Raw genomic sequence first — 57,671 nt, forward strand, 5'->3', positions numbered from 1 at the left:
GGGCCTGTCATTAATTTCGTGTTCAAGGCATATCATTCTCCCCAGGAGAACCTATGCCTCGCAAACCGAAAGCTACGCCGGCAGAACTGCCGGTGATCCCCGCTGAGCTGCTTGAGAAGTTCGGCAACGGGCCGATGACGGCCGAAGCGATCAACGCCGCGACGTTGTCCTTGAAGAAGGCGCTGATCGAGCGGGCGCTGGGTGGCGAGATGAGCCATCATCTCGGCTACACGTCCGGTGCTGCAAAGCCCGCGGCCGTCACCAATCAGCGCAATGGCACGGGCGCCAAGACAGTCCTGACCGAGGACGGTCCGATCCGTATCGAGATCCCACGCGATCGCGACGGTAGTTTCGAACCGCTGCTGATTCCCAAGCACGAACGGCGCTTCACGGGTTTCGATGACAAGATCGTCGCCATGTATGCCCGGGGTATGACCGTGCGTGAGATACAAGGCTTTCTGCTCGAACAGTATGGCACCGACGTCTCGCCTGATTTCATCAGCTCGGTTACCGACGAGGTCATGGCCGAAGTGACGGCCTGGCAGGGCCGCCCGCTTGAGCCGATGTATCCGGTGGTGTTCTTCGACGCATTGCGGGTCAAGATCCGCGAAGACGCCGTGGTGCGCAACAAGGCGATCTACCTTGCGCTGGGCATTCTTCCCGACGGCACACGCGATATCCTCGGCCTGTGGATCGAGAACACCGAGGGCGCCAAGTTCTGGATGAAGGTGTTCAACGACCTCAGGACGCGCGGCGTCAACGACATCCTGATCGCCGTCACCGATGGTCTGAAGGGTATGCCCGAGGCGCTGGCGGCAGTGTTTCCGGCCACCACGCTGCAGACCTGCATTGTTCACCTGATCCGCAACAGCCTCGATTACGCGAGCTGGAAGGACCGCAGGGGCCTGGCCGCAGCGATCCGCCCGATCTACACCGCGCCCAGCGCGGAAGCGGCGCAGGCGGAACTCGATGCATTTGCTGATGGGCCATGGGGGCAGAAATTCCCGCCGGTCAGCGCGGCGTGGCGCAACGCCTGGGATCGCGTAATTCCGTTCTTTGCGTTTCCACCGTCGGTTCGCAAGGTGATATACACGACGAACGCCATTGAGAACATCAACTCGCAGTTGCGCAAGATCATCAAAACGCGGGGCCACTTCCCGACCGACGAGGCTGCGACGAAGCTCATCTGGCTTGCATTGCGTAACATCACTGCCGATTGGGGGCGTGCGGCTCATGACTGGAAGGCCGCCATGAACCAGTTCGCCATACTTTATGAGGACCGATTCGTTCGACCATCCGTGTAATTCTCAACCCGCCTTGAACACGGAAATTCTGACACCCCCATTCCAGATGCACCACTACCGTGGCTGCGCGGGGGACCCGCTTATGAGCTGGCGGTGTGAGCCGCTTTCTTTGCTTATCTTTCTTTGCGGCGGCAAAGAAAGTAAGTGCCGCCCCGCACAGGGGCAACACCAATAGACCACTAACAAAACAAGGAAAGGCCAAAGAACAAGCCAGATCAAGCAAAAAACCAAAACCCCAAACAAGCGCCGCGCAGGCAACAAAAAAAAATCACCCCCTCAACCCCTCCCTCAAAAACTCAACAAAAGCCCGAATACTGACCGAACTCTGCCGATGCTGCGGATAAACCGCATAAACGGTACTCGCCGAAGGCAAAAACTCATCGAGCACCCTCACGAGCTGCCCAGCACCAAGCGCACGAGAAACAATAAAATCAGGAAGCCGAACAATCCCAAGCCCAGCGATGGCAGCATCGCGAACCAGCTCCCCATTATTAGCCCGCAGCGGCCCCCGCACCTCAACCCCCTTCAAAACCCCATCGACAACAAAATCCCAACTCACCGCCCCGCCATGTCCATATAACAGACACGAATGCCGCGCCAGCTCACCAGGAAGAACCGGCGCCCCACGCCGCCGCACATACCCCGGACTGCAGCACACCACCATCCTGACATCGACCAGCTTCTGCGCGATCAGCGTGGAATCCGGCAACGTCCCGATCCGGATCGCCATATCGAAGCCCTCGCCCACCACGTCGACGGTGCGATCGCTCAACTCCATATCGAAGCGCACCGCGTCGTGCTCGCGCAGAAAGCGTGCTACCAAGGGCGACAGATGCATCATGCCGAACGACATCGGCGCGCTGATCCGCAGCAGCCCACGCGGCCCGGCGCGGCGTAACGACATGGCCTGCTCGGCGTCTTCCACCTCGCCGAGAATGCGCCGCGCGCGCTCATAAAACTCCTGCCCGAGTTCGGTCACGGCCAGCTTGCGCGTATTGCGGATCAGCAGTTGCACGCCAAGCGCCTCCTCCAGCGCCATCACGCGCCGGCTGACGAACTGCTTCGAGAGCGCCAGCCGGTTTGCCGCCGCGGTGAAGTTATGGGCGTCGACCGTGGCGACGAAGATCCGCATGTCATCGAGTTGCATCGAATTGTCCACTTGAACGAGACAGTGTTTCCTATTTCAATCCGATTATAGCCATTCTGATTGACCTAAACTGTCATTCATGGATCGCAGCCAAACATCTGGCCGGATCGCACAACACAATCAAGGAGAAATACGATGCTCGATATCAGACACGCCAATCAACGCGGCCGCGCGGAGCACGGCTGGCTCAGCTCGCGTCATACGTTTTCCTTCGCGAACTATCACGATCCGAAGCAGAACGGCTTTTCCGACCTGCTCGTCATCAACGACGATCGTGTCGCACCGGCCCAAGGTTTCGGCAAGCATCCGCACCGCGACATGGAGATCTTTTCGTACGTGCTGGACGGCGCGCTGGAACATAAGGACACGATGGGCACCGGCTCGGTGATCGTCCCTGGCGACATCCAGTTGATGAGCGCGGGAACCGGCGTCGCGCACAGCGAGTACAACCAGTCGAAGAGCGAGCCCGTGCACTTCCTGCAAATCTGGATCGCACCGGCGCAGATGGGCACCGCGCCGCGCTATCAGCAACGTCAGTTTGGCGCGGACCAGAAGCGCGGCGTGTTGCGCCTCGTGTTGTCGCCGGACGGTGCGGACGGCTCGCTGGTGCTCCAACAGGATGCGCGGGTCTATGCCGGTCTTTTCGACGGTAACGAAACTGCCCGCCTCGAATTGGCCAGTAATCGCTATGCTTATATCCACGTGGCGCGCGGCAGCGTCACGGTGAACGGCGTCGAGCTTGGTGAAGGCGACGGCGTGCGGGTCCGCGACGAAGAAGCCCTGACCTTCACGCAAGGTCACGACGCGGAGGTGTTGGTGTTCGATCTGCGCAATATCGAAGTGTCGGAGTTGTGGGCCTAAGCGGCTCGATTGAGCGGCCCGATCAGGTGGCTTGACTGCCGCCCGGTCCGGCCGGCTTAAGCGTGGCTCGCCGCGCGTTCGCGGCGAGCTGCACCCTTCCTTATCTCTTGAGAAAAATCATGCGCTATACGCTACTTGAAAACCAGAAAGACGCAGTCATTCTCGTCGCCCGCATTTTGTTGATGGTGCTGTTCGTCATGTTCGGCTGGTCGAAGCTGACCGGCTTTTCCGGCACCGTGGCTTATATGGTCTCGAGCGGCGCGCCGATTCCGGAATTGTCGGCGGTCATCGCCGTGGTGATGGAGTTCGTGGTGGGCATTGCGCTCGTGGTGGGCTTCTACACGCGCCCGCTCGCCCTGCTGCTCGCGCTCTATACGCTGGGCACGGCGATCATCGGCCACCACTACTGGAACATGACGGGCGCCGCGCAGTACGCAAACATGATCAACTTCTACAAGAACATCAGCATCATGGGTGGCTTGTTCCTGTTGTGTGTCACAGGGGCCGGCAAGTATTCGCTCGACCGGCGCTGAGGCAACGCCAGGCGCCGCTCAGACCACGCGGCCGGCGGCCGGCAAGCCCGATAAAAAAGCCGCCCGGCATTGCCCGGGCGGCTTTCTCTTTGCATCGGGCAGTCGCGCTAGCCGGCAAACTGCGCCAATACGCGCTCGCGAATGGCCGGCCGGATATTCGACTGCGCCATATTGCCTTGATAGTGCGCGACCACGCGCGGGTTCATCACGCGAAACCATAGCGGCGGCACATACGCCAGCATGATCATCGTTGCATAGCCGGAGGGCAATTGCGGCGCGCCGTCGAAATGACGCAGTGCCTGGTAAGAGCGCGTCGGATTCGCATGATGATCGGCGTGACGCTGCAACTGGTACAGAAACAGATTCGTCACGATGCGATTGCTGTTCCATGAGTGTTGCGGCTGGCAACGCTCATAACGGCCGCTCGCGAGCTGCTTGCGGCCGAGCCCGTAGTGCTCCAGATAATTCACCACTTCGAGCAAAGAGGCGCCGTACACGGCCTGAATCAGCAGAAACGGAATCACGGTCTTGCCGAACAGCGCGATCATTGCGCCCCACAGCACCGCCGTCATGGCCCACGCATGCAGAACTTCATTGCGCCATGTCCAGGGCGACTTGCCAAGGCGTTCGAGCCGATGCTTCTCGAGGCGCCACGCCGATCCGATGCTGCCGAATACCGTGCGCGGCAAGAAACGCCAGAACGACTCGCCGTAACGCGCGCTCGCCGGGTCGGGCGGCGTCGCCACCCGCACATGATGCCCACGATTGTGTTCGACGAAGAAATGCCCATAGGCGACAGGCGCCAGTGTGATCTTGGCGAGCCATCGTTCGAAGCCATCGGTCTTGTGACCGAGCTCGTGCGCGGTATTGATCGACACGCCCGTCGCCGCGCCCAGTGAAAGCGCAAAGCCAAGATAGTCGTACCACGCCAGAGCGTGCGTGCCGACGATCCACAGCGAGCCTAGGAACGAAATGTATTCAATGAAGGTGGCCAGATAGACCACACGGCGGTAATAACGCTCCCGCTCGAGCCTGGGAACGACGTCTTCGGGCGGATTGCTCGGATCGTCGCCGATCAGATAGTCGAGCACAGGAATAATGCCGAACACGAAAATCGGCCCGAACCACCAGAAGATATGCCAGCCGGTCTGCAACGCCAGGTTGGCGGCGTGCAACGGCAAGGTGATGGTGAGTGCGCCGAGCAGCCACAAATAGCGCTTGCCGTCGACCCACCGGGCGGGGCTCGCTTGGGGTGTTGCCATTGTCTCCCTCCTTGTTTTATGTCGCCTGGTATCGGCAAGCTGTGCGCTTGCCGGCCAGTACGCGTGCCGCCAGGACCGTGGCCGACTCCCAGATTTATATGGCCTGACAGGTGCGATAGCCAAGGAATTGACCCAGGTGGGAGGCTCCAAACAACCCGGGCGTTGAGACGGCATGGAGGATGGGCGTCGAGCGGGCGAATGAAACGGGCGTTTGCCGATTTGCTGCGGCGCACTTCGGGGCCCCGGCGCCGCGGATCGTCGAAATCCCCGCTCGCGAGACCCGCGTCGGCGCGGGTCCTGTCTCACCACCAACAAAAACGGCGGCCCGAAGGCCGCCGTCCATTACTTACATCAACACATCAAACCGCCGCTTCGGCTTCCGTTTCGCTCACCACTTCGTCCGCGTCGCTGCTGCGGATCAGGTGATCGAAGGCTGAGAGCGACGCCTTCGCACCCTCGCCCACCGCAATCACGATCTGCTTGAACGGGACCGTGGTCACGTCGCCGGCAGCGAACACGCCCGGCACCGACGTCGCGCCGCGTGCATCGACAACGATCTCGCCGTGCTTCGACAGTTCGACCGTGCCCTTCAGCCACTCGGTGTTCGGCACGAGACCGATCTGCACGAACACGCCTTCGAGTTCGATGCTCTTCGATTCGCCCGAACGCAGGTCCTTGTAAACCAGACCATTGACCTTCTTGCCGTCGCCGGTGATTTCCGTGGTCTGTGCCTGCGTCACGATCGTCACGTTGGCGAGGCTGCGCAACTTGCGTTGCAGCACTTCGTCGGCACGCAGTTGCGCGCCGAATTCGAACAGCGTCACTTCACGCACAATGCCGGCGAGATCGATGGCTGCTTCGACGCCCGAGTTGCCGCCGCCGATCACCGCAACGCGCTTGCCCTTGAACAGCGGACCATCGCAGTGCGGGCAGTACGCCACGCCGTGGTTACGGTACTCGCGCTCGCCCGGCACATTGATCTCACGCCAGCGAGCGCCCGTTGCCAGAATGATCGTCTTTGCCTTCAGGACCGCGCCGTTCGCCAGACGCACCTCGTTGATGCGCCCGGGTATCAGCGCTTCAGCGCGCTGCACGTCCATGATGTCGACTTCGTAGCTCTTCACGTGCTGTTCGAGCGCCGTGGCGAACTGCGGTCCCTCGGTATGCGTCACGGAGACGAAGTTCTCGATCGCCAGCGTATCGAGCACCTGGCCGCCGAAACGCTCCGCCACGACACCCGTCGCAATACCCTTGCGTGCCGAGTAAATCGCAGCCGCTGCACCCGCAGGACCGCCGCCGACGATCAGCGTGTCGAACACCGGCTTCTTTTCCAGTTCCTTAGCCGCACGCGCACCGGCATTGGTGTCGAGCTTCGCGAGGATTTCCTTCACGCCGCTGCGGCCCTGGCCGAACACTTCGCCGTTCATGAACATGGTCGGTACCGCCATGATCTGGCGCGCTTCGACTTCGTTCTGGAACAGCGCGCCGTCGATCGCCACGTGGCGGATGCGCGGGTTGAGCAGCGCCATCACGTTCAGCGCCTGGACAACTTCCGGGCAGTTCTGGCATGACAGCGAAAAATACGTTTCGAATTGATAGTCGCCGTCGAGATTGCGGATCTGTTCGATCACTGCATCGTCGAGTTTGACCGGATGGCCGCCGACCTGCAAAAGCGCGAGGACGAGCGACGTGAATTCATGCCCCATCGGAATGCCGGCGAAACGGATGCCCGTTTCCTTGCCCGGCTCGCCGATCGAAAACGACGGCTTGCGCTCCTCATCGCCACGGCGTTCGATCACGGTGACGCGTTCCGACAACGTCGCGATATCGGTCAGCAATGCCAGCAGCTCTTGCGATTTCGCGCTGTCGTCGAGCGAGGCGACGATCTCGATAGGTCTGCTAACCTTCTCGAGGTAGGATTTCAACTGAGTCTTGAGATTGGCGTCCAGCATGGCTTTCGATTCCGTGACGAGGGGTGTTGGGTCCCGGCGCCGCACGCCTGCGGATGGGAGGCGTGCGGCCCGGGGACGTGCGAACCGCGGTAAAACGCGGTCCGCACGGCGATGCACCGTGAGGCGCTTACTGCAACAGGCTTTTAGACCTTAGATCTTGCCGATCAGGTCGAGCGACGGGGTCAGCGTGTCAGCGCCCGGCGTCCACTTGGCGGGGCAAACTTCACCCGGGTGAGCTGCGACGTACTGTGCAGCTTGCACCTTGCGCAGCAATTCGCCAGCGTCACGGCCAATGCCGTTGTCGTGAATTTCGGCCAGCTTGATCTCGCCTTCCGGGTTGATCACGAACGTGCCGCGCAGTGCCAGACCTTCTTCTTCGATCAGCACGTCGAAGTTACGCGAGATGGCCAGCGTCGGGTCAGCCAGCATCGGGTACTTGATCTTCTGGATCGTGTCCGACGTGTCGTGCCATGCCTTGTGCGTGAAGTGCGTATCGGTCGACACGCTGTAGATTTCGACGCCGAGCTTCTTGAATTCGGCGTAACGATCGGCCAGGTCGCCCAGTTCGGTCGGGCACACGAAGGTGAAGTCAGCCGGGTAGAAAACGAAAACCGACCACTTGCCCTTCAGGCTTTCTTCAGTGATGGTCTGGAAATCGCCATTGTGAAAAGCCTGCGCCTTGAACGGTTTGACTTGACTGTTGATGATCGGCATTTACTGAGTCCTCTTTCGGGGTGGTTGGAAAGTGGAGTCAGTATGTCAGACACCGCTTAATAGGTAAAGTGGTGTGTTTAAATTATTTCAATAGTTTATTACTATTTGACTGGCTACCGGCGACTATTGCGTCGCACCAATCCCCGGCTCAGTCTCTCATGAGCCGCCAGAGGGTCGTGCGGCCGATTCCCAACGCCCGGCTTGCTGCGGCGCGATTGCCGCCGGCCTGTTCGAGCGCGCGTATGACGTCTTCGCGGGTGGGTGTGCGGCGGACCGGGGCGTCGCCGGAGATGTGGGTAAGAGGCATTGCATCATGCCCATCCGCGACGGTCTGCCGCATCCGCCCGAATTCCGGAAATACCGCCTGCAAGTCCTGCCCGCCCTCGCCGGCCGGATCGCTCAGATAAATCGCGGCGCGCACCAGCAGATTTTCCAGTTCCCGCACATTGCCAGGCCACGCATAGTGCTCGAACAAGGGTGTGAGGAAGGTCAGCACGTGCTCGAGCGCGGCATCCGACAGTCCATATTGGCGCGCGCTGCGCTTCAACACGTGCCGCGCCAGTTGCGCGACATCGCTGCGTCTTTCGCGCAGCGGCGGCAATTCTATCTGAAGCAGATTCAGGCGAAAGTACAGATCCGCGCGAAACACGCCCTGCTCGACCAGCGTGTGCAGATCGCGATGCGTCGCCGCAATCACCCGCACGTCGACGGGGGTTGCACGCCCGGCGCCGAGCTTCATGACTTCACGCTCCTGCAGCACGCGCAGCAGCCGGCTTTGCAGGGCCGCCGGCATCTCGCCAATCTCGTCGAGAAATATCGTGCCGGTATGGGCGCTTTCAAAGAGACCCGGCTTGCCGCCCCGGCGCGCGCCGGTGAACGCCCCCTCCTCATGACCGAACAATTCGCTTTCGATCAGCCCCTCGGGCAACGCCGCGCAGTTGAAGGCGACGAAGGGGTTGCCGCGCCGCCGGCTGGCATTGTGGATGCCCTGCGCAACCAGTTCCTTGCCGGTGCCGCTTTCGCCGCTCAGCAGCACGGTGGCGTCGTGAGCCGCGCCCGCGCGGGCGAGCCGCCGCACCCGTTCGAGCGCCGCCGAACTGCCGATCAGATCGTCCAGATGGTGTCGCGCGACCAGGTGCTTCGGCCGCTGGCTGGTACGCAGCGAACGGTCGATCCGCTGCGCGATCAGCGCGTCCTGCACCGTGATCACCGACCCCGAACGCAAGCCCTGCTCGACGATCGGCACACAGCTGACGATCAGTGCGCGAGCGCCAATTTGCTCGATACGCTCCTCGACCGGCGCGTCATGTTCGAGCGTTTCGCGCAGCAAGGGGCCGACGGCGCGCGTCAATTGCGCCGGAATGTCTTGTTCGCGATCGAGGCCGAGCAGATCGAGCATCGCCGGATTGACTGCTTCGAGTTGACCGGCATCGTCGAAGGCGGCTACACCGTCGCGCAAATGGGCCACGATGGTGTTCAGGCGCACCCGCTTCGATTCCTTCTGGCGGCTCACTCGCGCCAGTTCGACCGAGCGCTCGAACGCTTCTTCGACCGCGCCGAGCGAGTATAGAAAAACGCTCTCAAGGCCTGCCTGCTGCGCGAAATCGCAGGCCATGCCGGGGCCGATGATCACGCTGCAGCCTTCGGCCGCCAGATTGGCGACCGCGAGCCGCACTTCGTCGATCGAGCGATAGGCGCGCTGCTTCAGGCCGATGTTCAGCCACGCGCGCAGGTCTGCGAGTTCATGCGAAATGGTTTCGTGCAGGACGAGACCGATCTGCGCGCCGGGCCAGTTCGTCGTGGCGCGGGTGATCGCGCTCAGCACGTCGAAGCCGTTCACCTTGACCATCACCACCGGGACGCTCAGGTTGTCGCGCAGGTAAGCGCCGTTCGATCCGGCGGCCAGCACGACATCGACCGAACCGGCGTCCACATAAGTCTGCAGGGCCGTGACCGCAGCGCCGTAGCCTTCGCGGACCGAAAAGAACCTGGCGCGATCGGCATAGCGCGGCGCAACCGTCTCGCAAACCGACTGCAACCGGCTGATACTGACCAGAGCCACGCCCGGCAAGCCGGAATGCGGACTGGCAAAGGACGACGTGAAAGTGGACACTGCGACGCTCCGTCTGTAGCTGAAACGTTCCACGAAACGTTTCATGGAACACATCCACATTCTGCCATGAACCGCGGCGCCACCGCCGCTTCACCTAAGCTACTGATTGCCCGGGATAAATTCTCAAATCCGGCCAATGGCATGGTTCCTGCACATTCAGCCCGATGTTCTATCACTTCCTTCCCTATCTGGAGACACACAGCCATGAGCACTTCCGCCACCCGCCGCGCCGCCTTCCGCGCCAAAGTCAACCAACGCCAGGGTCTGCTCGTGCCGGGCGCCTTCAACGCGATGAGCGCACGCGTGATCGAGGACGCCGGCTTCGAAGCGATCTACATCACGGGCGCGGGCGTCACCAACATGTCGCTCGGCCTGCCCGACCTCGGCTTCATTGGTCTCGCCGAAGTCGCCGAGCATTGCGCGCGGATTCGCGACGCCGTTGCGCTGCCATTGATCGTCGACGCCGACACCGGCTTCGGCAACGCGCTGAACGTGCGCCAGACCGTACGCGTGCTCGAGCGCAGCGGCGCCGACGTGATCCAGTTCGAAGACCAGATCATGCCGAAGAAGTGCGGCCACTTCGCCGGCAAGGAAGTGGTCAGCACGAGCGAAATGGTCGGCAAGATCCGCGCGGCCGTCGATGCCCGCGAAGACGGCAACCTGCAGATCATGGCGCGCACCGATGCGGCCGCGGTCCACGGCATTGAAGATGCGATCGAACGCGGCCATCGCTTCATCGAAGCCGGCGCGGACATTCTGTTTATCGAAGCGACCGAATCGCTCGCCGACATCGAACGTCTGCCGGGACTGTTCGACAAGCCGCAACTGATCAACATCGTGATCGGCGGCAAGACGCCGGTGCAATCGCGTGAAGCGCTCGCCAAGCTCGGCTACGGCATCGTGCTGTACGCGAACGCGGCGCTGCAAGGCGCGGTGCTCGGCATGCAGCGCGCGCTCGGCACATTGAAGAGCAACGGCCGCCTCGATGAAGACGCTACGCTCGTCGCGCCGTTCAGCGAACGCCAGCGTCTGGTGAACAAGCCGCTGTACGACAAGCTCGACCGGGAGTACGCGGCGAAGGATTGAGCGGCATAGACAGCGCGCAGGTCCATTACAACCAGAAACCAGAAGCCGGAAACCAGGAGACCCGATGTCCATTGCCCCCGATACGAGCCGCGAGTACGACGTCGTCACCGTCAACGCCGCGGCGCCGCCGCGGATTCGCTCGATTGTCGGGGGTCTTGCCGGCAATCTGATCGAGTGGTACGACTTTCTCGCGTACAGCATTTTCTCGATCTACTTTGCCAACTCGTTTTTCCCCAGCGACAAACCGACTGTGCAACTGATGAACACCGCAGCGATCGCGGCGGTCGGTTATGTCGCGCGTCCGTTGGGCAGTTGGCTGATCGGGCTATACGCCGACAAGCACGGCCGTAAATCCGCGCTGACCGGTTCGGTTCTCGCGATGTGCGTCGGCTCCCTGATGATCGCGCTCACCCCCGGCTACGCGACCATCGGCGTATTCGCGCCGATCGTGCTGATTCTTGCGCGTCTGCTGCAAGGCCTGAGCATGGGCGGCGAATACGGCACGAGTGCGACTTACCTGAGCGAAATCGCACCAGAAAATCGCCGGGGCTTTTATCTCGGGTTTCTTCAGGTCAGCGTCGTGGCCGGGCAGTTGTGCGCGCTGGCCGTGATGCTGGTGATGCAGCGCTGGCTGCTGAGCTCGCAGCAGATCGAGGACTGGGGCTGGCGCATTCCGTTCGTGATCGGCGGCGCGCTCGCGCTCTTCGCGTTGTACATGCGCCGCAATGTGACTGAAACCGAAGCGTTCGCGCAGAGCAGGCGGCAGCACGGACCGTCGGTCGCGCGGGAGATGTGGCAGCATCGGCGCCAGATCGTGCAGGCGATTGGCATCACGGTGGGCGGCACCGTCGCGTTCTATACGTACACGGTGTATATGCAGAAGTTTCTGGTCAACTCGGTCGGGCTCAGCAAGGAAAGCTCGACGTTCATATCCGCGGCGGCACTGCTGCTCTATATGCCCTTGCAACCGCTCTTCGGCTTCGCCTCGGATGTGTTCGGCCGGCGACCGGTGCTGATCTGCTTCGGCCTGTGCTGCACCCTGTTTTCGGTGCCGCTCTTCACCGTGCTGAGCCATACCAAAGACCCGTTCGTCGCGTTTGTGCTGTCGTTCGCCGGGCTTGTCATGCTGAGCGGCTTTACGTCGGTCCACATGCTGGCGAAGACCGAACTGTTTCCGGCACGCATCCGCGCGCTCGCCGTCGGCTTGCCTTATGCGCTGACCACTGCAATCCTCGGCGGTACGACCGAGTTTGTTGCGTTACGATTCAAGGCTAGCGGGCACGAGTCATATTTTTACTGGTACGTCACCGTATGGGCCGCGATCTCATTGCTTGTCTATATACGGATGCCGGAAACACGTTTTCGAAAGGGTGTTGCCAAAACATGAAGTTGAAACTCTCCCGGCGTACGCACCGGCACGGCGGCGTCAGCGAACCCGAGCGCGGTGCAATGAGGAAGACGCCATGAGTGCCGGCGGCGCACGCAATTCGCACATCGGCTGGCTGCCGTATATCGTGGCCGCCACCTTCTTCATGGAGTATCTCGACACCACGGTGATCGCGACGGCGCTGCCGCAGATGGCGCACTCGTTCGGCGTCGGGCCGAACAGCCTGAGCCTGGGTATGACGGCCTATATGCTGGCGCTGGCGATTTTCATCCCGGTGAGCGGCTGGGTCGCCGACCGCTGCGGCTCGCGCACGGTGTTTTTCAGCGCGATCGGCGTGTTCACGGTGGCTTCGGTGTTGTGCGGCTTGTCGCAGAACGTGGCCGAATTCACGGCCGCGCGGCTGTTGCAAGGCATGGGCGGCGCGATGATGGTGCCGGTCGGGCGCTTGATCGTGGTCCGCAGCACGGAGAAGAGCCGCATGATGCAGGCGATCTCGACCATCACCTGGCCGGCGATTGCCGCGCCGGTGATCGGGCCGCCGGTGGGCGGCTTCATCACCACTTACGCGTCGTGGCGCTGGATCTTTCTGCTGAACGTGCCCTTCGGTCTGGCCGCGATGGCCGTTGCACTCGCGCTGGTGCCGAACCTGCGCGGCACCGAACGCAAACCGCTTGACTGGGTGGGCCTCCTGCTGAGCGCCACGACGCTGACGGCGATTCTGTACGGCGCTGAGCTGGCGAGCCAGCCCGGCGAGAATCCCTGGGTGGCCGGCGCGGTCATCCTCGGCGGCTTGCTGACGGGTGTGGTGGCGTTCCAGCATGCGAAGCGCCACCCGCATCCGCTGATTGACGTCTCCACGCTGAAAATCCCGACTTTTTCCGTGACCGTGGTGACGGGCTCGTTCACCCGTATTGGTATTGGCGCGGTGCCGTACCTGATGCCGCTGCTGTTTCAGGTCGGTTTCGGGTTGTCGGCATTCAAATCGGGACTATTGCTGCTCGCGAGCGCGCTCGGCAACCTTGGCATGAAGGCACTGACCACGCGCATCCTGCAACGCTATGGTTTCCGGATGGTGTCGATTATCGACGTGACGCTGGCCGGTATTTTCATCATTGCCTGCGGATTGCTGACGCCGAACGTGCCGCTCGCGCTGGTTTTGTTCGTCGTGTTCGTTTACGGCGTGGCGCGCTCGATGCAGTTCTCGACGCTTGCCACCCTCGCCTACGCCGACGTCTCACAGCCGCAGATGAGCGCGGCCAGCACGCTGTGGAGCGCCGCCGCCCAGATGACGATCGGTCTGGGCATAGCCTTCGGCGCCGTCTCGTTGCGCGCGGCAGCGGTCTTTAACGGCGAGACGACCGGCCGGGCATTCAGCCTGGACGATTTCCGTCTGGCGTTTCTGTTTGCCGGCGTGCTGACGCTGGTGTCCGTAGTCGGTTACCTGGGTCTTGCGCACGACGCCGGGCAGAGTATCGGCGGCGGTTCACGCGGCGTCGAAGATCCGGCGAAAACCTGAACGCTACAGGGTATGCGGCGCCGCTGCAGCCCCCCTTGATTGACTAACCAGAACGGGCGGAGAGACGCGGTGCAAGCAAACGAGCTGACGATTTCGAGCAACAAGGCCGATCTCGACATCGAGATGGTCTACGCGTTCCTTTCCCAGCAGACAGCATGGGCGAAGGGCATGCCACGCGAGACGTTCGACCGGGCGGTCGCGGGCTCGCTATGTTTCGGCGCGTATATCGAAGGCAAGCAGATCGCGTTTGCCCGGCTGATCACGGATCAGGCGACCTTCGCCTACCTGTGCGATGTTTTCGTGCTGCCGGCGCACCGCGGCAAGGGCTATGCGTCGGCCTTGATGAAGCACATCTTTGCCAGCCCGCCACTGACCGGTTTGCGCCGGATCGTGCTGGTCACGACAGACGCTCACCACGTCTACCAGCCGCACGGCTTCAAGGGGCTGGCGACACCGGAGCGCTATATGGAAGTGCACAACCCGGACGTTTACAAAACGGCTTGACTACACAGCGGCTGAGACCAGCCTGAGTGGCTGCCGATCAGGCTGCCCGTTAGAGCGGCGGATACGGCGCGGAATGGATCAATGGGCAGGGGCGTGACAAATCCGGCCGGTTCAGGGACGCCTCGCGCGGTGAGAAAAAACTAGGCAAAAACGCCTTCTCTGACCCACTTGGTCATAATCCACTTCTCGCCTTCCAGAACAGGCGCCCCTCCGTGCAGGCTCAATGGATCGAGTTGGCGCGCCCCGTTCATATAGCGGAAATAGGCAGCGCCACCCCGCCTGGGGGCAACAGACACGCCAGCATCGGGGAAAAAAGTCTCCCCTCCAGCCGCCACGTCGTTGAGATACAAAACCAGCGTTGCAACCCGCTGCCCGCCGGTCGCCATGTGGACGGCGCTACCGGTCTGCGACGGTGGAAAATAATCGAAGTGCGCCCGATATTCGGCGCCAATTCCATACCTCAACACCTGCAATCCTTCGCCGTTCTCAAGCGGCCAGTTCATCAAGCTGGCAAAGCGCTTTTCGAGCCGATCAAGAAAAGGATCCGCACCGCGGTGATACCACGCGCCTTCGCTCGTGCGGTTGGGGATCACGTCGTTCGAGCCGTTCTCAGGATTGACAGTGGTGGAACGCTTGAGTAGCGGACGCGACCGCTCGATCATCTCATCGCACTCCTCGTCCGACATCACGTCTGCGAACGCGACTATTTGCGGGCGCTCGCAGCGCATCAGCACCTTGACGTCGCGATCGTAGGCACGAATCACGTTGCCCGCGGCGACCGGCGCCGGATCGTAGCGGTATTCGCCCGCGGCCGCCTCGATGCCGCATGGCGCGGCCGTACGGACTGCGAGGGGCGCCCCGGCGGCGTCGAACGAAGCATTCACCGTGGTTTGCGCGAGTTCCGGCTCGAAGCCGACACCGACCATGGCCTCCACCAACGCCGCGGGGCTAAAGCCGCGCTCGACATGACTGTTCAACCAGGTTTTCACGGCATCATTTACGACAGGCATACATCTCGTCCCACATCCAGAGTTGGCTCGCTCAGCACACGCGGACCGGGCGCGCGTCCAGCCGGGCGATGCTGACTAAAGCGAAGGATGATAAGTGGCCGTCCCATCGTATTTCAGGCGACGGTTCGGAAATGGGACCAGGATAAAACGCACGCAGCGTCGGATTTGATGCGTCACAGGCCGCGAATTTTCGTGCTCGCCGCCCCCTGAGCGGACGAGGTGTATCCGATCGCCTGGCACGCTTCCGGCACTGTCATCTGGACGCCACGTTCGACAGGTAATTTCCTGCGACAACATAAAACGTCCCGAGCCAATGCCACAGTCTTCCGCCATGCGAGACAGCGACTGTCACAGCCGTGCCACAGAAGGCGGCCGCCTTGCTTAAAGCCGCCTCCGTCAGCGCGCTGCTCAACGCCTTTCTCATGGCGATGCAGATTGCCATCGGCCTGACCGTGCATTCGGACGGCCTGTTCGCCGACGGCATCCACACCTTGAGCGACCTCGTCGCCGACGGCGTCGTGCTCATGGTGCTGGTTCTCAGCGCGAAAAACCCGAACGCAACGCAAAACGACCGGGACGGCAACACCTCGCAAGCCGTGGCCTCACTCTTCATTGCCGCCCTGCTGATCGTCACGGCAACCGAAATGCTCTGGCATAGCGTCGGGCAGACCGCCACACTGAGCCCAAGCACGGCGATGCAAGTCTGCGCGCTCGCCATCAGCGGATTCGTCACGATCGCCAAGGAAACGCTATTCCGCTACCTGCGCGCCGAAAGCCGGCGCACCGGCTCGGCAATTCTGCTGGCCAGTGCATGGCATGCGCGGATGGACGCGGTGTCGGCGCTGGTCGCGACCCTCGGTGTGGCCGGCAGCATGGCGGGTATGCCGATGCTCGACCACGTGGCCGGCGCGGCGATCGGCCTGATGATCATGCGCATGGGTTGCATAAGCGCGCGCAGCGCCTTGACGCAACTGTCAGCCGGCGCGGCCGGACGAGCCGCCGCACGTCACGCGGCTGAGTAGCGTGCCCGGAGCGTGCCTGGCTGGAGCACGCGGCGCACCTCAGCCGTAGGCCCGCTCGCGCATCCACTTCGTCATGATCCATTTGTCGCCGCCGAGCACCGGCGCGCCGCCGTGCAAGGTCAGTGGATCGAGTTGGCGCTGGCCGTTCATATAGCGGAAATACACCGCGCCACCTTGTTGCGCCGCGACCGACATGCCCGCTTCCGGGAAAATCGTTTCACCGCCGTCGGACACGTCGTTGAGATAGATCACGAGGGTCGCCACGCGCTGGCCGCCCTGGGCGGTATGCACCGCGCTGCCGGCCTGGTCGGGCGGAAAATAATCGAAGTGCGGGCGATATTCGCCCGTCGTGCCGTAATGCAGAATCTGCAGCCCTTCGCCGTTCTCAACCGGCCAGTTCATCAGACTCGCGATACGCAGATCCAGCCGTTCGATGAACGCGTCTTCGCCGCGCTGGTACCAGATGCCTTCGCTGGTGCGGTTGCGGATTACGTCTTCCTTGCCGGTGGCGGGATTGACCGTAGTGGATCGTTTCAACCGATGCCGCGAGCGTTCGATCATCTCGTTGCACTCGTCGGGCGAGAGCACATCCGCGAATACGATCACTTGCGGCCGCTCGCAGCGCATCAGCACGCGAACGTCGCGATCGTGGGCACGGATCACATTGCCGCGCGCAACCGGCGGCGTGTCGTACTGGTAGGTTTGCGGCGCGATTCTTGCCGCCGCAGCCTCGGTTGCGGCAGGCGGCGAGTCTCCGGCTTCCGCCGGGTCCTTGCCGAATGCCTTGTGCACTTGCGCGCGCGCCGCGTCCGTGGCGAAACCGGCTTGCACCATCGCATCGATCATCGAGTCGATGCTGCAACCGCGCGCTACGTTGCTGCTCAGCCACGCTTCCCACGATGCATCCACTACCGGCATAGCACTCCCCGCTTGTCCCTATCACGAAATACTGCATCAACTGGCCGGGTCATAGCAAGACTGGGGGAATGCGCCGGGTTGATAACGGGTTGATGGCTGCTTGGCCTCGGCTTGGCCCATTCACGCGCTGCGCTGCCGGCGCCGATAGAGATCGAGGCCTTTTCTTGCCTGCGCCCTGATTGCGCGCTGCACGAACGGCGTCCATCCGAGCAGCACGCCCTTTACGCCCAAAGCCTGCCGGGTCCAGCGCCAAAGGTCGAAGGTATCGCGATGTTCGACGATGCGGCCCTCACGGAACGTGAAGCGGGCGTCGATGCGGTTGAGCACCGTGCGGCCCGTCTGACTGAAGGTGTAACGGGCCACCCAGTGGGCGCTGCCATCGATCTCACCGGCTTGAACGCCGTCGAATGTCAGCGAGAAGTCCTGCGCCCGCGCCACCAGCATGCGCCACATGTCACGCGCCTCTTCGCCGCGCAGCTCGCCAAAGGCCGGATCGCTGAAAACCACGTCGTCGGCGTAGCAGGCGGCCATGGTTTCGGCATCGCGCTGCTGGAACGCGGTATAGAAACGCTCGATCAGTTCGGTGTTGGGATGGCTCATTTTCTTGTGCTTATACGTTGCCGGCCGTGGAGACGACCCGGAAAGGAGCGCGCCCCGAGGTTTGAGCGCGCGCAAGCAGCACACGATATCGGAAAACGGAGCGGCCGGGGGTGTCGCGGGTATCTGTCACGGGTTGTCCAGCGCCGCTCACCCGTTCGAGGCGGCCTCACGCACCCGAACCTCATCGCTCCTGCGACCCAGCAGGCAGATGCCCGCCGCGATCGCCACCGCAATCGCGCCGGCCACGGAAAGCGCCGCGGCAAAGCCTCCAGCAAAGCTCGTGTGCGCGGCCGACACCAGCGCGACTCGCAACGCAGGCGGCAGATGCGCGGTGGCCTCACCCACGTCGCCCGCCAGCACGCGCGACATGAAACCCGCGTCGAGTGCGGTTCTGATCTCGGGCGTCATTGGGATACCGGCCACGAACGCCGCGTGAGTACGGGCCGCGAGCACCGCGCCCAGCACACCTACCGACGTGACGATCGCCGTAAAGCGCGTCGTCGTGCTGATACCGGAGGCCATGCCGGTTCGGGCCGCCGGCACGCAGGCCATGATGGCCTTCTGCGTGTCGCCATTCATGATCCCCGCGCCGAGTCCCGTCACGACCGTGCCGAGCGCCACCAGCGCATAACTCGAGTCGCCAGCCACCCATGCGGTCAGCAGATTGCCGGCTGCGATCAGCACGAGCCCGGCCGACAACAGCGCCATGCCCGGCAAGCGCCTCGCGAGCACTGCGCCAATATACGGTCCGAGCACCATCGCCAGCGCGAACGGCAGCATGCCGACGCCCGCCATGACCGCCGACAGACCGAACGCGTTCTGCAGATAGAGCGGCAAAAACGTCATCATCACCTGTGCGCAGGCGGCATAGCCGAACATCGCGAGGACGGCGGCAACGAAGCGCCGCTGCCGGAACAGGTTCAGGTCGACCATCGCATGGGCCCGCGAGCGTTGCACCTGGATGAAGGCGCCAAACAGCAGCACGCATGCCGCGAGTCTCGCACCGGTTGTCCAGCTCGCGAGTCCGTCGGCCGGTATTTCGATCAGCGCCCAGATGCCGAGCGCGAGTGCCAGGCCAAACAGGATGCTGCCGGCGGCATCGAGCGGACCGGGAGCGGGATTGCGCGACTCGCGAATCGCGCGTGACGCGCACCACGCGAGCACGGCGCACACCGGTAGATTGAGCAGAAAGATCCAGCGCCAGCCGAGCCATTGGGTAATCACCCCTCCGACAAGCGGTGCGACCGTTGTCGCGAGGCCCATGCAGGTCCCCCAGACCGCCCATGCGCGCACGCGTGCGGGTCCTTCGTGGAAGGTGTTGGCGATCACGGCGAGCGCCGCGGTGAGCAGCATCGCGGCGCCGACGCCCTTGACCGCGCGCGCCACGTTCAGCATCGCAGCCGACGGCGCCGCGCCGCACCCCAGCGATGCCAGGAAGAATACCGCGAGCCCGAGCAGCAGCATCCGCTTGCGGCCGACGCGGTCGGCCAGGCCGCCGGCGGGCAGCAGACACGACGCGAAAGCGACCATATAGGCGCTGACCACCCATTCGACCGCGGCGAAACTCGCATGGAACGAACGTGCGATCGACGGCAAGGAAACGGCCACGACGTTGGTATCGAGAACGATCAGCGCGCAGGTTGCCGATGCGGTGGCCAGCACGAACGCGGGGTTGACGGGTTTTTCGCTTCTGGCGTCCGGCGGTTGCGCGGGCAGTGTGGGACGGGGAGACATGGATGACATACAGGCGGGCGGACGGAGTCGGATCGAAGTGCTTCGATAGTAGCCACGCGTCTATTGCCTGTCATTAGCATAGAATCACAGAATAATTAGCTCTGGCGGAAATACTGAAAAGTCATGCGAAAACTCGACCTCCGCCATATTCATGCCTTCGTCTGCGTTGCGAAGCATTTGCACTTCTCCCGCGCCGCCGACGAACTGGATATCGCGGCCCCTTCGCTGACCAAGCTCATCCAGGAAGCCGAACGGCTGCTCGGCGTGCGGCTTTTTCATCGCACCAAGCGGTCGGTGGCATTAAGCGCGGCTGGCAGCGCCTACCTCGTCGAAGCGCTCAGCGCGCTCGACCACCTCGCCCGCGGCGAGGAGCGCGCGATTCTCGCTGAGCGCGGCGAGCTGGGCAGGATCGAAGTCGGCTATGTTGCGTCGGCCGCCTATGCCGGCGTATTGCAACGGGCGGTCGGCAGCTTTCGCGCCAGGTATCCGGGTGTCGATGTTTCGATTCGCGAGGTGCCGATGGACGGCGCGACCGGGATGCTGCGCGACGGCCTGCTCGACGCCGCCTACGTGCGCCCGCCGATGCCGCTCGTCGACGGCATTCAGGCCAGCACCGTGCACCGCGACACGTTCGTCCTCGCGCTGCCGGAAAATTCCGCGCTGGCCAGCCTGCCGGAGATCAAACCGGCGCAGCTGCGCGAGCAGTGTTTCGTCCTGCCGGAACAGGAAGCCGGGACCTTCGAAGTCGCGCGGCGCGGGCGTTTTTCGCCGCAGCTCGGGTCGCGTCCCGGCACCCTTGCGGCCGTGCTGGCATGTGTATCGCTCGGCGGCAATGTCGCGGTCGTGCCGCATACGCTGGCCGATTGCATCACCTTGCCTGGCGTGGTCTACCGAAACATCGCCGGCAGGCCCATCGCCTCGGAGATTGCACTTGCCTTTCGAAAGTTCGAACGGGCGCCGGCCGTGCGGGCCTTTCTCGAGTTCGCGCGAAGCGCCTGAAGCTGCCTCTGCTACACTCGCGCTGCCTTTCGTTATATCCTGTCGAATATCACGGTATGCTTCGTGAAGCGCGGCGGCTCGCCCGTCGCCCGCGCACGATGAAGCGAAACAAGCCAGCAGGAGCCAGCAGCGGTGCGTAATAGACTGACAGCGAGACCTCCCGCGCAAGTTACAGCCCAACTCACGGCGCAACTCCCAGCGCAATCTGCATCGCTCCCCCTATTGCGATCCACCTTGCCCATCCCGGCGGGACGCCTCGCGAAGGGGCTGTCGTCGAGCATTGTCGCGGTGAAATCGGCGTCCGAGCGTGGCCGCGCCGAGCTGATCCGCGATGTCGTGGATGCTTACCGGCGCCTTTACGGCAGCGTGCAGCGCTTCGTGACGATGCTGACGGACGACCGCCTGAACTTCGCATCGGTAGGTACCTCGGGTTCGCATTCATTGAACCAGTTGCTCTCGATCCTCGCCGAAGAAGCCAGGGCGGCGGCTTTCGTCCGTCTGCGCGAACTGAAAGCCGCGATCGAAGAGGCACGCTCGGCTGAGCAGCTTCGCGACGCGATATTCTCGGACGCGTACAGCAACGATCTGGCCGCCTTACGCAAGGTGGTGGCGGAACTCGAACGGCTCGACGCGGCGTTTATCGGCCTGTGCGTCGGCCATGTGCTTGATCGCCATAGCCAGATATGAACGTCTTTATTTGCCCATCGTTATATCCTTTCGAATATATCGCCAGCAGCGCTTGCATGGCACTTGTGTCGAGCACGCACATTCAGTCAGCCTGACGCCAGAACCGGATTCGAGGTCCTCATGCATACGCCACCGTTTCGTCTTGCCCAGCCTTCGCGTCTCAAACTGTCCAGCGACGAGCTGGCCGGGACCGGTTTGCGCGCGGCCGATCCGTGCTGCACGCCCGCCCAGGCATCGCTCCCGAACGCCAAACGGCGCACGCGCCTCGCCGAGCTCGACGGCCAACTGCATTGCTCGATCATCGGCACCTGTCTGAGCACGCACGAACTGCGCAAGCTGGTGCCTAAACTCACGGGCCTCGATAGCCGCGACGCGAGCGATCTGGAGATTCATCACTCGGCAGTCGAACTCGCGATCAATGGCGGCGCGGGCGCCAAAGCCCTGCACAAGTTGCTCGATGAGCACTATGCGGCAGCAATCCGCCGCTTCGACAAAGCCACCGACGAAGCCGAGCTGCTGAAGCTCTGGGAAGAAGCACTGAAAAGCGGCGACATCCCGCCCGCTTACTGGGCGTTGATGACGCATCCCTACGCGGATCTGCACGTGCGCCATAAAGCGTTCGGCGACTTGCACATGTTGTCGCATCTGGTCGGCGCGGCGAATCGCGCGGATATCCGCAGGCTGGTGGCGCTCGAAGCGGAAAACGCCGAGCTGAAAGAGAAAGTCGAGCGGCAACAGGCCCGCCTGCAGGAGATCGGTATGCAGCGCGACGCGTCGATCGCCGCGCTCAATGAGCAGATCGCGCAGCTCACCGCCCTGGCCACGCGCCGCACGCCGGCGGATCCTGACGATCTTGAAGCCGAAGTATCCAGGCTGCGCGACAAGCTGAGCGACGCCGACCAGCGGCTGGCCTTGCACACCAGCCGCCGCGAGGCCGCGGAACAACGGGTGCTGCAGGAACAAGGCGCGGCGCTCGCGTTACGCAAGAGCCACGATCAGGCGCTCGCGCTTCTCAAGCTGGTGCAAAGCGAATGTGATGCGCTGGAGCGCGCAACGGTGGACTTGGCCCCCGGTCATGGCGCCGGAATGCGGCAAGCGAGCCTCGACAGTGTGCGCGGCAAACGGATCGTATATGTGGGCGGCCGCCCCGGTTCGAACGCCGCGCTCAAGCGGATGGTGGAAGCCGCCGGCGGTGATTTCGTGGTGCATGACGGCGGCGTGGAAGATCGCAAAGGTCTGCTTGCCGCGGCATTGCCGGGCGCGGATATCGTTGTGTTTCCGGTCGACTGCGTCGATCACGATTCGATGAATACGCTCAAGCGGGTGTGTGAGCGCCATCAGATCGACTACTACCCGTTGCGCACGGCGAGCGTGGCGAGCTTCGTCGAACTGGTGGACCGCCTGCGCCCCGAGCATCTTGCCCAGTTGGGCAATCCGCCACCCTCGGCGTTTTGCCTGCGCCATAGTTGAACCGCCGACGGTGAGCCATAAATCACAAGCCGTCAGGCGTGGGCGCTGAATCGGGAAACACTCGGCACCCGCCGCTCAGGAGCGAATCAGTCTGGTCAACTCGGCGATCTGTTTCGCGCAGCTTCGTTGCGCCTCGGTTTCGACGTCGCGGTACAGACGAATGATGTTTTCGCCCACCGGCGTCAGCGTGCAGCCGCCACCGCTTTGACCGCCCTGCTCCGAATGGGTGGCGGGCTCCTTGAGCGAGCGGTTCAGTTCGTCGATCAGCAGCCATGCACGCCGGTATGACATGCCGAGACTGCGCGCCGCCGCCGAGATCGACCCGTATTCGTGCACGGCTTCGAGCAGTTCGACTTTGCCCGGCCCGAGCGCAACGGCGTCACCGCTCAGAATGCGCATTCGGAAGCGCACTTCGGGGCGCGGTTTCGCGGATTTCGTCTCGGGTCTTGGTTTAGTTTTCGCGGTATCAGCCATGCGCGAAAGGATACACGAACCACCTCGCGCTGCCACCTCGACTAAATAGCCTTCAATGCCCGCCGGGGAAGCAATGTCCGTAGTCTTCGCAGCCTGGACAACCGGGCGCGGGGCCAGGCTCGAGCCCCAACGAAAGCGCGCGCTGCTGGGCCAAGAATTTCTTCCAGCGCAGATTGTCGACGTTCAGTTCGACGAGCCTCGGGAAGTAACGCGTCAGCATCCAGGTGACCTCTTCGCGGCCCACAAGGCCGAGGTCGCGCCACAGGTGATCGGGCCGCAGGCACGCGTGCGCGATGATCGAAGCAAGACAATGGGCGTCACTTGCGTCGACGGTGGAGTTGGAATACGTGAGCAGAAGCGTGCGGAGCGTGTCGACGAATACCGCATGTTCGCCGGTGTCGACAAAGGGCAATGCGGATAAAGGTGCAAACGCCGACGCATGCACAAAGTGCCGCTCCAGTAACGCGCGCCATGCCGCTTGCGGCAAGCCCAGCAGCACAAGTTCGTCACGCACGTCGCGCGCGGCAATCAGCCTCGCGAACAGTTGCGTATCGGGCGACGCAGCGTTTGTCGCCCCAGCCAGCCACCGGGCCGTGCGTTCAGCGACCTGGGCATCGAGCGGCGCGCGCAGCGGTGCGGTGCCGCGCGTGGCATCTCCGTCAGCAGGTGAAAGCGGTTCGTCAGGCATGCGGGCAACACGATGGTGAAGAGAGAACCATGGTACGCCCGCCGTGCGAATCGGCTATGCCAGCGGCTTCAAAACATGCGCCTCGATACGCGCGAGGCGTTTGACATGGCGTGGCGCGGGCAGAATGTCCGAACCCGAAAACAGAATCGGCGCGCCGTCTTCCGCGCCGAGCGTACGGCCACCGCATTCGTAGGCGACCAGCACGTTCTCGCCAATCGGCGTGTTGAACAACTCATGCCATGAAAACGTCACGACGTAGCCATCGTGCCCGATCGCCACGAATACCGTGCGCTTGAACTCGCCCGGCACCTCGTTCGGCAGCCCCGCCTCCGAGAGCAAGGTCGTCAAACGCACGCCGCGGTACGGCTCGACGCTGCGGATGAAGCGGTTCGTCGTGTAGCAGCGCAGATCGAACGGCGCCGACTGCACGCTTTCGTACGACCTGAGCCGCTCGAGATCGAAAGACAAGGGGCGCTGGAATCGTCCGCTCAGGACAAGCGCGCTGTCGACGGCAGGCGCGGCAATCACATTCACACTATCCATACTCGGTTATCTCCAGCATTGTTGCCTGAGCGGCTTGTTCACTCGTTATGTCCGTGTGTATATTACGCTGCGACGACGGCCACGGCGCAGAAATGCGTCGATACCGGCTATATCGCCGGGCATATCGGCCCCGCCGTCAGCGTCCTCCACATCTATAACAATTCACGGCTCACGTGGACTCACCGGCTTCGTGGCCGGTCTTCCATCCGGGCCGCTCAGGAGATTACATGCGCTTCTCTCGCTTTTCAGCCGGCTTCTCGGCCGGCGTCTCATCCGCTCTGTCAGGCACCACCCGCCTCGCCCTCGTCAGCTGTGGTCTGATCGCCCTGCTGGCCGGCTGCGGCGGCGATAACGTCGCGGCTGTGCCGCAACGCATCGCCGTCAGCGCCGCGCCGAACGGCATCGCGGTGCGCGCGGCAGACGGCGCCGTCTTCATCACCGACGACCAGACCAACGGCGTGCTCTCCTCCCCCGACGGCCACACCTTCTCGCACTACGCCGGCGTGCCGGTCGTGGCCGGCCAGGCGAACAGCCTCAGCCAGCTGAGTTTCGCCGATGCCGGCACGCTGATGATCGAACGCTTCGGCTTCGGCACCGCGAGCGCGGTGTTCAGCATCACCGGCGCGGACACGCTCGCGCCGCTAAGCGGCCCCAATCCGGCGCGGCGCCGCCTCGGGCTCATCTCGATCGGCTCGAATCGCCTGCTGTCCACGTGGTTCATCAAGAACGGCAGCGCGGCTCCACAAGGCGGCCTGAGCCTGATCACTTACGACCCGAACGCCCATACCGCTGTCGAGAGCGATCTGCTGACGGGTCTCGGCAAGCCGGTCGGCGTGGCCGTGTCGGGAGACACCGTGTACGTCTCCGATCAGGCGAACAACAACATCGTCAAATCGAGTCTGAGCACGCTGCTCGGCGGCTCGCAAGCGGTAGCGCCGAGCGCGACGCTCGCGCAGATCACCAGCCCCGACCTGATGGCCGTCGACGCGAACGGCACCCTCTATACCAAGTGCAACACCACCGGTCTCTGCCGGATCGCACCGGACGGCACGATCAGCCTGCTTGCAAACGACTTTCAGGACGCTCGCGGCGTGGCGATCGACGCACCCCGGCATCTGCTGTACGCCATCGACCGCGCCGGCAGCTCGGGCGGCACCAGCTACGTGCGGATTTTTCCGCTCAATTAATTGACCACACGGAGCGCGCAGCGACGTACAAAGCCATGCGATGACGTCGTAATATAGCGCTCTTAATAACGCATCGGGGTTAATCGCATGATTCGCAAGCTGCTTGCATCTTTCGTGGTCGTGGCCGGCGTGGTGACGGCCGCGCCCGCCTTCGCGCAGGACGACACGGTCAACGTGCTGTACGCCGGCTCGCTCGTCAATCTGATGGAGCGTAGCGTCGGACCGGCCTTTGAAAAGGCCACCGGCCAGCATTTCCGCGGCTATGCGGCGGGCTCGAACAAGATCGCTAACGAAATCAAGGGCAAGCTGCGCCGCGGCGACGTATTCATCAGCGCGAGTCCGAAGGTCAACACCAGCCTGATGGGTGAGGCAAACGGCAACCATGTCACGTGGTATGTGAATTTCGCCGAGTCGCCCTTGATGATCGGCTACAACCCGCGCAGCAAGTTCGCGGCGGACTTCAAGAACAAGCGCTGGGATCAGGTGTTGCAGGAACCGGGCATCCGCATCGGCCGTACCGATCCGAAGCTCGACCCGAAAGGCGCTTTCACGGTCGAGATGATGACGAAGGCCGCGGAGCTCTACCATCAGCCGGATCTCGTCGAAAAGACGCTGGGCGACGCGGAGAATCCGGCTCAGGTTTTGCCTGAGGAAACGCTGGTGGGCCGCCTGCAATCCGGCCAGCTCGATGCCGGCTTTTTCTACTCGACTGAAACCTCCGACCTGAAAATTCCGGCGATCCGTCCGGCACCCGAGTTGCAGGCCAAAGCCAGCTACACGCTGACGATTCTCAGCGATGCCCCGAACCATGCGGGCGCAAGCAGCTTCGTCGACTTCCTGCTGAGCGCGCAAGGCCGCGCGCTGCTCAAGCAACACGGCGTCGATGTGGTCAAACCCACCGTTACCGGCAACGTGCAGGCCATGCCGCCTTCGGTCCAGGCCGTGATCGACGCCGCGCAGTAATGTGACAAGCAAGGTGGCAAAACAGGCGGTGCACCGGTCAGCCGCGCGGCCGCTGCTGTGGCTGGCGGCGCTGCTCGCGGTCTATCTGTGCGCGCCGTTTATCGCGAGCGTGCCGCAACTCGGCGCGGCCGACTGGCCCAATGTCGACTGGCCCGCGGTGTGGTCGGCAGTCGGCATATCGGCGGCGAGCGCCAGCGTGGCCTCGCTCGTGATTCTGCTCGGCGGCGTGCCGCTCGGCTATCTGCTGGCGCGCTCCAATTCGCGCAAGATGGCGCTGCTCGGCTTCGTCGTGCAGTTGCCGCTCGCCTTGCCCCCGCTCACGAGCGGCGTGCTGCTGCTGTTTCTGCTCGGCCCGTATAGCTGGGTCGGCCGTTTCACCAGCGGGGCGCTGACGGATTCATTTGCCGGCATCGTGCTCGCGGAAGTCTTCGTGGCCGCGCCCTTCCTGATCATCGCCGCGAAATCGGCGTTTGCGGCGGTCGACCCGGTGCTCGACGACGTTGCGGCAACGCTCGGCCACCATGCGGGCAGCCGCTTTTTCCGCGTGATGTTGCCGGTCGCGTGGCCGGCGATTCGCGCGGGACTCGCGCTTGCTTGGCTGCGAGCCTTCGGCGAATTCGGCGCGACGGTGATGGTGGCTTATCACCCGTACTCGCTACCGGTCTACACATACGTCGTGTTCGGCGGCCAGGGGCTGCCTGCGATGATGCCCCTGCTGCTGCCGACGCTCGCCATCGCGATTGTTTGCGCGGCGCTGTCGATCTATAGCCTGCGGCAGAAAAGCGCGCTCGAACAAACCGAAAACGGCGACGACGCGCCGGAACCCGGCGCGGACCTCACCGCCAGCCGGGGCGAGACGACCAACCTGCGGCTCGCCTTTCATTTGCAGCGCCGCCTCGGCGCATTCGAACTCGACATCGCGTGGACGCCCGCGACGCGGCGGCTGGCGATCATCGGCCCGTCGGGCTCCGGCAAATCCCTCGCGTTGCGTCTGATTGCCGGGCTCGAATCCAACGCATCCTGTTCCGTTCGGCTCGGCGCGACCGACTTGAGCACCCTGCCGCCCGAGCGTCGCCAGATCGGCTATATGCCGCAAGACTACGGCCTGTTTCCGCATATGACGGTCGCGCAGCAACTCGCGTTTCCCGTCGACGCCGACGCAGCCAGCGCGCGTTACTGGCTCGATCATCTTGGCCTCGCGCAACTGGTCGCGCGCCTGCCGCATCAGCTGTCGTTCGGTCAGCGGCAACGCGTGGCGCTGGCGCGGGCGCTCACACGGCATAGCGAATTGCTGCTGTTCGACGAGCCGTTCGCGGCGCTCGATACGCCGCGCCGGCGTCGTTTGCAGCAATCGCTGCGGGCGTTGCAGCGTGAGATTGCCGCCGTGACGATCATCGTCACGCACGATCCCGACGAAGCGGCGCTGCTGGCCGATGAGGTGCTGGTGGTCGAACAGGGCCGCGTGCTGCAGGCGGGCTCCATCGCCGCGGTGTTCGAACGGCCCGCTTCGATGCGGGTTGCCGAACTGCTCGGCTTGCATAACGTCGGCGAGGGTTTGATGACGGCGCCGGGGCAAGTCGCAATTGGCGCGGGTCTGGTAATCGCAACGGGCGACAGCGGCATGCCGATGCCAGCCGGGCAGAGTGTGATGTGGCGCATCTCGTCCCACGCCGTGCTCATTTCGCCCGATGGCGCGCATGCCGGCGTGGTGGACGCGGTCGAATTACGGCGCGGTGAGCGGTACGTCCGTCTGAAGATCGCGGGAGTCCGGTTCGATATCGCGAACGAAGATACCCGGCTGCAGGAAGGCAGCCCTGGCCGGGTCGATATCGATGGTGCTGGCGTGTCGGTCTGGCCGATCGGTTGAGCCGCGCCTAACGCTCGTCCGCGTGAGCCCGCTTCCTGACTTCGGACAAGGTCACATCCACGAGCAATTTGCCCGAGTCGAAAACCGTGACGAGCGCCTCGTCCCAATCCCCTTCAGCAGTGCGCTCGTTCCACACCAGCGGCAGCGTCGCCGTTCGATACTCGCCGGTGTGACGGTTCATGAGCAACGTAAGCCGCCCTTTCATCGACCGCTTGCCCGCGTCCGTGACCGGGTCCTTGTGTACGTCGTGCCATTCATCGCCGAGCCGGATGGCCGAACACTTCATGGCGAACCGCTGCGTGTCGCGGTTGATCTGCTGCAGCAACGCCCCACCCATGCCGAACACAATGTTGTCCGCGGCAAAGCCGGCCTCATCCATGCCCGCAAGGATCGCCTCGATCGAATCCGGATTCACGCCGTCGCCCTGAATCACGCGGACATGATTGAGCACACGCCGCCCCTTGCCGTTCGTAGTCGTTCCGAACGAGGCCTCGAGCGCCCGCATGGTCTCCAGAACGATCGTCAGCGGGTCGCCGGAATCCGGCCGGATGACCAGTGTGCCGCCGGAATCGAGCACCGCCTGCTTCAACTCCGTGCCCCATACCTCGAGCGCGGAAAACAGGTCGTAGGAATCGGACACCACCGAGACGATCGCCCCGGGTTTGCCGAACTTCGCGATCATGTTGCGGAATGCGTCGGTTTCACGCTCGCGCCCCCACGACGTGATCGTGCTGTGCTCGGCGGCCGGCACCGAAAACGCCGCCATCGGTTCGTTGTAGTAGTGGTTCGCGGCAAGCACGCCGAGCACCGTATCCGAACCCATGAAACTGACCAGATGCGCGGAACCGCCAATCGCCGCCGACTCCGCGCTCGACACGCCGCGCGCACCGAAATCGTGCAGCTTGAACGGCAATTGCGTGAGGTCGTCGCTGCTTTTCTCCAGATAGGCGCGGATCGTTTTGCGCAGATGCCAGCTTTGCGTCGCGACCGTAATCGGATACCACACGCGCAGCAGCAGGGTTTCCAGATACGAGGCCAGCCAGAACACCTTGGGATCGTCGCATTCGACTGTGACCAGAACGTTATGCGTGGGCACGACCGAGCCTTCCGGCACCGCGCGAATCCGCACCGGCAGATAGCCGCCACAGTGCTCGACGATATGGCGCCAGCCGGCTTCGTTGAACGGCTCGCCGTGCGCCGTGAAGAACGCCTGCGCCTCGTCGATCATGGCCGGGGTAATCGGGCGGCACAGATAGGTCTTGATGAGCATCTGGAGGCCGAAGAACAGCGTGCGGTCATAGCGCCCGCCGCGCGACTCGATGTATGAAAACATCCCCGACGCTTCGGGCGGATATTGCAGATAGTGCGACGCCTTGTACGAATCCGTGTTGAGGATCGGATTGGACAGGATCGACGCCATGTCCATGAACGGGTTGATATCGCTTTGCATGAGTAACGTTGCGCTCGGGCGGCTCTCTCAAGGGTAGTCTGGCCGGCTGGGGGTCATGCCGCTTATGCCGTAGCCCAAACTACACCATATATCGTCAAAACACGCCCGGAATCACCCGGAACCGCACCTTACCCCTGTACGCCCGATATTGCTCGTCTTCGGACAGGAGCCGCTCCTCACGCACAATGCGCCCGATCTGCAACGCGTACTGGCATCCGTAGACAATCACGTTCTGAATGCCGAAGTTCGCCAGCAGAAAGCCCACATCCGTAATGAAATACCCCAGGTACATGGGGTGGCGCACGAACCGGTAAGCGCCGTGCGAAACCACCCCGCGATTGGCGGGCAAGATGCCGAAGGACCTGCGCAGCGACACCTTCGCGAACAATTGCCAGAAAATGCCCAGCAACTGCAGCGACGCGCCGGCAAGTTCCGGAATGAGCTGGGTCCCCGGCGAAAGCCGCACGGCCAGAAAATAGAACGTTCCGCCTACCGAGCAGATGAACGCAAAAGGTGTCCAGTCACGTTTGATGGGCACCCGCGCAAAGAGCGACAGCCCCAGGGTCATGAACGCGCTCAGCACGAGCAGCAACAAGGTGACACGTGTGGGCGCGGCGAGCCATTGCCTGACGGCCGCGTAGGTAAACAGGCTCAACATGAGCGCCGCGGCAACGCGCGCGGTGATTTCGACGGCCGCCTCACGCCAGCCGCCCGCCGGCGCCACGCCATCTGCACCGCCTTCGCCGCCTTCATCGCCGACGCGAGGTGCCGTGCTTGCCGGGTCGCCGTTCGCGGCATGCTCCAGACGGCCGTCGCTATCGACTTCCCGCGAGCGTGTGGTTTCTGTCATGCATCACTCATTTCGATCTGCGAATTATTTTTCAAGCTCACGGCATGGAGGTTGCTGGTCCGCCCGTGCCGCAGCGTAGCAGTCACAGTGGCCGGATGTCCATATGATGCCACGCGTTATGCCACACCGGCCTGAATTAGAACCGGGCGACCGAATCCCGGCGATCGGCGTGGTTCAACGGCCCGGCTTCAGTTGCGGCGGCACGTTCGGCCGCGGGGCGAACAGGCGGCCGAACATGCCTTTGCGGGGCTCGGCAATGGCGGGCCACAGCATATCGGCGAGCAGGCAGATGCCTCGCGCCAGCGCGCTGTCGTGGGCGGCGGTGACGAGCGGCACGCCGCGGTTGAGCGCCTCGTTGACCTGCTTGTCGTCACGCGCAAGCTGGTGCGCGACCTTCGCGCCGAGGGCCTGTTCAAGTGTGGGCAGGTTGATGCATGCGTTCTTGTCGTATTGATTCACCACGACCCGCACCTTGCTGGGCGGATAACCCAGTTCCCTGAAAATATCGAGCATCCGGCGGCCGCCGTGCAGGTAAAGCGGGTTTTGCCGCACTACCATGCAGATCGCATCGCTACGATCGAGTGCATGGATCGTCAGCGGGTTGAGACTTTGGCCGATGTCGATCAGTACCGCGTCGTATCGCTCGCGCACAAACACGAGAAGTTGCTCCAGTTGGCCGGATTGCACCCCGGCCGCCTTGAGCGGGTCGCCGGCTCCTGCCAGCACGTCGAGGTTCGCGTGCATGTGCATCACGCAGGCCTCCAGCAAGGCATCGTCGAGGCGGTCAATCTGCGAGCATAGATCAGGGAGGGTCACGGCCGGTGGCTTGTCGGCCATGAGCAGGCTGGCGTCGGCGAATTGCTGGCCGAGATCGATCAGCAGCACGCGCCGGTTACGCAGCGCGGCGAGCGACCAGGCGAGATTCACGGCGATGAGCGTGGTGCCGCTGCCGCCCTTGCTCGATGCCAGCGACACGATCCGCCCGGCACGGCGCACGCCTGCACTTTTCTTCGCGGCAATATGCGTGAGCGCCGCGGCGATCTCATAGGCGTCCAGCGGCCATGACAGCACGTGCCGCACACCGACCCGCATCGCCGCAGTCAGCAAGGCAGCAGACGGCGCCGGTGTGACCAGCATGCAATGCAGCGCGGGCGAGCAGGCCAGCGCCTCTTCGACACCATGCAGCTCGCGCGCGCTCAGATCGACGTCGTCGACAATCAGCAGATCGGCGCGCCTGATCGCACGGGCGTGCACGCGCAGTTGCCGCGCCGTGCCGGAAGCGGTGTGCAAACGGAATACCACGCCGCTTTCTTCGAGGCGCGCGACGATATGCGGCGCGCGCTCGGCGCTGGACGAAATCAGGAAAATGTCGATCATGTCGGGGCTCCGCCGGAACGAAGCCTTCCGGTGGGTAAGGCCTCGTCAATCACAGCCGGCGTTCAGGCGCAGTCGTCGGGATCGGATGGATAGATATCCGCACCCCGATCGCGGTTCCGTTCGGGCGCAACCGGGATCTCATAGATGGATTCGCGCAGCACGTCGCGCTGAATCTCGGCCTGCGCCTTACGTTTGATCGCCTCGGCAATCACTAGCGTGAGCAGATCGGCCGACGGTGCGGCGAACAATGGCAGCGGCCGTGCAACGTGGCGCTGATAGGAGAAACCGGCGCTGCGCGCCGTGGTGTGGTGATCCAGCCGCAATGCGGCCGGTTTGCTGATCGTTTTCATGACACCCCCGAATGAAGAGCCATTTCAAGCCATCTCCAGGTAAGCCGTGCCCCCGCTAGTGCGCGGGCACGGCGCCCTGAACTCACCCCGTAGCGTGTGCCTCTCTATGGAGACTCAAGCCATCCCTCCCCGCTTCTTCGCGCCGGCCGGTTCCGGCCGTGCGCTGCCCCTTCCCTGTTCTGTACGTCGCGCGCCCGCTATCTGCCGGAACGCGGTATTTGTCGTTGTAACGATCGACTTCGAACTTCCACTTCACATCCGTCAAACTGGACGGAGAAAGTGGCGAGGTCAGTGCTTCACGTCGTTCGGTGACGAATGACCGATACTTCGTACCGCTCATTCGCCCCGCTTTTTTTGACATCCGTTTTTCAGTGGCCCCGCCGCCCCCTCGCAAGACACATTGGCTTCCCCGGCCGCGCTTGCGAAGACAATCGTTGCCGCCGGGATCCGGCTGCTGCTTCCCCGTGCACCGGGAATCAGGCGGCAATGAATCTGCTTGTGAGACTCCTATTGCAATGGCTGTGCCAGGCAGCTTCAATCCCTTGCTGCACGGTGAGTTTGCTGCAACGCACAGCACCGTGCCGTGCCTCGCGTCACACGTTGATTCGGATTTGAGACGCGCTGGAGCGACCCTCTAACGCCGGGCGGAACGATCTACCTGCCGGCATGACGAAACGCGCGCTTCGCCGCCCCTGCGCAGCCGAGTTTTGCGACGTGGCCCGGTCAAATGTGCCGATGCTTCGGGGCACGAAATGGCTCTTTCAGCAGATGCCCAGAATGTCGCAAGCTTGAGACGTGGTAATGGACGGTAATTCGGCGGCGCGCTTTCCGTTGCATGCTTAACGTCATGATTAACGTCATGCGATTTACAACGCTGTGTGGTATTGCGCGCATAGCTGGGCTTGACCTGCTATTTTTGAACGGCAAGCCGGCACGTCGCGACGGCAAAAACGTTTTCGACTCCAGATTTGTTTGTATGGCGCTCCAAAGCGCTTTCGCTTATCTTTAGGCCATGCGCCACATAGAGCGCCTGTGTCAGGCCACCGAGATAGAAAACGGCTTTGGTGATTCGGGGATGAAATAGCCAGGCAGTTTCAGCATTGAACACTATGTGCTGCCTGTCCGAAATGCAGTACCTCGCGGCTCAGGCCGCCCCATGCCCCCGTCATTGCCGCTACCGTGAATTTGTCATTGCCGGTCTGTCCAATTCGTCGAAAGCCGTTCTGAGAGAAGCAACGATCCGGGGGTTATATGAATACGACTAGCATGCCTGTCGACACCGAGCGCACCGTTCTGTATGTGTCGAACTTGCCCGATCACGACCTCGTCCGCTTCCTGGCCGCATCGGGCTGGCAGGCGGTGCACGCCAAAAGCACGGCGCTCGCGGAGCGCATGCTCGAGCGCGGCAACATCAAGGTCGGCCTCGTCGAACTGCCCGCTGACTGCACGTCCCAATATTTGTCCGCGCTTGCCTCCTGTATGCGGCGCGTCGAAACAAACTGGGTCGCGCAGATCGCGCCTGGCCAGTCGGAAAACGAACTGGTCAGCCGCTTCATCCTCGATTATTGCTTCGACTTCATCACCCGGCCCTGGCTGAACGAACGGCTCATCTTCGCGCTCGGCCACGCGCATGGCCTGTCGAGCCTGCGGCACGCGCCGGTCGTACCGGAGCCCTCGCTCGGCCGGCACGGCATGGTTGGGCAATGCGAGGCGATGCAGCAGTTGTACCGGCGCGTCGACAAATGCGGGGTGACCGAAGCGCCGGTGTTCATCGCCGGCGAATCCGGCACTGGTAAGGAATTGACCGCGCGTGCGATTCATGAGCGCTCGCCGCGCGCCGGCCGGGCGTTCGTCGCGATCAATTGCGCGGCGATTCCGCCGAGCCTGCTGCAAGCCGAATTGTTCGGCCATGAGCGCGGCGCCTTCACCGGCGCGTTGCAACGCAAGATCGGCCGGATCGAAAGCGCCAATGAAGGCACTCTGTTTCTGGATGAAATCGGCGACATGCCGCACGAGTGCCAGGCGGTGCTGCTGCGCTTCCTGCAGGAAGGCACGATTGAACGGCTGGGCGGCAATGGGCCGATCAAGGTCGACGTGCGCGTGATTTCGGCGACCCACGTCGATCTCGACCGCGCCATCGAAGATGGCCGTTTCCGCTCCGACCTGTATCACCGCCTGTGCGTGCTGCGGCTCGTCGAGCCGCCGTTGCGCGAGCGCGGCGGCGACATCAAGCTGCTCGCTAACTACGCGCTCAGCATGTACCGGCAGGACGGCGCGCGCAAATTGCGCGGGCTGTCGAGCGACGCGATCGTCGCCATGTCGAATTATCCGTGGCCGGGCAACGTGCGCGAGTTGATCAACTGCGTGCGCCGCGCCGTGGTGATGAGCGAGGGACGCTTTATCACCGCCAGCGACCTTGGCTTGCCGGAATCCGACAACGGGCCGGCCGTGACGCTCGCGGAGATCCGCAGCAAGGCCGAAAAGGACGCCATCGAGCACGCGTTGCAGCGGCACGGCTATAAATTGTCCGAAGCCGCGGCCGAACTCGGTATTTCGCGTGCCACGCTGTATCGGCTGATGCATGCGAACCGGCTGCATCAGGAACCGGCGGCTGGGCGCGCGCCGAATGCCAACGGCGGCCCGGACGCCGACGAGGAGGCGGAGCGGCAGTCGCCGTCGCTGGTTTGATCTCGCCGCTCATCCAAGAGGGCGAAACTCTGCAAGGTTGCCGCGCCGGTTGCGCCGGTTGCGGTAATTGCCGCGGTTGCGCCGGTTGCTGCGACTGTGATGGTTGCGACGGTGGCGACGGTGGCGACGATTATTGAAGTGAAGCGCCACCCGGCGCCATAAGCGCCTTTCGGATTGCCCGTGGCGTTGCTATGCTGAAAGCCGTTCATCCATCCGGGAGCGGACTTGGCCGATCAGCACGCCCCGGCGCTTGCGCGCCGCTCCTCCGCCCTCCCGGCCCAGGCGAGTCCGTGCGACACGCTTGTCATCCACGCTCAGCCCCTCGATCCCGGTCATCCGTGCCGGCGCAAAAAACTCGCGCTCGCCGCGACTATCCTGGGCTCGAGCATGGCGTTCATCGACGGCTCCGTGGTCAACGTCGCGCTGCCGTCGATCCAGACCGAGCTGGGCACGAGCGTCGCGGCAATCCAGTGGGTGGTCAACGCGTATCTGCTGTTTCTCGGCGCGCTGGTGCTGGTGGGCGGCTCGCTCGGCGACACGCTCGGCCGCCGCACCGTGTTCATCGCGGGAATCGGCCTGTTCACGCTGGCCTCGATCGGTTGCGGCCTGGCGCCAGGCGCGGGCGCCCTGATCGCGGCGCGCGCCGTGCAAGGCATCGGTGCGGCGCTGCTGGTGCCGAGCAGTCTCGCCATCATCGGCGCGGTGTTCGACGACAAGGAGCGTGGCCAGGCAATCGGCACCTGGGCCGGCGTCGGCGCGATTACGTCGGCGCTCGGCCCGGTGGCGGGCGGCTGGCTCGTCGATGCGTTTTCGTGGCGGGCGATTTTCTTTCTGAACGTACCGGTTGCGTGCGCAACCATCGCGCTGGCGGTCATCGCCGTGCCGGATAGCCGGCAGGAAGACGATCCATCCGGCCCCGCCCCTGCGCCCGACGCACACGCACCGCCCAGGCTCGACTGGCGAGGCGCCGTCACGGCCACCGCGGGACTCGGCGCCTTGACCTACGGCCTGACCCTCGCCTCGGCGCGCGGCTTCGGCGAGCGCTGGGTGCTAGCCTTGATCCTCGCGGGCCTGCTCGTGCTGAGCGGCTTCGTCGTGCTCGAAGCGAAGTCGCGCAATCCGATGATGCCGCTCGACGTGTTCCGCTCACGCGACTTCGTCGGTGCGAACCTTGTCACGCTGCTGCTCTACTTTGGCCTGGGCGGCGCGCTGTTCTTCCTGCCGTTCACGCTGATCCGCGCCTATGGCTACAGCGCGACCGAAGCAGGCGCCGCCCTGCTGCCGGTGCCGGTCACAATCGGCCTGCTGTCGCGTTTCACCGGCGGCCTGACGGCCCGTTATGGCGCACGGGTCCTGCTGGGCATCGGGCCGGCTATCGCGGCGCTCGGCTTCGCGATGTTCGCGCTGCCGTGGGTACGCGGTGAATATTGGCGCGGCTTCTTTCCGGCGCTTGTCGTGCTCGGACTCGGCATGACGATTACGGTCGCGCCGTTGACGACCACCGTGATGACATCCGTATCCGCGGCGCGTACCGGCGTCGCCTCGGGCATCAATAACGCCGTTGCCAGGGTGGCAAGTCTGCTGGCGATTGCAGTGCTCGGGATCGTCTACGTGTGGTCGCACGACGCGGCACTCGACGCCCGGCTCGGTGCGTTGAACGTGCCTCAAGCGGTGCGTGAGGCGGGGCACCTCGCGCAAGGCCACATGGAACATGCTGGTGCGAATGCGGGTTTGGCGCCGCCCGGCGTGACGCAAAGCGCTTCGCATGCCGAAGTGACCCAGGCTCAGGCCGAAGCGTTGGGTGCTGCGCTGCGGGCGGTGGCGCTGGTGTCGGCCTTATGCGCGCTGGCTGGCGCAACGCTCGCGATTTTGACGATCCGCTCGCCACGCGTGCCGTAGAAGCCGCACGATTGCATCGACAGTTCGGAAAATCGTGAAACGTCGCGCTCAACTCATCAGCATACTGATAGCCGGGTACCTCAAACCACCACTACGACCCGATCGGGAGCCTGCACATGACGATTACCTGCTTTATCCGCTATCAGATCGACCCATTCCAGCGCGATGCCTTCAACGACTACGCTCGCAACTGGGGCCGCATCATTCCCCGCTGCGGCGGTCATCTGATCGGCTACTTTCTGCCCCACGAAGGAACCAACGACATCGCCTGGGGCCTGATTGCGTTCGATAGCCTCGCCGCGTACGAAGCCTATCGGGCGAGGCTGCGAACCGATGCCGAAGCGCGGGAAAATTTCCAGTTCGCGCAGACGAAGCGCTTCATTCTGCGCGAGGAGCGCACTTTCACCGAGGTGGTCGAAGGCACGCTCGGGGTGGCGGCAATGGGTGCCGTGGACGCAACGGAATAAGCGCCGCGGTCGATGCGGTCGGGCGTGCGTGGGCTTTCGCGCCGCCGCTTTGGGTGACGCAGCCCCGCGTGGTTGCGTGGTTGCGTGGCCCGCAGGGCAATCTGTCCCGCCGGGACCTTCAGCCTCAAGCCGAACAGTCCTGCACGCCGCGCATCGCAGCCACCGGCGCCGTCTGACAGGCAAGCTTTTTGCTGCCTGACGTTACAATTCAAACCGGCTAGCCTGACCCTTGCGTGACGACCGAAAGCCATCAGGGGCGGAACTTGTGCGGCCAAGCCCGTGTCGGTTCAGAGTCATGCCACCGAACGGTCCACGCGTCCCGGCACCACCGTCCGCACCTGGTACCCCGCTTTCCACCCTATGCGCAAAATATTTCACGCCTGGTTCCTCTTTTTTCTCATCCTGAGCGCCGCGCCGGTGCTGGCCGCCACGGCGCCACCCGCGGCCGCATCCGCGGCATCCGGCGCCGCGCTCACCCTGACGCCCGAGCAGGCCCGCCAGGCCCTCAGCGTCCTGAACGACCCGGCCCGTCGCGCGCAGGTCAGCGACACACTCCAGGCAATTGCCGCAGCCGGCGCACTCAGTGCTCCGCCCGCCTCGGCGGCTGCGGCGGCTGCGGCGGCTTCGGCCCCCAACGCGGCCAGCCACACCGCCTCGATCGTTCCAGCCGCATTCCAGTCCAACGGTCTCGCCTCGCAATTGGCGCGTCAGGGCGCGCATTGGGCCGTGCACCTGGGCAACTCATTACGCAACTCGCTCGCCGCGCTGCTCGACGTAGCGTCGGTACGCGCCTGGTGGAACTGGCAATCGACCAATCCGCAAGCGCGCAGCGTGCTGGGTCATGTCGTGTGGTCGCTGCTGGCGGCGCTGCTGCCCGCGCTCGGGCTCGAATGGCTCTCGCGCCGCTTGTTGCGCCGGGCCTACGCGGCCCTCGCCGCGCGTCGCGAACAGGACAATGACAACGCTGCGCCGCCAGCCGATCTACCCGTCGACGTCCAGCCGCAACCTCCCGGCGCGCCGAATGCCGCGCCGCCGCTGCCCGCTTCGCCCGATGCCGCGGCACAGGCGGCGAAGCCCGGCGCGTCCGCAACGGCATCCACGGCCGCCACCGGCAAAGCCACCGAAGTCAAAGGCAAGCAGAACGCCGTGCATCACTGGACACTCCTGCAACGTCTGCCGCGCGCGCTGCTGACAGGCCTGCTGCGCCTGTTGCCGCTGGCGGTGTTCGTCGCCGCGGCGAGTGCGCTGATGTCGATCTTCACGGACGACGGCACGCCGCAAGACCGCGCGCTCGATTCGCTGATCGACATCTATGTGCTGTGCCGGCTGATCGTCATCGGCAGTGGCTTTTTCCTGCAACCCTCGGCGCCGCGCCTGCGTCTGTTGCGCATGAGCGATGCGTGGGCCGTTTTCGTGCAGCGCTGGATCGTGCGGATCGTCGCCGTGGTCGGTGCGGGTTCGGCGCTCGCGGAAGTCGCGCAGTCGCTCGGCCTGAACGACGCGGCACATCTCGCGTTGATGAAAGTGGTCGCGCTCGCCGGCCACGTCATGCTCTCGATCCTGATCCTGCAATGTGCGAAGCCGGTCGGCGAACTGATCCGCAAGCGCTTCGCCACCGGCAAGTCGCTGGAAATGTTCGGCAACGCGCTCGCCGATGCATGGGCGTGGTTCGCCGCCTTCATCGTGATGGCGCTCTGGTTCATCTGGGCGCTCGACGTGCAGAACGGCTATCACACCCTGCTGCATCTCGGCGGCTTTACGCTGGTAATCCTGGTGGGCGCGCGGGTCATCGCGATCGTGATTTTCGGCGCCATGGCACGGCTCTTCAATGTCCAGGGCGACGCGGCCGAGTCGCTCGTGCAACAGCATGCCTACCGCTATTACCCGCTGCTGCGGCGGGTCGTCTCGTGGATCATCGGCATTGTGACCGCACTCGCGCTGCTGCAGGTATGGGGCGTCGACGTGGGCGAACTGTTCCGGACCGGCTCGATCGGTCATCGTCTGGCTTCCGCGCTGGTCACGATAGGCGTCGCTGCCGCGATCGCGCTGCTGGTGTGGGAGAGCGTCAACGTCGCGATCGAAAAGCGGCTGGACCGCTGGACCACCAGCGGCGACCTGGTGCGCGCCGCACGCCTGCGCACGCTCCTGCCCATGCTGCGCAGCGCGCTCTTCTGCCTGATCGCGCTGGTGGTCGTGCTCACCGGCCTGAGCGAACTCGGCGTGAACATCGGCCCGCTGCTGGCGGGCGCGAGTATCTTCGGCGTGGCGCTCGGCTTCGGCTCGCAAAAGCTGGTGCAGGATTTCATCACCGGCATGTTCCTGTTGATGGAAAACGCCATGCAGGTCGGCGACTGGGTCACGCTCGCGGGCGTATCTGGCACGGTCGAATATCTGTCGATCCGCACCGTGCGGCTGCGTGGCAGCGACGGTTCGCTGTACACCGTGCCGTTCAGCTCAGTCACAACGGTGAACAACACCAACCGCGGGCTCGGCAATGCGGCGGTGAAGGTGAATATCGTGTTCGGCGAGGATGTCGACCTGGCGATCGACACCTTGAAGGAAATCGGCGCCGCGCTGCGCGAGGATGAGAAGTACAAGGACGGCATCCTGTCCGACTTCAGTTTCTGGGGCGTGGACGGGGTGGATGGCTCGGCGGTGACGCTGGCCGGCCAGATCCAATGCCGCGACAGCGCGCGCTGGGGTGTGCAGCGCGAATTCAACCGGCGCATTCTCGACCAGTTCAGCGCGCGCGGCATCGCAATCGCGAACCCGCAACGGCATTTGCTGACGTGGGACCCGGAGAGCGTGGCGGCCAAAGTCGAATCGAACGGCGGGCCCCATGACGCCCCGCAGGACCCGCCGAAGGATGCAACGCCTTCAACGCCGGCGGCCGCCGCGAAACCCGACGCACCGCTCGACGATCAGCCGCCCGCCGACCCTAAGCCGGCCGGTGCCCCAGGAACGCCAGCAACTCCTGGTTCAACCTCTCCGCATGCGTGAAGTAGAGGCCGTGACCGGCGCCTTCGTAGACGCTCAGTGACGCGCCTTCGATGAGCGCCGCCGTGGGCCGCCCGGTCAGTTCGAGCGGCGCCGAAGCGTCGCGGTCGCCATGCACGACCAGCGAGGGCACCTGCACGCGGGCCAGCTCCGCGCGAAAATCGGTAACGGTCTGTACGTGGGCGAGTTCGAGCATGGCCTGATGCGAGGTCTGCAGCATCATGCGGATCGTCCAGTCGAGCGGCGCACGCGATGCGCCCGGGCCGAAATAAGGCGCGACGTTGGCCTCGATCCAGTCGGGGAAGGAACGGCTCAACGCGGCGCGGCCTTGCTCGAACAGGGCGGCGTCGATGCCGTTCGGGTTGTCCTCGGTTTTCAGCAGATACGGCGTGGCGGCCGGCGCGATGAACGCGATCCGGGCCACGCGCCGCGACCCATGCCGCGTCAGATAGCGCACCGCTTCGCCGCTTGCGATCGAATGCGCGACCAACGTCACGTCGCTTAGATCGAGCGTGCTCAGCACGCTGTCGAGATCGTCGGCGAGCGTGTCGAAGTCGTAGCCGCGTCCCGGATCGCTCGAACGGCCGTGGCCGCGGCGGTCATAGGCGATGCAACGGCAACCGAGCCGCGACAGCGGCTCCATCTGATAGGCCCACATGTCGGAATTCAGCGTCCAGCCGGACAGGAACACGAGCGGCGTGCCGTGTCCCCAGTCGCGGTAGAAAAGATGCGTGTGGTCGGCGGTGCGGATGGTGTTGGGGGTGTCGGTGAGATACGGTGCGGTCGCGTTCATGAGAGCCTCTTTGCCTTGGGTCGTGTGGGTCGGAATCGTTGTGCTGTGCCGCCACTTTGCCAGGTGGCGGTAGGCAGGTCGATTACCCGGGAGGTAAAGAGATGGCCTCGTGACCCGTCGGTCAGTTGCCTGGTTCAGTTGGCTATTGCAGTTGCCGATTGCAGTTGCCTATTGCACCCGCCACCAGCTCGGCAACAGCCGGCGCACTTCCGCCCGCCGGTAGCGGTCGTCGATCAGATGCACCACGCCCCGGTCCTGCTCCGTGCGAATAACCCGGCCCGCGGCCTGCACAACCTTCTGCAAGCCCGGATACAGATACGTGTAGTCGTAGCCGTTGCCGAATTTCGCTTCCATCGTGCGGCGCATCTGTTCGTTGACGTCGTTCATCTGCGGCAGGCCGAGCGTTGCGATGAAGGCGCCGATCAACTGCTGGCCGACCAGATCGACCCCCTCGGAAAACGCGCCACCCAGCACCGCGAAGCCGACGCCCTGACCCATGCTGCGAAAACGCGCGAGAAACGTGTCGCGCGCCGCCTCGTCCATGCCCGGTTCCTGCGCCCATACCGGCAGTTCCGGATGACGTTCGCGCATCAAGCCCACCACCTGCTGCAGATACTCGAAGCTGCTCAGGAACCCCAGATAGTTGCCCGGCTGCGCTGCGTACTGCCGCGCGATCAGCTCGACGATCGGCACGAGCGAACGTTCGCGATCGCGCCAGCGTGTCGAGACATTGCCCGCCACGCGCACCTGCAACTGCTCGGCGCGAAACGGCCCTTCGACATCGAGCCAGGTCGTCTGCTCAGGCAGACCCAGGGTGTCGCGATAGAAGTGATGCGGATTGAGCGTGCCTGAGAACATCACCGTGGTGCGCGCGACAGCGTAGCGCCCGGCGAGGAACGGTGCCGGGATGACATTGCGCACACAGAGCGTGGCGTTGGTCTTGCCGCGCGGTGCGTAGCGATCCGGGCTGAGCGTGATGTCGAAAATCGAATGCTCGCCGAACTGCTCCGCCAAGGCGACGAAATGCATGGCGTCGAAGAAAAACCGCAACGACGCTTCGTCGATTGAAAGCGGCGCATCGGCCAATTGATCCGTCACCGCGCCGATCAGGTTCTGTGCGGCCGAAAGCAACTGACCGGGTACATCGGCGTAGACCTGATAGGTGTCGGTTTGGGCGCGTTTGACGGCATTCCACGCGCGCTGAAGCCGTTCAAGCGGCTTCTTCAGCGTTGCCGGCGCGGTCTTGCGGGCGAGCCGGAACGCCGCCTGATCGAGCGACGCGCTGTACATGCGCCGTGCCCGCTCAAGCAGATTGTGCGCCTCGTCGACCAGCACGCCGACGCGCCACTGATTGATCTGCGTGAGCGCGTACAGCATCGCGCTGCTGTCGTAGTAGTAGTTGTAGTCGCCCACCACCACGTCGGACCAGCGCGCCAGTTCCTGCGCGAGATAGTACGGGCAGACTTCGTGCTCGAGCGCCGCTTCGCGCACCGATGCCCGGTCGAGCCTGGGTCCGGCCAACGCCTTGCTGCGCGCCGCATCGAGCCTGTCGTAGAAACCGCTCGCGAGCGGACAGGACTCGCCGTTGCAGGCCTTGTCGGGATGCTCGCAGGCCTTGTCGCGCGCGACCAGTTCCAGCGTTCTGAGCGGCAAGCGCGTAAGAGACGGCGCGGCGCCTTGATGGAGCGTTTCGATCGCGTCGAGAGCAAGCGCGCGGCCCGGCGTTTTCGCGGTAAGGAAGAACACGCGGTCGATCTGGTCCGACGCGCACGCCTTGAGCAGCGGAAAAATGGTCGCCAGCGTCTTGCCGATACCGGTGGGCGCCTGGGCCATCAACGGCTTGCCATCACGCGCGGCGCGATACACCGACACCGCCAGTTCGCGCTGCCCGCTGCGAAATTCGCCATGGGGAAACTGCAAGGCGCCGAGCGCGGCATTACGCGCGGCGCGATGTCCCTCTTCCTGCACGGCCCAATCGAGAAATCGCTCGCATTGCTCGACGAAGAAAATCTCCAACTCACGCGCGGTATGCGTTTCGGTCAGCGACGTTTCCTTCTGACTGCCGATATCGAAGTACACCAGCGCGACGGTCAATTCCGCGAGCCCACGGGCGCGGCATAGCAGATGGCCGTACACCAGCGCCTGCGCCCAATGCAGCGCGCGATGATTCGCCGGCATCCGTTCGAGCGCGCCACGGTGGGTCTTGATCTCTTCCAGCCGGTTCGACACCCGGTCGTAGCCGTCGGCGCGGCCGCGCACGGTCAAGCCACGATGCGTGCCGCTGAGTGTGATCTCGGTTTCATAGCCGCTCGCACGCCGCCCGGCGACCGTCACATGGCCCGCCATACCTTCCAGCGAAGTGGGCGCGGGCGTGAAGCGCAGATCCAGATCGCCGCGCCTCGCGGTGAACTCGCACATCGCCCGCACGGCGACCACGTAGGTCACGTGCCAGCCTCTTTTGCAGACACCGCAGTGATCTCCGCAATGGTCTCCATCGGACTCGCCGCCGTATCCTCCAGCGCGCCGTCAGACCCGGCGGAGTCTTCGTCGGCCCATCGCACGTCGAGCACGCGCACGGGCATGCCGTGCTGCGCGCAGTATGCGAGCCAACGGATCTGGTTGTCCTGCAAGCGATCGCCGGGGCCCTTTACTTCGATCAACTCATAACGGCGCTCAGCCGGCCAGAAACGAATCAGGTCCGGCAGACCTGAGCGGTTGCCACGGATATCACGCAGCAGACGCTCGAACCAGAGTTTCAGATGTGCGGCAGGCAGGCAATCGAGCGCCAGCGCAACGAGTTCCGGCGTCAGCACGCCCCAGAACACAAACGGCGATTGCACACCCGCCTTGCTTTGCAGATGTCGAAGAATCGTCTCGCGATAAGCACTGCTGTCGAGTTGCGCGAGACACGCGGCGAATTGTTCCGCGCGGCGTGCCTGAAAATCCGGCGCATGCAGATCGGCCGGCCCGCGCTGGAACGGATGAAAAAACGCGCCGGGGAGCGCCGCGAACACCGGCTCCCAGCACAGCAAACCGAACAGCGAATTGATCAGTGCGTTTTCGACGTAATGAACCGGTGCCGACTCACACGTCAAATGATCGCGGGCGACGTATTCGACCGCTTGCGGCACCTCGGGCCTCGGCAGCACCAGCGTGCTGCGCTCGACAGGCCGTGCGGCCGGCACGCGCGCCACCCGCTCGCCACGCTTGCGCTGCAAACGCGGCAACATGCGCGCGACACGTTGTGCTTCCTCTTCGCTTTCAGGCCTGACAGCGGCTTGCGAAGCGAGGGCGAAGGCTTCCTCGAAGCGTTCGCATCGTTCCAGCACGCGCAAGCGCCGATGGCGCGCGCCCGGCCACGCACAACGCTCGTAGACGGCCAGTGCAGCAGGCCAGTTCCATTGACGCTCGCAATGCTGGCCGACACGAAACAACAGTTTCGCGCGACGCGTTTCGAGCCAGGGGTTCGAGATCTCGATCGCGACAATCGCGGCGACGAGTTCGTCGACCGCCCCTGCTTCAGCATCGCCCGTGGGCAGCCATTCGAGTGCCTCACGGCACGCATGCAACGCAAGGTACACGTCCACGTCCGCGCGTTGCTGGAATGCGCGCGATGACGGCGCGAATGCCACCTTCTCGTATTGGAACACCCCAAGGTCGGCCAGTACGAACTCCGACCAGTCCTGCTGCAAGTTGCCGAAGAACATCAGGCGCAGACGCTCGCAGAGTGGCGCGATGGCGACATGGAAAACACGGTCGGTGGTCTCGCTATGCCACGTGAGCAACGAATGCCCGGTCGCGCTTCGTTCCCCGTCCTCGTCTTCGCTTTCGCTTTCGCTTTCGCTTTCGCTTTCGCTTTCGCTTTCGCAAAACAACGGCCGCAGCGTTTCCAGCAGATCGGGTTTGCGCAAGCCCTTCGCGCCCGGAATCAGCGCGATGGCATCCGCAAAGATCAGCAGCAACTCGGGACGGGTGGTGAGCGCGAACAGGTCGTCGAGCGTCAGGTCCGGGTCGGTATCGACCCAGCCGAGCGCCGCGAGAGGCGCAACGGCCTCAAAGGGGCAACCGATCTCGTCATAAGCAAGACGGCTGGCGCGGAACAGTGTGCCCTTGCGCATCAGCATGCGAACCAGCAACGCGCGCGAGGCTTGCGGCAAAGCGGCGAACGCGCGCAGAAAGCTGTGTTCGTGCGCGTCCAGCAGATCGTCGTAACGCTCGGCGAGCCACGCCAGCGCACGTTCGAAGTTCAGCAGGTAGTAAGGGGCATCAGCGCGGAGGTCTGACGGAGCATCTATCGCCACGGGGCTTTCACGAAACCTGTATGTTTATACAGTGATGATAGCAAAGTCCGTGGAAGGGTCGTCCGGCAAACGCTTTGCTGGCAGTGCCGTTAAGGCCCGCGGTTGTCAAAGTGTGGCCAGAAGCTTCAAAGCTGTCGACTTGAATACGGGGAAAGCCTCCCCGAAGCTCGGCCTCGTCACTCCATAAACAAGCGGCAGCAGCACCCGCTCATACTCAAGTTTCGTCTGCTCTTCTGTTTCCGCGATTGCCAGGGTCGCCGTCATGGATTGCTTCGGATCTTCGACAAACGCTGTGTGATGATGAAACTCTGCGCGGTCGTACTCAACGCAGTCTTTAAAGTGAGCCGCCGCTCGATCAACGAATGCCGCGTTCGAGCCAACAATGCAGTAGGTGTCGTAAATGTGACGCACCAGTGCCTGATCCCACTTGTCCCGCACACCTGCACGGTGTTCCGCGTGACGGCGCAAAAACGACAGAACCTTTTCCGCGAGCGTTTCTTCGACAGCTACGCACGGCATGCCGACCGGCGCCCCCGCACGATTCGCCAGACGATCGATCAGATACCCGATGGATTTTTGTGCAACGGCAAAGCTCGGCGTGCGCACCGTAAATTCGAGACTTAAATGAGGCCGCAAGCTGGTGTGAGCGGTATAGCGTGTTTTGTAACTCCAACCAGACGCAAAGTAACGGTTCGCGTTGAGCGCCCGTTGTTCCTCTTCAATGATCTGAAAGCCCAATGCTTTCATCACGTCGATTACGGCGTTTTTCAGCTTGCCAAGATAAGTCTTCACGCCGCTTTGCGTGAGGCCGTGATCGGCATTCAGCACCACCTTCAGATCAACGTCCTCGGACATTCGCTCGATCAAACCATGCGCTTTGGACAGGCTTGTGCCGCCGCAAAATACGAATCGAATGTGCCTATGCTGAAGTTTCGCCAACGCGTGCAAGGCGTCAGTGACATGGATATCTTTCTCGAGGATAAAAGCAGAGAGGTTTCCGGCCAGCCCCTCCGCGGTGATCGAATCAATAAGCTCTTTCTGTTCTTCCGAGATTATTTTCATATTGAACAGTTTTGTTGCCGAAACCCAATTTCCGCACAATGCGACGATTACCGGTGTTGATCACCGTTCCGGCCGGCAATTGAGTTGTTTCACCCGCGTTGTACAGCGCGACTTGCCGGCTCGGGTAGACCTTGACGCCCATCCTACCCAAGGCCTCCTCGGCCAGAACTTCAACTGGCTGGACAGGGATCGGCACGCCTGACAGGACACTGCGCTTAGCTTTTGCATATACGCCAACGCCAAGTTTGACGATGACTCCACTCTCCAGCAACTTGCGGAGCGCCCGCCCGATCTGGGCTTCACTACCAAGACGGGCGAGTTCGGTCCGCAAGAAGACGTCGGACGCCCGCTTGGCAATCGCTATCTTCAGCCGATCTTCAAGGACCATCGCAAACTCCGCTCATCGAATTAACCATAATAAACCATTAACTCAATGATTTTTATGATAAAAATCAAACAAACATCGATCATCGGGTTAGTATAGCACGTGTCCGGGGATGAACCGGTATCACCCGGCGGCGCCTTGACATGCCCGAGAGTCTTTACGGCCCCGCCACCCACACCACCGTCAACGACCGCACCCCCTGCGCGCCGCGAATCAGCACGCCTTCGATATCCGCCGTGGCCGAAGGGCCGGTGACCAGCGCCGCAAAGCGCGCCTCGCGGAAGTCGTCGCGACGGTACACGTCCTGCAAGCCGTCGAGCAACTGCGCCGGGTCGAGCAGCACCACCAGATGCTGCACGATGTACCCCAACGCGTTGACCCAATACTCGCGCTCGCTGAACCACACCGAACCGGTTTCAGCGACACCGAAGCGCGCCCGCACCACGCCCACCTCGACATCCTGCAGCGAAGCCGGCTCGGTTTCGGCCGTGATTTCACGCGTGCCGGGCACTTCGGGCGTAGCCGACGCCACCGACGCGGCAGCGCCGAACCGCTCACGGATCAGCGCAAGCACGTCATCCGCAGCCGACACGTCGACGCAAGTCCCGCCCATCGACTGCAACGCGGACGTGAAACGCGAGCGCAGATCGCCGCCCACCGAAGCGAACAACTGCACATCGGGCCGCGGGCGCGCCGGCGGTTGCGCCTCGCGCACCTTCGCCAGAAAAGCTTCACGCGTTGCCATCGCCACCTCCACGATTTTTCTTGTACCAGGCGTGGAAGGTCAGCTTCGGCGCCTGTGGCAACTCACGCTGCCTGCCCCAGATATTGAGCGGGTTATAGAGCACGAAATTCGGCAGCCGCCGCAGCGCACCGCTCATGGACGACACCGTCGCCCGATACAGCGTCGGACTCGCGAGCAGGCGCCCCGCCATCTTCAGCACTTCCTGCTTCACGAACGGCACCTCGTGACGTTCGGCGATCACCGTGCGCCATTTGTAGATCTGCTCGTGAATATTGATCTTCACCGGGCACACATTCGTGCAACTGCCGTTGAGCGTCGACGCGAACGGCAAAGCGCTATAGCGCTTCAGATCGAAAGTCGGATTGATGATCGCGCCGATCGGCCCCGAATACGTGCCGCCATACGACAAACCGCCACTGCGCCGGTACACGGGGCACGTATTCATACACGCGCCGCAGCGAATGCATTTGAGCGAATACCAGAAGTCCTCCATCGCGAGCCGCTCCGAGCGCCCGTGATCGACGAGGATGAAATGCATCTCGGTGCCCGGACGTGGCGCACGGAAATGCGAGGTGTACTGCGTAATCGGCGAACCGAGCGCGCTGCGCGACAGCATGCGGATGAATACGCCTAGATCCGACACCTTCGGAATCAGCTTCTCGATACCGATCGACGCGATATGCAACGGCGGCACATTTGCGGACAGGTCGGCATTGCCTTCGTTAGTACACACTACGACCGTGCCCGTCTCCGCCACCGCGAAATTGCAGCCCGTCATGCCAGCGGTTTTCTCGCGCACGAAATACGGCCGCGTGTTCATCCGCTGGCTTTCGGCAAGATAATGAATATCGCTGTTGTTCGGATCGGTGCCGATGGTGCGGCCGAACAGTTCGGCCACGTCGGCGCGCAGTTTATGGACCGCGGGCACCACCATATGGCTCGGATCCTGATGATCGAGTTGCTGGATCCGCTCGCCGAGATCGGTTTCCATCACCGTGATGCCACGCGGTTCAAGATACTCGCGCATCTTGCATTCGTCCGTGAGCATCGACTTGCTTTTGACCAGCGTGGTCATGCCGCGCTCGGACATCAGTTTGTGGACGAGCGCATTGTGCTCCTCGGCCGTCGCGGCCCAATGCACCACGACGCCATTGGCCTCAGCCGCGGCGGCGAACTGTTCGAGATAGTCCGACAGATGCGACAGCGTGTGTTCCTTGATGCCCGACGCCAGTTCGCGCAGCGTCTCCCATTCCGCCATGCCGTGCGCCTGCGCATCGCGCTTCTCACGCAAATCCCACAGACGCCTGTCATGAAACGCCACGTGTTCGGTCTTGCTGATGAAGGCGCCCGCGGCTTTCGCGTGATCGATGCGGCTCATGCGCGCGCTCCGTTAAGCACCTGCGCGATATGAATGAAGCGTGCGTCGGCTTTCATCCGTTCCGCGCAACCTTGCTGGTGCATCAGGCACGACATGTCGCCCGATACGATGTACTCGGCGCCCGCATTGAGATGATCGCGAACCTTGTCCTGCCCCATGCGCACCGACACCGGCTCTTCGGTCACTGAAAACGTGCCGCCGAAACCGCAGCATTCGTCGGGGCGCGACGGTTTGGCGAATTCGATGCCTTTAACGCCTTCGAGCAAGGCGCGCGGTTTCGAGAACGGCGCCGCGGCGATCTCCGAGACTGACGCTTCCTTCAGATGGCGCAACGCGCTGCAACTGTTATGCAGCCCGACGCGATGCGGAAACTCAGCCCATGGAAACTCGCGCGCGCCGACCACGTCGTGCAGAAACTCGACGAGTTCATACGCGCTGGCGCGAACCTTCCTGACCTCATCGGTTTGCCCGATCGCGCTCAGATGCTCACGCACGTGATGAATGCAGCTCGCCGACGGCCCGACGATGTAGTCATAGCCGGCGAAGTTGCGCGCGAACACGCGCTCGGCGCCGGCAGCCTCCGCTTGCGCACCGCTATTGGCCATCGGCTGGCCACAGCAGGTTTGCTCCTGCGGATAGTCAACCTCGATGCCGAAGCGTTCGAGCAATTCGAGCGTGGCGATCCCCACCTCGGGATAGAACGCGTCGATAAAGCACGGAATAAACAGGGCGACTTTCATAAGCTCATTGAAAAGGAAGGCGATGGCCGGCGCTTCATCCGCTCTACTGCGGGAATCGAGGCGGCGCAGGCGTTTCCCGCCGACAGCATGCGCGTGAGCGGTCGGCCGGGTAACTCATTGCAGCCGCCAATTGCAGCCTCTCAGTCAGACTGGTCATGTTGGTCTGACCAAGAATTATATAAGGAAGCCGCCGGGTGGTGTCAACCGGAAATCGCTGGTGGAACGGGTTGCGCGGATCGCCACGTGGCGGCGCAGGCGCGCGGCTCACCGCTCGCGGGACGAGCCCGAGCGGCGCACAAGAATCAGATAAACAGGAGGATCAGAAGCCCGGCAGACTCAGGAAACCACGCTTGGCGAAGGTTTCGTCGCGTCTTCCTTGTACATCTCGCGCACATAGGTCAGATGACGTTCCGCGGCCTTACGCGCCTTGAGCGGGTCGCGCGTGACAACCGCGTCGTAGATTGCCTGATGCTGGCTCATCAACTGCTTTTCCATCGCGTCGTCATAATCGATCAGACGATGGTACTGGCGCATACCTTCGCGAATCAGCGTATGGATGCCGTGCATCACATGGGCAAGCGCGATGTTATGCGTGGAGTCGGCGATGGCCAGGTGGAACGCGGCGTCCAGTTCCGCCAGGTTCACGCGGTCTTGCGACTGGGAGCCGGCCTTCAACGCTTCGAACGCTTCAGTGATCTTTTGCAGATCGGCCGCCGTGGCGCGTTGCGCGGCGTAGACCGTCGAAATCGATTCGAGACCCTGGCGCAGTTCGAGAATATCGGCACTGGTCCGTGGATTTTGCAGCAACAGTTCGGCGAGTGGCTTGGAGATGATCGGCGCGGTGACGTCGACAACCGTGAAGCCGCCCCGCCCCGACGTTTCGATATAGCCGTCTGCTTCCAGCCTGATCAGCGCTTCGCGCAACGACGGCCGCGAGACACCGAGCTGCGTGGCCAGATCCCGTTCGGCCGGCAACCGGTCGCCCGGCATCAGCGCACCGTCCGAGATCAGCTGCTTGATCTGGTCGGACACCACGTCGGAAAGTCGTTTGCGCGTGAAGGACTGGATCGGGAGAAATGGCATGGGCAGCGCGGGTGAAGCCTGGGTTGGTCAAACCGGGTTGGCGAAGCCGTGGACAACGGCATGGACGCGCCGTCGAACAGGTGCGTCAAAGTGGACGCAAAGTAGACGCTAAGTTGCTGAATTATACCGTCAGCTAGCTCGCGCCCGCCGCATAGAAGCTTGCCAGATCCCGCCTGAGTGTATGCAGCGCGGCATCGTCCAGATAGATCATGTGGCCGGTCGGGTAGTACGTGATACGCACATTGGCGCGCAGCGGCGCATCGACACCGAGATGCGCGAGCGCGTACTCGGTGGCATAGAACGGCGTGGCAAGGTCGAAATAACCGTTCACCGACATGACCCGCAGATGCGGGTTCTGCCGCATCGCTTCGGCGAGATCGCCCGCGGCATACGGCTCGTTCAGGTGCTCTCCCCACCACTCGCGGTGTTTCCAGTCCCACTGCGTCAGCGCGTCGTTGTTGAAGACGCGATAGCGGTCGGCGGGCGTGAAGTGCAGGTCCTGGGCCAGATGCTGATGAAGCGCGGCGTCGAAAGCGCTCGACACGCCCGCCACCGACGCATCGAAATCGGGGCGCTCGGACACGCCGTCATACTCGAGCCCTTCGAAACGCGCATCGAAACGGCCCACGCTGCGCGACTGATCGCGCAGCAACTGATCGCGAAAGCGCGAGGGATAAAGACGCAGGCGGCTTCGCTTCACGTACTCGACGTCGAGCCCGGTGAACTGGGCGACGCGGGCAGCAATCTCGTCGCGCTGCGCGTCAGGCAAAGCGTCGCCCTGCGCGAGCGCTTGCGCGTAGGGGCCACGCGCGAACGCACGAGCCTCGTCGAGAAAGGCCGGCAGGCTGGCCGGCTTCGGCACGATCTTGCCGTGATACCACGCGATGGCGGCGAAGCTCGGCAAGTAGCTCTCACTCTGGAAGTCGGAGCCGGCTGAAAACGCCGCGGAATCGAGCACCGACGACATCAGGATCACGCCGTTGAGCGAGATATTGTTTTGCCCCAATTCATACGCAAGCATCGCGGCACGCGCGGTACCGTACGATTCGCCAAGCAGATACTTCGGCGAATTCCAGCGCTGATTCACCGTCAGGTAGCGATCGATGAACTGCGAAAACGCAGCGAGGTCTTTATCGACGCCCCAGAAATCCTTCCCCGTGCCGTGCCCGACGACCCTCGACAAGCCCGCGCCCACGGCGTCGATAAAGACCAGGTCGGTAGTGTCGAGCAGGCTATCGGGATTGTCGTCCAGCACGTAAGGCGCGGGCGGCGTGTTCGCGGGGCTCGCCGTGCGCACTCGCTTCGGCCCGAACGAGCCGATCATCAGGAACACGGTGCCCGCACCCGGGCCGCCGTTGAAGAGGAAGGTGACGGGCCGCGTCGACGGGTTTTTCGTGGGCACGGTGTAGGCGAGATAGAAAACGCTCGCATTGGCCTGGCCGGTATTGTCACGCAGCAGCAGGTTGCCGGCGGTGGCGGTGTAATCGATCTTGCGGCCGTCGAGCCGGATCGAATGCTGCGTCACCGTGGTGTTCTCCGGCGGCACGGGGATCGCGATGGTCTCGGGTTTGGCGTTGTGCGGCGTGTTGTCTTGTGAGTCGTTCTGGCTGGCGGCGGCAACCTGCGGCGGACGGCCAGTACGCGCAGGATTGGCGCGCGGTTCCTTGACGGGCTGACCGTTCGCATCGACGGCCTGGCTGGTCGCGCCCCTCGGAGTACCCAACGTGCCAGGCGTGCTCGCCGGACTAGCTGGGGACGTGGCTGTTTCCTTGCTAGCCGTGGCCGCGGACGGTTCGTCCAGTTCGGCCGCCGCGCACATCTGACTGAAGGTGGCGAGAACGGCAAGGATGAGCGCCATCGCAAGCAGCGCGGCGGCGACGGATCCGGCCATCAATGACCGGCGCAACGCGAGATAGAAGCGAATGGCCATGCGGTTCCCGTCTGCGAATCGGTAGGCGCCGATGTTCCGGCTGTCCAGACTAAGACGAACTCGGCGAACGATTCTTGACGCAAGCATAAAAGACGTCAATCGAAAACGGCCTCTAACCGGCGCCAACGAGCGCCTGCCCCCGCACCGCGCTGCTTCAGCGAGGGGAAACGAAAGCAATCCGAAATACTCAAGAAAGCCGCTCATCTATCCTGCCCCCGCGAGAACTTTATCTGGCGCTCAAGGTTCGAGCAGCGTTTCTTGCCTCTGCAGCCGGCTTATGTCCGGCTCATGTCCGGCTTATGCCCGGTTGCGTACCGGCAATCCGCCGACGAATGCCGCAATCCGTTCGCAGGCATCGACAAGGCTCGCTTCGTCGACCACGAAACCCAGCCGCACGAAGCCGTCCGCCGTTTCGCCGAATGCACTGGCGTCAAGCAGCGACACACCTTGCGCGCGAAACAGCTGCCAGGTGAAATCGACCGTGTCGAGCCCCGTACCGCTGACGTCGACCATCATGAACATGCCCGCTTCCGGCAACAGACAACGCAAACCCGGCACGCGGCTCAAACGCTCGAACACGACGTCGCGGCGGCGTCGATAAAGCTCACGCATTTCGGCGACGATCGGCGCCTTGTTCTGCAGGGCCGTCAGCGCGGCCTGCTGGATGAAACCGGGCAAGCCATAAAGCATCGCCAGCGCGAGCCGCCCCATATGCTCGATCAGGGTGGCCGGACCGATCGCCCAGCCCACGCGCCAACCCGCCATTGCATGCGACTTCGACAGACTGCCGAGCGTCACCGTGCGCTCCGCCATGCCCGGCATCGCGGCGATGCTGACGTGCTCGCGCTCGAATGTCAGATCCGCATAGACCTCGTCGGACAGCACCCACAGGTCGTGCTGAATGGCGAGCCGCGCGATGCGCTCGAGGTCGGCACGCGGCATCACCACACCGGTCGGATTGCAGGGGGTGGCAAAGAAAATGGCCTGAGTGCGCGGCGTGATCGCCGCTTCGAGCGCGTCGCAGTCGAGGTGAAACGCCCGCGCGGGATCGACCGGCACCGGCACGAGCGTCGCGCCAGCGGCACGCACGCAGGCTTCGTAGGTGAGATACATCGGCTCGGGGACGATCACTTCGTCGCCCGCTTCCAGCAGGCAGAGCGACGTGGCGAACACGCCGTTCTGCGCGCCCGCCGTCAGGATCACGTTGGCCGCGCTCGCCGCGCAACCGGTGGTCCGCACATGCTCCGCGGCAATCGCCGCGCGCAGCGGCTCACGCCCCGACACGGCGCTGTAGTGCGTGTCGCCGCCGCGCAGCGCCTCGATTGCGCGCTCGACGATCGGCTCGGGTGTCGCGAAGTCAGGATCGCCCACGCTCAGCACGATGACATCTTCGCCACTGGCGAGCGCCTGTTGGGCAACGCGATGGATTTCCCACGCCGACGTGCGCTTGCCTTGCAAACGCTCGACCAGATTCGAGTACTTCATTGACTGACCCCGTTTCGACTTGACCCGCCAATGTAATGGGGCACGCGCGAAACGTCCAGATACGGAAAAGAGTCACGCGAGCGGTCAGGCTCGGGTGACTCTCCGGTGAAGCCCTGCTTTAACGGCAGCGAAGTCCTTTTACACCTGGCGGCGCAGTTCGGCCGGCGGCACCTTCATCAAGTGGCGGTACTTCGCCACTGTGCGGCGCGCCACCAGCACGCCCTGATCGGCGAGCATCTTCGCAAGCGTCACATCCGAGAGCGGATCGTGCGTATTTTCCGCGGCGATCATTTCCTTGAGCAACGCGCGCACGGCAGCGGCCGAACAGGTGCCGCCGCTTTCCGTACCGAGCTCGCGCGGGAAGAAGTGCTTGAACTCGAAAATGCCGCGCGGCGTGGCCATATATTTGTTGCCGGTCGCGCGCGAGATGGTGGACTCGTGCAGACCCAGTTCCTCGGCCACGTCGCGCAGCACCATGGGTTTGAGCGCGATTTCACCGTACTGGAAGAAGGCCTTCTGATGCATGACGATGCATTCGGCCACGCGCTGAATCGTATCGAAGCGCTGCTGCGCATTGCGGATCAGCCAGCGCGCCTCCTGCAGTTGCTGCGCGAGCGGCGAGCGGCTTGCACCGGCCGACTGCGCGAACAGCTCGGCATACATGCGATGGATGCGAGCGCGTGGCTGCACGGCCGGATTGATCGACACGGCCCACTTGTTGCGCACCTGGCGCACGATGACGTCCGGCACCACGTAGTTGTCGTCGGCACGGCCGTAGCAGTTGCCCGGCTTCGGATCGAGCTTGCGCACCAGCGCGCAGGCCACCCGCAGTTCCGTGGCGCTGCAGCCGATCTGCTTTTGCAGTTCAGCCTGTTCGCGCCGCGCAAGACGCTCAAGATGATGGCCGACGATCTGCCGCGCCACGTCGCGTCCCGGCGTATCGGCGGGCAACGCATCCACTTGCAGTGACAGGCATTCGGAGAGCGAGCGCGCGCCGAGACCGGGACGATCGAGCGATTGCACGAGGCGCAGCGCGACCAGTAATTCTTCTTCGGTCAGTTCAGGCGTGAGCTCGACGCTGTCCGCCAGATCGCGAAGCTCCTGACGCAGATAGCCGTCGTCATCGAGCGCCTCGATGATGAAGCGAGCCACCGCGCGGTCGCGGTCGTCGAGTCGATATAGACGCAGCGAGTCGTGCAACTGCTCGCGCAAGGTGGGCTGCGAACGCGCCCATTCGGCCGGATCGCTACTGTCCGAGTCGCCGTTCTGGCGCATCGAACCACGGCTGCTGTAGTCGCCTGAAAAATCACCGGGCATGTCGTCCTGCCCCGCGCTCTCCATCGTGTCGCCAGCGCTGGTTTCGGACGCAGGCGCTTCGGATTCGGCTGCGGCGGCCTGGTCAGTAGCGGGCGTGGCGCCTGCATCGTCGCCCGGTGTTGTGGTGGCGAGCGCGACGTCTTCCGTGTCGGTCGAGTCGTACTCGAGAAACGGGTTGGTGTCGAGCGCGGTGCGCAGCTCCTGCTGGAACTCAAGAGACGACAACTGCAACAGACGCACCGATTGCTGCAGACGAGGCGTGAGTGCAAGAGACTGCCTTGTGCGGAGTTCAATTGACGGCATTGTAGTGAGGTCCCGTTAATAGCTGAAAAATCGTACGTGACCTCAATAGAGCAACTGTCATACCAGTTCGTCCAACACGCTGTTTTTTCTCAGTTTTGTCTTTTCAGGTCCGCCGATTGCGCAGGCTGCCGAGCCCCATTTTTACAAGCACCCGGCAATTTACGGTCGCGCGGCCTGCTAGCCGCCTGGCGACGGGGTGGACCGGCTCTCTCCTTATTCTTCAGTCTAAATGCATATGCCGTAACGGGATTTCCCTCCATCGGGTCTCGATTGAATGTGCCGGGCACAGGCCTTGCGGATGAACTCGGTGTGGACAGGTGCGGGTCTTTGCAGGCGAATCGATCGCAGATGATCGCAGGTAACAGGACCGCATCTTTGATCGCATCCTTCATCAATACCCAATGGAGAAACCATGAAGACTATTCGACTTCTGAAGACTGCCGGCAGCATCGCTTGTGTTGCATTCGCACTGAACGCTACGGCACAGACCAGCGCTTCGGCTCCGTCGGCAGCATCCGAAACCATCGGCCAGCACGTCGACGACGGCACCATCACCACCAAAGCCAAGGCTGAACTGCTCGGCGCGAAGAACGTCAAGTCGACCCACATTCACGTGAAGACCCGCAAGGGCGTGGTGTGGCTCACGGGCTCGGTGCCGAGTGCCGATGACAAAGCCGCAGCGGGTGAAGTCGTGAAAGGCGTCGATGGCGTCTCGAGCGTGAAGAACCATTTGAAGATCGTGGCGGAATAAAGCGCGAGGCTCACCTGCTGGAATGCAAAACGGCCCGACATTTGCCGGGCCGTTTTGTCATCTGCTGCTGCTTCACTCAAACGAAAGCATTGCTCTCGTTCACCTCACTCAAGCATGCTTCTCGCTGAATTCGCTTAGCGGCTCGGGCGTCCTGCGCGGATCGAAATCAGCCCAACGTCCTTGCTGCCAGCGCCCACTCGCGCGTTCGATCGCCGCGCCGCCGGCGTCGCGCAAAACCCGCGCAGCATCGAACTGATTGTCGGGCGACACGTGAACGGCAACCAGCACGCCGGAATCGCGCATTTCCTGGTGAAACGGCACATGGTGGCCGATATGGCCGCCTTCGCGGGTGCGCGCCATGGCCCCGGCCAGCGAGCCAACATAGGCACCGACGCCCGCAGCAATCAGCGACACGAGCAGCGGTGCCGAGAACGTCGCAAATAGGGCGACGCCGACCACCGCCCCCACTACCGCGCCGATGGTGACACCCATTCCCGCGCCTTTCGGCGCGTCCTTCGCGGCCGCATCGGTAGCGGTATCGCCGCCGATTGCATAACGCGCGTGCTGGCCGCGTGGATTGACAAAAAACAGCGTGACGTCTTCTTCGACGAAACCCGCGTTAAAGAGCTTTTGCGCCGCGTCTTCAGCGGCAGGGAACGTCGTAAACCGTGCTGCGACGATGAGTGACATAAGGCCTCCTTGCATCGTTGAATCGCGTTTTGCGGACCATGCCGCCGCACAGCCTTTGCGTTGAAAAACCGCGCGAGGCGGCTGGCACG

The 57,671-nt window shown here is 63.3% G+C and carries 48 protein-coding genes; 19 read left to right on the forward strand and 29 right to left on the reverse strand.

Translation table 11 applies throughout. The annotated features are described in order from the left end of the window. The first annotated feature begins 53 nt into the window (after positions 1-53). Entirely contained in the window at positions 54-1,304 is a 1,251-nt protein-coding gene (locus BCY88_RS14960) for an IS256 family transposase (protein WP_120342987.1), read from the forward strand. Between the two features lie 268 nt (positions 1,305-1,572). On the opposite strand, the gene BCY88_RS14965 is transcribed toward BCY88_RS14960, so the two are convergent. After that, positions 1,573-2,451: a LysR family transcriptional regulator gene (locus tag BCY88_RS14965; RefSeq protein WP_120345035.1), complete on the reverse strand. Its 879-nt coding sequence runs from the start codon at positions 2,449-2,451 to the stop codon at positions 1,573-1,575. A 135-nt stretch (positions 2,452-2,586) separates the two neighbouring features. Between BCY88_RS14965 and BCY88_RS14970 the strand changes: the two genes are divergently transcribed. Continuing rightward, complete coding sequence (locus tag BCY88_RS14970; protein WP_120345036.1) at positions 2,587-3,312, forward strand: pirin family protein; 726 nt, start codon at positions 2,587-2,589, stop codon at positions 3,310-3,312. Between the two features lie 119 nt (positions 3,313-3,431). Then, on the forward strand, positions 3,432-3,845 hold the full coding sequence (locus BCY88_RS14975) for a DoxX family protein (RefSeq protein WP_120345037.1): 414 nt from the start codon (positions 3,432-3,434) through the stop codon (positions 3,843-3,845). Between the two features lie 107 nt (positions 3,846-3,952). Here the strand turns inward: BCY88_RS14975 and BCY88_RS14980 are convergent, their stop codons facing one another. The 4 genes from BCY88_RS14980 to prpR form a co-directional block, all read right to left on the reverse strand. After that, positions 3,953-5,107 carry an alkane 1-monooxygenase gene (locus BCY88_RS14980; RefSeq protein ID WP_120345038.1) on the reverse strand — a complete coding sequence of 385 codons (1,155 nt, stop codon included), beginning with the start codon at positions 5,105-5,107 and terminating at the stop codon, positions 3,953-3,955. Positions 5,108-5,466: 359 nt separating this feature from the next. Further along, positions 5,467-7,059: an alkyl hydroperoxide reductase subunit F gene (ahpF, locus tag BCY88_RS14985; protein ID WP_120345039.1), complete on the reverse strand. Its 1,593-nt coding sequence runs from the start codon at positions 7,057-7,059 to the stop codon at positions 5,467-5,469. 150 nt (positions 7,060-7,209) lie between these two features. After that, complete coding sequence (gene ahpC, locus BCY88_RS14990) at positions 7,210-7,773, reverse strand: alkyl hydroperoxide reductase subunit C (RefSeq protein WP_120345040.1); 564 nt, start codon at positions 7,771-7,773, stop codon at positions 7,210-7,212. 148 nt (positions 7,774-7,921) lie between these two features. Further along, positions 7,922-9,886, reverse strand: a complete 1,965-nt coding sequence (gene prpR, locus BCY88_RS14995; protein WP_259461405.1) for a propionate catabolism operon regulatory protein PrpR — start codon at positions 9,884-9,886, stop codon at positions 7,922-7,924. A gap of 204 nt (positions 9,887-10,090) precedes the next feature. Here prpR and BCY88_RS15000 point away from each other — a divergent pair, with 204 nt between their 5' ends. From BCY88_RS15000 to BCY88_RS15015, 4 genes are all read left to right on the forward strand, one after another. Next, positions 10,091-10,972 carry an isocitrate lyase/PEP mutase family protein gene (locus BCY88_RS15000; RefSeq protein ID WP_120345042.1) on the forward strand — a complete coding sequence of 294 codons (882 nt, stop codon included), beginning with the start codon at positions 10,091-10,093 and terminating at the stop codon, positions 10,970-10,972. 64 nt (positions 10,973-11,036) lie between these two features. Beyond that, complete coding sequence (locus BCY88_RS15005) at positions 11,037-12,359, forward strand: MFS transporter (protein WP_120345043.1); 1,323 nt, start codon at positions 11,037-11,039, stop codon at positions 12,357-12,359. A gap of 76 nt (positions 12,360-12,435) precedes the next feature. After that, on the forward strand, positions 12,436-13,875 hold the full coding sequence (locus tag BCY88_RS15010) for an MFS transporter (protein ID WP_120345044.1): 1,440 nt from the start codon (positions 12,436-12,438) through the stop codon (positions 13,873-13,875). A 69-nt stretch (positions 13,876-13,944) separates the two neighbouring features. Continuing rightward, entirely contained in the window at positions 13,945-14,379 is a 435-nt protein-coding gene (locus BCY88_RS15015; protein WP_120345045.1) for a GNAT family N-acetyltransferase, read from the forward strand. Between the two features lie 140 nt (positions 14,380-14,519). Here BCY88_RS15015 and BCY88_RS15020 read toward each other — a convergent pair whose 3' ends face one another. Continuing rightward, the gene (locus BCY88_RS15020) at positions 14,520-15,389 is read right to left on the reverse strand and encodes a 2OG-Fe(II) oxygenase (protein ID WP_120345046.1); all 870 of its coding nucleotides are present in this window, start codon (positions 15,387-15,389) and stop codon (positions 14,520-14,522) included. A 377-nt stretch (positions 15,390-15,766) separates the two neighbouring features. Here BCY88_RS15020 and BCY88_RS15025 point away from each other — a divergent pair, with 377 nt between their 5' ends. Beyond that, positions 15,767-16,411 (forward strand): cation diffusion facilitator family transporter, encoded by a 645-nt coding sequence (locus tag BCY88_RS15025; RefSeq protein ID WP_120345153.1) that lies wholly within the window; start codon positions 15,767-15,769, stop codon positions 16,409-16,411. Positions 16,412-16,450: 39 nt separating this feature from the next. On the opposite strand, the gene BCY88_RS15030 is transcribed toward BCY88_RS15025, so the two are convergent. The 3 genes from BCY88_RS15030 to BCY88_RS15040 all read right to left on the reverse strand — a co-directional run bounded on the left by BCY88_RS15030 (position 16,451) and on the right by BCY88_RS15040 (position 19,663). Beyond that, positions 16,451-17,329 carry a 2OG-Fe(II) oxygenase gene (locus tag BCY88_RS15030; RefSeq protein WP_120345047.1) on the reverse strand — a complete coding sequence of 293 codons (879 nt, stop codon included), beginning with the start codon at positions 17,327-17,329 and terminating at the stop codon, positions 16,451-16,453. Between the two features lie 120 nt (positions 17,330-17,449). Then, positions 17,450-17,929 carry a nuclear transport factor 2 family protein gene (locus BCY88_RS15035; RefSeq protein ID WP_120345048.1) on the reverse strand — a complete coding sequence of 160 codons (480 nt, stop codon included), beginning with the start codon at positions 17,927-17,929 and terminating at the stop codon, positions 17,450-17,452. A 147-nt stretch (positions 17,930-18,076) separates the two neighbouring features. Next, entirely contained in the window at positions 18,077-19,663 is a 1,587-nt protein-coding gene (locus tag BCY88_RS15040; protein WP_120345049.1) for an MFS transporter, read from the reverse strand. 123 nt (positions 19,664-19,786) lie between these two features. Here BCY88_RS15040 and BCY88_RS15045 point away from each other — a divergent pair, with 123 nt between their 5' ends. The 3 genes from BCY88_RS15045 to BCY88_RS15055 all read left to right on the forward strand — a co-directional run bounded on the left by BCY88_RS15045 (position 19,787) and on the right by BCY88_RS15055 (position 22,819). Beyond that, positions 19,787-20,662 (forward strand): LysR family transcriptional regulator, encoded by an 876-nt coding sequence (locus BCY88_RS15045; protein WP_120345050.1) that lies wholly within the window; start codon positions 19,787-19,789, stop codon positions 20,660-20,662. A 234-nt stretch (positions 20,663-20,896) separates the two neighbouring features. Beyond that, complete coding sequence (locus BCY88_RS15050; RefSeq protein WP_259461406.1) at positions 20,897-21,349, forward strand: hypothetical protein; 453 nt, start codon at positions 20,897-20,899, stop codon at positions 21,347-21,349. A 120-nt stretch (positions 21,350-21,469) separates the two neighbouring features. Then, complete coding sequence (locus BCY88_RS15055; RefSeq protein WP_120345051.1) at positions 21,470-22,819, forward strand: DUF2325 domain-containing protein; 1,350 nt, start codon at positions 21,470-21,472, stop codon at positions 22,817-22,819. 75 nt (positions 22,820-22,894) lie between these two features. Here the strand turns inward: BCY88_RS15055 and BCY88_RS15060 are convergent, their stop codons facing one another. The 3 genes from BCY88_RS15060 to BCY88_RS15070 are packed head-to-tail and all read right to left on the reverse strand — an operon-like array spanning position 22,895 to position 24,524. Continuing rightward, positions 22,895-23,293, reverse strand: a complete 399-nt coding sequence (locus BCY88_RS15060; RefSeq protein WP_259461407.1) for a winged helix-turn-helix domain-containing protein — start codon at positions 23,291-23,293, stop codon at positions 22,895-22,897. A gap of 52 nt (positions 23,294-23,345) precedes the next feature. Further along, on the reverse strand, positions 23,346-23,981 hold the full coding sequence (locus tag BCY88_RS15065; RefSeq protein WP_120345053.1) for a nitrogen fixation protein NifQ: 636 nt from the start codon (positions 23,979-23,981) through the stop codon (positions 23,346-23,348). Positions 23,982-24,035: 54 nt separating this feature from the next. Next, entirely contained in the window at positions 24,036-24,524 is a 489-nt protein-coding gene (locus tag BCY88_RS15070; protein ID WP_120345054.1) for a molybdopterin-dependent oxidoreductase, read from the reverse strand. A gap of 227 nt (positions 24,525-24,751) precedes the next feature. On the opposite strand from BCY88_RS15070, the gene BCY88_RS15075 reads away from it, so the two are divergent. The 3 genes from BCY88_RS15075 to BCY88_RS15085 all read left to right on the forward strand — a co-directional run bounded on the left by BCY88_RS15075 (position 24,752) and on the right by BCY88_RS15085 (position 28,541). Further along, positions 24,752-25,711 (forward strand): NHL repeat-containing protein, encoded by a 960-nt coding sequence (locus BCY88_RS15075; protein ID WP_120345055.1) that lies wholly within the window; start codon positions 24,752-24,754, stop codon positions 25,709-25,711. A gap of 87 nt (positions 25,712-25,798) precedes the next feature. Next, positions 25,799-26,674, forward strand: a complete 876-nt coding sequence (locus BCY88_RS15080) for an extracellular solute-binding protein (protein ID WP_120345056.1) — start codon at positions 25,799-25,801, stop codon at positions 26,672-26,674. Positions 26,675-26,702: 28 nt separating this feature from the next. Next, positions 26,703-28,541, forward strand: coding sequence for an ABC transporter ATP-binding protein/permease (locus tag BCY88_RS15085; protein ID WP_120345154.1), 1,839 nt, complete (start codon positions 26,703-26,705; stop codon positions 28,539-28,541). A gap of 7 nt (positions 28,542-28,548) precedes the next feature. Here BCY88_RS15085 and BCY88_RS15090 read toward each other — a convergent pair whose 3' ends face one another. From BCY88_RS15090 to BCY88_RS15105, 4 genes are all read right to left on the reverse strand, one after another. Beyond that, positions 28,549-29,991 (reverse strand): nicotinate phosphoribosyltransferase, encoded by a 1,443-nt coding sequence (locus BCY88_RS15090; protein ID WP_120345057.1) that lies wholly within the window; start codon positions 29,989-29,991, stop codon positions 28,549-28,551. Positions 29,992-30,085: 94 nt separating this feature from the next. Next, entirely contained in the window at positions 30,086-30,649 is a 564-nt protein-coding gene (locus BCY88_RS15095; RefSeq protein ID WP_259461416.1) for a methyltransferase family protein, read from the reverse strand. 366 nt (positions 30,650-31,015) lie between these two features. Then, positions 31,016-32,218, reverse strand: coding sequence for a CpaE/TadZ family protein (locus tag BCY88_RS15100; RefSeq protein WP_120345059.1), 1,203 nt, complete (start codon positions 32,216-32,218; stop codon positions 31,016-31,018). 62 nt (positions 32,219-32,280) lie between these two features. Further along, positions 32,281-32,568, reverse strand: coding sequence for a hypothetical protein (locus tag BCY88_RS15105; RefSeq protein ID WP_120345060.1), 288 nt, complete (start codon positions 32,566-32,568; stop codon positions 32,281-32,283). Positions 32,569-33,819: 1,251 nt separating this feature from the next. Here BCY88_RS15105 and BCY88_RS15110 point away from each other — a divergent pair. The 4 genes from BCY88_RS15110 (at position 33,820) to BCY88_RS15125 (ending at position 40,622) form a co-directional block, all read left to right on the forward strand. Further along, entirely contained in the window at positions 33,820-35,256 is a 1,437-nt protein-coding gene (locus BCY88_RS15110; protein ID WP_120345061.1) for a sigma-54-dependent transcriptional regulator, read from the forward strand. A 225-nt stretch (positions 35,257-35,481) separates the two neighbouring features. Continuing rightward, complete coding sequence (locus BCY88_RS15115) at positions 35,482-37,155, forward strand: MFS transporter (RefSeq protein WP_120345062.1); 1,674 nt, start codon at positions 35,482-35,484, stop codon at positions 37,153-37,155. 116 nt (positions 37,156-37,271) lie between these two features. Beyond that, complete coding sequence (locus tag BCY88_RS15120) at positions 37,272-37,622, forward strand: NIPSNAP family protein (RefSeq protein ID WP_120345063.1); 351 nt, start codon at positions 37,272-37,274, stop codon at positions 37,620-37,622. A gap of 360 nt (positions 37,623-37,982) precedes the next feature. After that, positions 37,983-40,622 carry a mechanosensitive ion channel family protein gene (locus BCY88_RS15125; RefSeq protein ID WP_120345064.1) on the forward strand — a complete coding sequence of 880 codons (2,640 nt, stop codon included), beginning with the start codon at positions 37,983-37,985 and terminating at the stop codon, positions 40,620-40,622. On the opposite strand, the gene BCY88_RS15130 is transcribed toward BCY88_RS15125, so the two are convergent. From BCY88_RS15130 to BCY88_RS15185, 12 genes are all read right to left on the reverse strand, one after another. Continuing rightward, complete coding sequence (locus BCY88_RS15130; RefSeq protein ID WP_120345065.1) at positions 40,561-41,412, reverse strand: alpha/beta fold hydrolase; 852 nt, start codon at positions 41,410-41,412, stop codon at positions 40,561-40,563. The two genes, BCY88_RS15125 and BCY88_RS15130, sit on opposite strands and share 62 nt — an antisense overlap. A 168-nt stretch (positions 41,413-41,580) precedes the next feature. Then, positions 41,581-43,857, reverse strand: a complete 2,277-nt coding sequence (locus BCY88_RS15135) for an ATP-dependent DNA helicase (protein WP_120345066.1) — start codon at positions 43,855-43,857, stop codon at positions 41,581-41,583. Continuing rightward, entirely contained in the window at positions 43,854-45,713 is a 1,860-nt protein-coding gene (locus BCY88_RS15140) for a VRR-NUC domain-containing protein (protein WP_120345067.1), read from the reverse strand. The genes BCY88_RS15135 and BCY88_RS15140 overlap by 4 nt, the downstream gene beginning before the upstream one ends. Before the next feature lie 105 nt (positions 45,714-45,818). Further along, positions 45,819-46,775, reverse strand: a complete 957-nt coding sequence (locus BCY88_RS15145; protein ID WP_120345068.1) for a nucleotidyl transferase AbiEii/AbiGii toxin family protein — start codon at positions 46,773-46,775, stop codon at positions 45,819-45,821. Next, positions 46,738-47,163: a type IV toxin-antitoxin system AbiEi family antitoxin domain-containing protein gene (locus BCY88_RS15150; RefSeq protein ID WP_120345069.1), complete on the reverse strand. Its 426-nt coding sequence runs from the start codon at positions 47,161-47,163 to the stop codon at positions 46,738-46,740. The genes BCY88_RS15145 and BCY88_RS15150 overlap by 38 nt, the downstream gene beginning before the upstream one ends. Positions 47,164-47,317: 154 nt before the next feature. Beyond that, complete coding sequence (locus tag BCY88_RS15155) at positions 47,318-47,905, reverse strand: LutC/YkgG family protein (protein WP_120345070.1); 588 nt, start codon at positions 47,903-47,905, stop codon at positions 47,318-47,320. Further along, positions 47,892-49,283, reverse strand: coding sequence for a lactate utilization protein B (locus BCY88_RS15160; protein ID WP_120345071.1), 1,392 nt, complete (start codon positions 49,281-49,283; stop codon positions 47,892-47,894). Before BCY88_RS15160 ends, BCY88_RS15155 begins: the two co-directional genes overlap by 14 nt. Continuing rightward, a complete protein-coding gene (locus BCY88_RS15165) occupies positions 49,280-50,023 on the reverse strand; it encodes a (Fe-S)-binding protein (RefSeq protein ID WP_120345072.1) in 744 nt (247 codons plus the stop codon). The genes BCY88_RS15160 and BCY88_RS15165 overlap by 4 nt, the downstream gene beginning before the upstream one ends. A 336-nt stretch (positions 50,024-50,359) precedes the next feature. Continuing rightward, positions 50,360-51,106: a FadR/GntR family transcriptional regulator gene (locus BCY88_RS15170; protein WP_120345073.1), complete on the reverse strand. Its 747-nt coding sequence runs from the start codon at positions 51,104-51,106 to the stop codon at positions 50,360-50,362. A 133-nt stretch (positions 51,107-51,239) separates the two neighbouring features. Continuing rightward, positions 51,240-53,036, reverse strand: a complete 1,797-nt coding sequence (locus tag BCY88_RS15175; RefSeq protein WP_120345074.1) for a S10 family peptidase — start codon at positions 53,034-53,036, stop codon at positions 51,240-51,242. 297 nt (positions 53,037-53,333) lie between these two features. After that, positions 53,334-54,521 (reverse strand): pyridoxal phosphate-dependent aminotransferase, encoded by a 1,188-nt coding sequence (locus BCY88_RS15180; protein WP_120345075.1) that lies wholly within the window; start codon positions 54,519-54,521, stop codon positions 53,334-53,336. 138 nt (positions 54,522-54,659) lie between these two features. Next, positions 54,660-56,141 carry an RNA polymerase factor sigma-54 gene (locus tag BCY88_RS15185; RefSeq protein ID WP_120345076.1) on the reverse strand — a complete coding sequence of 494 codons (1,482 nt, stop codon included), beginning with the start codon at positions 56,139-56,141 and terminating at the stop codon, positions 54,660-54,662. A 412-nt stretch (positions 56,142-56,553) separates the two neighbouring features. Here BCY88_RS15185 and BCY88_RS15190 point away from each other — a divergent pair, with 412 nt between their 5' ends. Beyond that, positions 56,554-56,892 (forward strand): BON domain-containing protein, encoded by a 339-nt coding sequence (locus BCY88_RS15190; RefSeq protein WP_120345077.1) that lies wholly within the window; start codon positions 56,554-56,556, stop codon positions 56,890-56,892. A gap of 108 nt (positions 56,893-57,000) precedes the next feature. Here the strand turns inward: BCY88_RS15190 and BCY88_RS15195 are convergent, their stop codons facing one another. Further along, a complete protein-coding gene (locus BCY88_RS15195; protein WP_120345078.1) occupies positions 57,001-57,582 on the reverse strand; it encodes a hypothetical protein in 582 nt (193 codons plus the stop codon). Between the last annotated feature and the right edge of the window lie 89 nt (positions 57,583-57,671).

The organism is Paraburkholderia fungorum, from assembly GCF_003610895.1.
GTDB lineage: Bacteria > Pseudomonadota > Gammaproteobacteria > Burkholderiales > Burkholderiaceae > Paraburkholderia > Paraburkholderia fungorum_B.

Coding starts and splice junctions, on each gene's coding strand:
- BCY88_RS15000 (WP_120345042.1), top strand. CDS start 10,091: ATGAGCACTTCCGCCACCCGCCGCGCCGCCTTCCGCGCCAAAGTCAAC.
- BCY88_RS15020 (WP_120345046.1), bottom strand. CDS start 15,389: ATGCCTGTCGTAAATGATGCCGTGAAAACCTGGTTGAACAGTCATGTC.
- ahpF (WP_120345039.1), bottom strand. CDS start 7,059: ATGCTGGACGCCAATCTCAAGACTCAGTTGAAATCCTACCTCGAGAAG.
- BCY88_RS14965 (WP_120345035.1), bottom strand. CDS start 2,451: ATGCAACTCGATGACATGCGGATCTTCGTCGCCACGGTCGACGCCCAT.
- BCY88_RS15010 (WP_120345044.1), top strand. CDS start 12,436: ATGAGTGCCGGCGGCGCACGCAATTCGCACATCGGCTGGCTGCCGTAT.
- BCY88_RS15110 (WP_120345061.1), top strand. CDS start 33,820: ATGAATACGACTAGCATGCCTGTCGACACCGAGCGCACCGTTCTGTAT.
- BCY88_RS15185 (WP_120345076.1), bottom strand. CDS start 56,141: ATGCCGTCAATTGAACTCCGCACAAGGCAGTCTCTTGCACTCACGCCT.
- BCY88_RS15150 (WP_120345069.1), bottom strand. CDS start 47,163: ATGGTCCTTGAAGATCGGCTGAAGATAGCGATTGCCAAGCGGGCGTCC.
- BCY88_RS15030 (WP_120345047.1), bottom strand. CDS start 17,329: ATGCCGGTAGTGGATGCATCGTGGGAAGCGTGGCTGAGCAGCAACGTA.
- BCY88_RS15130 (WP_120345065.1), bottom strand. CDS start 41,412: ATGAACGCGACCGCACCGTATCTCACCGACACCCCCAACACCATCCGC.
- BCY88_RS15100 (WP_120345059.1), bottom strand. CDS start 32,218: ATGATCGACATTTTCCTGATTTCGTCCAGCGCCGAGCGCGCGCCGCAT.
- BCY88_RS15055 (WP_120345051.1), top strand. CDS start 21,470: ATGCATACGCCACCGTTTCGTCTTGCCCAGCCTTCGCGTCTCAAACTG.
- BCY88_RS14980 (WP_120345038.1), bottom strand. CDS start 5,107: ATGGCAACACCCCAAGCGAGCCCCGCCCGGTGGGTCGACGGCAAGCGC.
- BCY88_RS15040 (WP_120345049.1), bottom strand. CDS start 19,663: ATGTCTCCCCGTCCCACACTGCCCGCGCAACCGCCGGACGCCAGAAGC.
- BCY88_RS15045 (WP_120345050.1), top strand. CDS start 19,787: ATGCGAAAACTCGACCTCCGCCATATTCATGCCTTCGTCTGCGTTGCG.
- BCY88_RS15075 (WP_120345055.1), top strand. CDS start 24,752: ATGCGCTTCTCTCGCTTTTCAGCCGGCTTCTCGGCCGGCGTCTCATCC.
- BCY88_RS15145 (WP_120345068.1), bottom strand. CDS start 46,775: ATGAAAATAATCTCGGAAGAACAGAAAGAGCTTATTGATTCGATCACC.
- BCY88_RS15155 (WP_120345070.1), bottom strand. CDS start 47,905: ATGGCAACGCGTGAAGCTTTTCTGGCGAAGGTGCGCGAGGCGCAACCG.
- ahpC (WP_120345040.1), bottom strand. CDS start 7,773: ATGCCGATCATCAACAGTCAAGTCAAACCGTTCAAGGCGCAGGCTTTT.
- BCY88_RS15120 (WP_120345063.1), top strand. CDS start 37,272: ATGACGATTACCTGCTTTATCCGCTATCAGATCGACCCATTCCAGCGC.
- BCY88_RS15035 (WP_120345048.1), bottom strand. CDS start 17,929: ATGAGCCATCCCAACACCGAACTGATCGAGCGTTTCTATACCGCGTTC.
- BCY88_RS15105 (WP_120345060.1), bottom strand. CDS start 32,568: ATGAAAACGATCAGCAAACCGGCCGCATTGCGGCTGGATCACCACACC.
- BCY88_RS15165 (WP_120345072.1), bottom strand. CDS start 50,023: ATGAAAGTCGCCCTGTTTATTCCGTGCTTTATCGACGCGTTCTATCCC.
- BCY88_RS15190 (WP_120345077.1), top strand. CDS start 56,554: ATGAAGACTATTCGACTTCTGAAGACTGCCGGCAGCATCGCTTGTGTT.
- BCY88_RS15170 (WP_120345073.1), bottom strand. CDS start 51,106: ATGCCATTTCTCCCGATCCAGTCCTTCACGCGCAAACGACTTTCCGAC.
- BCY88_RS15180 (WP_120345075.1), bottom strand. CDS start 54,521: ATGAAGTACTCGAATCTGGTCGAGCGTTTGCAAGGCAAGCGCACGTCG.
- BCY88_RS14975 (WP_120345037.1), top strand. CDS start 3,432: ATGCGCTATACGCTACTTGAAAACCAGAAAGACGCAGTCATTCTCGTC.
- BCY88_RS15125 (WP_120345064.1), top strand. CDS start 37,983: ATGCGCAAAATATTTCACGCCTGGTTCCTCTTTTTTCTCATCCTGAGC.
- BCY88_RS15160 (WP_120345071.1), bottom strand. CDS start 49,283: ATGAGCCGCATCGATCACGCGAAAGCCGCGGGCGCCTTCATCAGCAAG.
- BCY88_RS15060 (WP_259461407.1), bottom strand. CDS start 23,293: ATGGCTGATACCGCGAAAACTAAACCAAGACCCGAGACGAAATCCGCG.
- BCY88_RS15080 (WP_120345056.1), top strand. CDS start 25,799: ATGATTCGCAAGCTGCTTGCATCTTTCGTGGTCGTGGCCGGCGTGGTG.
- BCY88_RS14960 (WP_120342987.1), top strand. CDS start 54: ATGCCTCGCAAACCGAAAGCTACGCCGGCAGAACTGCCGGTGATCCCC.
- BCY88_RS15005 (WP_120345043.1), top strand. CDS start 11,037: ATGTCCATTGCCCCCGATACGAGCCGCGAGTACGACGTCGTCACCGTC.
- BCY88_RS15095 (WP_259461416.1), bottom strand. CDS start 30,649: ATGTTGAGCCTGTTTACCTACGCGGCCGTCAGGCAATGGCTCGCCGCG.
- BCY88_RS15175 (WP_120345074.1), bottom strand. CDS start 53,036: ATGGCCATTCGCTTCTATCTCGCGTTGCGCCGGTCATTGATGGCCGGA.
- BCY88_RS15195 (WP_120345078.1), bottom strand. CDS start 57,582: ATGTCACTCATCGTCGCAGCACGGTTTACGACGTTCCCTGCCGCTGAA.
- BCY88_RS15070 (WP_120345054.1), bottom strand. CDS start 24,524: ATGGATAGTGTGAATGTGATTGCCGCGCCTGCCGTCGACAGCGCGCTT.
- BCY88_RS15065 (WP_120345053.1), bottom strand. CDS start 23,981: ATGCCTGACGAACCGCTTTCACCTGCTGACGGAGATGCCACGCGCGGC.
- BCY88_RS14970 (WP_120345036.1), top strand. CDS start 2,587: ATGCTCGATATCAGACACGCCAATCAACGCGGCCGCGCGGAGCACGGC.
- BCY88_RS15090 (WP_120345057.1), bottom strand. CDS start 29,991: ATGCAAAGCGATATCAACCCGTTCATGGACATGGCGTCGATCCTGTCC.